The sequence below is a fragment of the Streptomyces sp. NPDC007896 genome, from assembly GCF_042959425.1.
In the GTDB taxonomy this organism is placed as follows: Bacteria; Actinomycetota; Actinomycetes; order Streptomycetales; family Streptomycetaceae; genus Streptomyces.
This window is the reverse complement of record NZ_JBIBKX010000001.1, coordinates 1-55441: the sequence shown is the minus strand read 5'-3', so window position 1 is coordinate 55441 and position 55441 is coordinate 1. Positions and strand designations below refer to the sequence as shown.

Sequence of the window (55441 nt, the reverse complement as noted above, 5' to 3'; positions counted from 1 at the left end):
GCGACGATGCCGCCGGTCGGGGCGAAGGTGAGGGCCTTGAGGGTGATCAGGGAGCGCACGACGGCGTCCCGGTGCGGACCGTCGTAACGGCAGCGCGCCGCCCACGCCTGCCAGTCCTCGACGCTGGAGCGCAGTGCCTGGTACGGATCGATGAGCGGCGGGCGTGACCGGTGCGAGGGATGCCAGGTCAGGACGAAGGCGACCTTCTCGCCCGCCTCCACGGTGAACTCCGAGTGGGTACGGAAGTCCTTGCCCCAGGTGCGCACCTCGGGTTCGCTGCGCAGCCACACCGAGTCCGGGCCCGCGACCGCCACCCGCTGGCCGTCCGCCCTGCGCACCCACGGCACGACGGAGCCGTAGTCGAAGCGCAGTTGCAGTGTGCTGTGCACCGTCACCCGGCCGCTGAGCCCTTCGACGACGCGGACGAGATCGGGGGCGTGCTCGCGCTGTGGCATAAAGTCGGTCACGCGGACCGCGCCCTCGTCCGTCTCCCATTCGGAGTCGAGCACCAGCGTGTCCCGCCGGTACGCCCGCCGGGTGCAGGGGCCCGCCCCCGTGGGTGAGATCCGCCAGCGGCCGTGGTTCTCGTCGCCGAGGATCGCGGCGAAGCAGGCGGCCGAGTCGAACCGTGGCAGGCAGAGCCAGTCGACGGACCCGTCCCGGCCCACCAGCGCGGCGGTCTGTTCGTCCCCGATGAGCGCGTAGTCCTCGATACGTGGGTGCACGTGGGGCGAGTTCCCGGAGAAGGCCGGGGCCAATCGGGTCGGGGGCCGACCGGGTGACACCGGCCGAGGAAGTGCGGGCGCGGCGGCCCAGGGGTCAGGCGGCGACCGTGGCCGCTTCCGGCGCGGTCGTGGAGGCGGCGGCCTCGGCCCGGTCGCGGCGCTCCCGGCGGACCAGGATCAGCCAGCCCACGGGCACGCCCGCGGAGAAGAGCCACCACTGGATCGCGTACGCCATGTGCGGACCGATGTCGTTGTGCTCGGGGTCGGGGATCAGCTCGGGAGTGTCGCCCTTGGGCGCGGGCGCGGTCTGCTCGATGTACCCGCCGAGGACCTGCTTGCCGAGGCTCTTGGCCTGCTGCTCGCTGTTGATCAGCATGACCTGGCGGTCGGGCAGGCCCTGGATGTTCTTGATGCCGCTGTCGCCGGTCGTCTCGTCGGGCATCAGCCGCCCGGTGACGGTGATCTCGCCCTTCGCGGGCGCCGGGATCTTCGGGAACGCGGTCTGCGAGCCGTTCGAGTCGATCCAGCCCCGGTTGACGAGGAGCACCCGGCCGTCGTCCAGGTCGAAGGGGGTCAGGACGTGGTAGCCGACCTCGCCGTCGGCGTTGGTGCGGCGCCGCACGACGACCTCGTGCGCGGTGTCGAAGATGCCCTTCGCGGTCACCCGGCGGTACAGGTCCGCGTGCTTGACGGGCTGCCCCGGCGCGGTGACCGACTCTGCGGGCACCGGCGTGGCCGTCAGCGACTGCGAGATCACCGTGTTCAGCGCGACCTTGTGCTCATGGCGGTGCAGCTGCCAGAAGCCCAGCTTGATCATCGTGGGGATGAGCAGGAGGGCCACGAGGGTGAGAATCACCCACTGCCGGGACAACAGGAAGCGGTACACCCCACGACCGTACAACTCGGTCGAGGGGCGCGTTCACGGGGGTGCGCGTCGCCCGGACGGCGACGTGTGCGCTCGGACCGTTCCGGTCGGCTCTCAGACCTTGTCGATGATGCCCACCTTGCCCTGCGCGCGGGCGCAGTGCGCCCTACCTGCGCTTCGCATCACCGACTGAGGGGGGCGGTGGCGAGGATCTCGGTGGTCTGCCGGATCACGGTCGGGGAGGCGTTGTTGAGAAACGCGTAGCTGGTCCGCGCGGCATGCCCGTCCTCGGCCGGACGCACGATGCGCATCAGTTCCTGTGAGCCGCCCGGCGTCACCACGGTCCGCTCCCTGGCAGGGGGCGAGTCCCAGACCTGCGTCGTGACGGCCGCCGCCGGTGCGCGAGCGGTGGCGCCCGCCAGCGCGACACGGCGCCGGCGCCGGGCCACCACGCGCTGCCGGATCTCCTGCACGCGCCGGGGATTCGAGCCCTGCGGAGTGATCCGGCCCAGCGCAACACGCAGCAGCTCCTCTTCCGCGTGCCCTGGCCGGGGCCGAGGGCCACGGTGGCCGTCGACTTCGGCGGCCGGACGGCGTCCGTGGTCCAGTGGCGGGGGTGCGTTCGATGTCGGCCATCGGCTCGCGGTCGATTCCGTTGTCGTGGCCGAGGAGTTCGTGGTCGAAGCAGCGGTGCAGGGTGTCGACCCAGGCGTGGGCGCGCTTCCGGCCGGCCAGGGTCCCTGGGAGAAGTAGGCGGGGTACCAGGAGGAGATGGAGCTGACCGGGACGATCGTCCGCAGTCCCTTGACGCCTGTGGCGGCGACCCCGTTGGCGATGCTGCCGTCCCAGCTCTTGCCGGTCATCCCGGTGGCGCCGTCGGTCCAGTTGGCCTGCGCGCGAGTGGTACCCGTATGACTGGTGGAGCCGTGACCGGCATCTTGCGGCCCTTGGCGGCGGGTTCGCCGGGGCGCACGATGTCGACGGCCACCCGGTCGTTCTTCCCGTCGCCGTCCTCGTCGAGCCCGGTGGCGACCCAGACGGTCTCCCGGGCCGGCTCGGCCCAGCTGATCCACGTCTCGGTCCTGACCGAGGAGCGGGCAGACGAGATCCTGGAACTGACGGGGCTGAAGTGACAGAAGTGCAGAGAGGATGAGCCGCTACGCCGACCAGGTAGAACCTCCGGTCGGCAGAGCGCCGTCAGCTTGCCAGCGCCTTCCCTGCCCTTGACCATGCCGCGTATGACACGTTGCGAAGTGTGTGGCAATGACTATGACCTGGCCTTCACCGTGGAGACCCAGGACGGTTCCCGTCACGTATTCGATTCGTTCGCCTGCGCGATCCACCGCATGGCACCCATCTGCGAGCACTGCCGAGTCCAGATCATCGGCCAGGGAGTCGAGGCCGAGGGTCACTGGTACTGCGGCGCGCACTGCGCCCGCGCAGAGGGAAGGGTGGGCATCGTGGACAAGGTGGGAAGTGCGTACCGCTCCGCCTGATGGCAAAAGGGCCCCTCCCACACGGGAGGGGCCCTTTTGACTCGTTGTCAGGCGGCGTAGAACACCGGCTCTGCCCCCAGCCGTTCGACAACAGAGGGCCTGAAGCTCCGCGATCTGCTCTTCCACGTCCTTCGGCTCGGCCTCACGTGCCCACGGCTGCGCATCCTCGGGGATCTGCTTCTTCTTGCCGGCTCCGAGCACCTGGAGCCACGGGTCCACAGGGCCGTCAGGCCAACCATCCGGCTTGCGCCTTCTCCTGATCCGGACACCGCTGCACGGAACATACGTGGACTACACCCGTTATGGGTAACTTGCCGATCTTCGGGCGATATGAAATACCTGAAGAAGGGCTGCAACGCTCGCCGGGGACCCTGCTGGGCCACCCTGGAAGAGAGAACGCCATGACGGGAGTGCACGAGGCCGCCGGGCGTGTGATCGCCGGGCGCTACCGGCTCCTGCGTCGGCTCGGCGCTGGCGGCAGGGGACGGGTGTGGCAGGCGTATGACCAGAACCTGGCGTGCGAGGTCGCGCTCAAGGAGATCGTCCTGCCGCCGGACATCCCGGAACAAGAGGTGAGCGCCCGGATCACGAGGGCCCGCGGCGAAGCGCAGCACGCTGCCCGGCTGCGCAACCACCCCCATGTGGTCACTGTGTACGACATCCTGGAGGCCGACGGCCTGCCGTGGATCGTCATGGAATTCGTCCCCGGCGCCATGGACCTGGACGCGGTGGTGCGCGAGCGGGGGCCGCTGCCGCCCGCCGACGTCGCCCGGATCGGGCTGGCGGTCCTCGACGCCTTGCAGGAGGGGCACCGGCTCGGCATCCTGCACCGGGACGTCAAACCGGCCAACGTCCTGCTGACCGGCCCCGGCCCGCAGCCCTCCCACTCCACGGAGGGCGGCCAGGTGCTGCTGATCGACTACGGCATCTCGCTGGAGCCGAGCTCCGGAGAGGCCCGCCTGACCGCTACCGCGGATTTCCTGGGGACCCCGGGCTTCATGGCTCCGGAACGGGCTCACTGCGAGGTGCCCACTCCGGCCTGCGACCTGTTCTCACTCGGCGCCACCCTGTATTTCGCGCTCGAGGGGGCCGGACCCTTCGACCGCGACTCCGCCGTCACCACACTGAGCGCCGTGCTGTTCGAGTTTCCCACCCTGCCACGCCGGGCAACGGCGCTGACCCCGGTCCTCCTCGGGCTGCTGGCCAAGGATCCCGCGCAGCGGATGGACGGCGACGAGGCCACCCGGCGGCTCGCCTCCATCGCCCAGCCCCGCCCTTCCCCATCGCACCCCCCGGTCATGCCGCCGGCCGAGCCGGAGGAACCGACCGGTCCGAAGCCGCCGCGCTTCCGGGAGCCGTCCCCGCCGACCGAGCTCCTGCCGTCGGCCAAGCCGGAGGAACCGACCGGCCCGCCCCCGGGACTGTCGTCGGCCGAGCCGAAGGAGCCAACCGGCCCGCCCCTGGAACCGCCGCCGCACAAAGGTGACGAGGCCCGGCCGCGGCCTCGCCCGCCGCGGCCCGGACACCGACGGGCCAGGCTCATCGCGGGGGTGGTGGCGGTGGCGCTGGCCGCGGTGGGCGGCGGCATCTACGTGGCACAGTCCGGCCCCTCGGGTCCTGAACTGGCCTTGATCCGGGTCGGCGACTCCCCGGAGGGGGTGACGGTGTCCCCCAAGGGGGACCGGGCCTACGTGGCCAACAAGAGCTCGAGTTCGGTGTCGGTGATCAACACCGCGACGAACCGCACGGTGGGCAGCCCCATCCCCGTCGACCGCTCCCCGAAGGGGATAGCGGCGTCCCCGAACGGGGACCGGGTCTACGTGACCAGCTTGGGCTCGGGTTCGGTGTCGGTGATCGACACCGCGACGAACAAGGTGGACCGCACCATCCGTGTCGGCCGCGGCCCGCAGGGGGTGGCGGTGTCCCCGATCGAGAACCGGGTCTACGTGACCAACTTCGGCTCAGGTTCTGTATCAGTGATCGACACCGCGACGAACCGCACGGTGGGCAGCCCCATCCCCGTCGGCCGCGGCCCGCAGGGGGTGGACGTGTCCCCGAATGGGGACCGGGTCTACGTGGCCAACTTCGTCTCGGGTTCGGTGTCGGTGATCGACACCGCGACGAACAAGGTGGACCGCACCATCCCCGTCGGCCGCGGCCCGGCAGGGGTGGCGGTGTCTACGTTTGGGGACCGGGTCTACGTGGCCAACGGGAGCTCGGGTTCGGTGTCGGTGATCGACACTGCGACGAACAGCACGATGGGCAACCCCATCCCCGTCGGCCGCGGCCCGCAGGGGGTGGCGGTGTCCCAGGAGGACCGGGTCTACGTGACCAACGGGAATTCGGGTTCGGTGTCGGTGATCGACAGCGCGACGAACGAGGTGGACCACACCGTCGACGTCGGCCGCGGCCCGCAGGGGGTGGCGGTGTCCCGGGAGGACCGGGTCTACGTGACCGACGGGAGCTCGGATTCGCTGTCGGTGATCACATTCTAGAGGACCCGGTGGCCTGCTCAGCGGCGGTCCCACATGGCGTCTTGCGCCGCGTTCGGCGCGGTAGAGCCAAGGACACCTATCCACACCCACCCTGCCTCACGGAGGGGTGCAGCCCGGCGGGTCCCAGATGAGCGTGCCGCTCTGGTCGTAGTGGTAATCCGTGCAGGTCTCGTATGGCGCCGCGCTCAACGACTCCGCCGTGGCCTTCGTTGTCCGAGGCACTGCCTCGGCGCTCGCCACGCCCACCGTTCCGGCGAGCAGCGCAGCGGCGCAGGACGCGCCGACGAGGTGTCGGAGGCGCCACCAGGCGCTTGTCCTCATGATCATCTCCTTGCGGTGGATCGGCTGCTCACCCACCAGCGTGGGAGGTCGGCCACGATGGCGTCAACGGCCGGCGGGACTTGTCACAGTATCGGGACATTTCATAATATAGGGAACTTCCCACAGGCTTTCCCCTCGCCCCGGAGGTCCCTCCCGGGCCCTCAAGGAGGCGTTTGTAGCTCTATTCCGGTAAGTCGATTTCGATCGGGTGTCTCTATCTCCGACTCGGCACCATGTGTCACGAAGCGCCATGTGTCACGAACCGTTTGCCATCCCATGTCCAGGTGACATGGCGGAGTATCGACGGCCCCGTCGCATGACTGTCGTTGGGCCCGTAGAACTTGACATCGGCGGCAAGCCGACTGTCCCTTATCGTCAAGGATCCTGCCTGGTACTCCGGCGGCAACCCCGAGACATCGAAGGATGGCGTACGGCCCACCTCGTTGCCGTCCTCGCCATAGACGCGCAGTTCCTGCCTGAAGAAGTTGCTGGGTTGCGGGCTGCAGTAGAAGAGCACGGCCGTCACGTTGCCGAGGCGTGGAAGTCTGCCTTGAGTGATCTTCTGAACTTCCACCTCCCAGCGGTCGTAGCCGCCGAGGCCGCTTCCCTTGGCGACACCCTTGCCGTTGCGGACAGCCACCTTGACCGGCTTGTCGACGATGTCATCGCAAGTGATGCCATAAGTGCGGTTCTGCCAGTCGGTCGCTCTCTCGGTAATCGCCTCAGAAGCCAGGAAGCGGCTGCCTTGTTCTGCGGCGATGCGAGTTTCGTACCTGAAGTGTGCGCAGTTCGCATCGGAGGGACATGCTATTGAAGATGCTTGAGCGGGTGTAATACCCGCACTGAAAACTAGGAAGAGACCGGAAATGGGACATGCAAAATATCGCCACATGCGACTTTCCCTTTCCGTGGTCACGGGCCGGCTCTGCAGCAGGTGGCTGCTTTCATCCCGTGGCGATCAGGGCAATCTTCTGCAGGCGCGCAGCACATCCTGCAGACCTTCGCTCGCGCCGCCTCAACAGGGAGTCCTGGATACTCTTCCATCGGTGGTCCCGAGGTGGTAGCGGATCTTCCCGCTTCCCATCCTGCGTCCTCAGTCGGGTGGCTGCATCTGGAGCGGCGACGCCGCTGGTGGCGAGCCGAACGGCCCTGTGCCCATCCTGGAGCCGCCGCGCCAAGCCGGCGGAGCTGGAGGAGGCGTTCACCGGCCACTCCAGTACTCACCACGCCTTCCTGTTCACCCAGATGCTCGGCCGCATCGACGCGAACGCTCGCGGCGATCCTGCCCCGGGAGGCGTTCGTGACCCGCTCCGCCGGCCCGGGTGCCTACGGGCGGAGGGAATAAGACTGGGCGCTGGCCGACCTGCCCGGTGAGAACGCGGCGTTCGGGAACGGACTGCTCATCCGCTGCAGTCAGACCGACGGCGAGATCGGGTGCACCCCTCCCAGCGCACCGCGCCCTGCGCGGGCACCTCGAAGGTCATGCCGTAGTCGTTGCCGCACACTTCGCATCTCGCCGTGCGCCACAGGGCGAGGTGCCGACGCGGCGCGGGCGAGCGGGCGCCGGGCGAGTCGCCCGGCAATCGTCCGTACGTCCGTCAGCCCCGGCCCCTCCGCGGCCCTCCGGGGTCACTTCTGCGAGGCCGGGGCCACGTCCCGCAGCAGCTGGCCGAACGCCGCCTCGTCGATCACCGGTGTCCCGAACTGTTTGGCCTTGACCACCTTGGACGTGCTGGAGTCGGGATCGTTGGTGACGAGCAGGCTGGTCAGCCGGGACAGGCTCGTCGCGACATGCAGGCCGGCCTCGACGGCGCGGTCCTCCAGCAGCTCGCGGTCGACGGACGTGTCCCCGGAGAACGCGACCCGCATACCCTGCTTGAGTGGTTTGTCCGCTTCGTAGCGACCCGGGTTGGGATAGGGGCATGCGGGACGTTTGCGTGAAGGTCGCCAACTCCCGGACGGGTAGCCACCGGACGAGTAACCACCAGAGGAGTAACCACCGGAACCGGACTGCCGTCCGATCCGCGGCGCCGCGGGGCTCTCGGACCACTCCTTGAGGGGCCGGCACTCCAGGAGCGGCAGCCGGATCCCGTCCCGCGCGGCGGCCCGCAGGCTCGGCCGGAACGCCTCGGCCAGCACGCGCGCGTCGTCCAGTGCGTGGTGCGCCCGCTGCTGTACGACGCCGAAGTGCGCGGCCAGCGACTCCAGCTTGTGGTTGGGCAGCGGCAGACCCAGCTCCTTGGAGAGCGCGATGGTGCACAGCCGCTGACGCACCGGCGCCTCACGCTCCGCGCGCGCGTACTCCCGCGCGATCATCGACCAGTCGAAGACCGCGTTGTGCGCCACGAGCACCCGGTCGGCGAGCCGGTCGGAGAACTCCTCGGCGATGTCCTGGAAGAGCGGGGCGCCTTCGAGCACCTCGGTCGTCAGACCGTGGATCCAGACCGGGCCCGGGTCCCGCTCCGGGTTGACCATCGTGTACCAGTGGTCCTCGACCTCGCCGCGCGCGTCCAGCCGGTAGACGGCGGCCGAGATTATCCGGTCGTCGCGGGCAAGGCCGGTGGTCTCCACGTCGACGACCGCGTACCCCTGCGGATACGCGGCCGGCCAGGGGGCTGGTGACGCTGCGGTCGTCAGGTCTTCGAGCATGGTCACTGAGGATACGGGCCCTGACTGACAGTCCGGCCCCCACCTTCCCGGAAACCGACGGACGGTCCGGCCCCCGGAGTTGACGCGGTCGGCGGGTGGCGGGGGTGCTTCGTGTGGCGCGGGTCACCGGTTGGTCCGGCCCGACGCACGCCCCCGGGCGCATGGCTGACGCATGGCTATGGACCTTTCGACGGTGTCCTGCAAGCGTGCTCCGCGCCCCAGCAGGTAGCGCCTACGAAGGGCGGTACGGACATGGCACGAGTGAGGTACGGCGCACGGACCGAGGCGGAGATCGCCGCCGCGCGCACCGCGAGCGCCAAACTCCCCGACATCTGGTCCACCGGTGTGGTGGCCGTCTGGGAGAGCGATCCGGACGCGGTCGCGGCGGTCCTGCCACCCCCGCTCAAACCCACCGGGCGGCCCCTGGTCCGGGTGAACATCAGCAAGGTCGACCTGCCGGGTTATCCGCTCGGCGCGGGTTCGTTCGCCGTCGCCGCGGCGCACGACGGCGTCGAGGGCTGGTACCCGCTGGTCATGCCGATGACCCACGAGCGGGCGCTCATCGGCGGCCGCGAGGTCTTCGGGGAGCCCAAGAAGCTCGGCGAGGTGACCGTGGAACGCGACGGCCTCGTCGTACGGGCCGCACTCGCCCGGCACGGCATCGCGTTCGTCGAGGTGCGCGGCGCGGTGAGCGGTGACCTGCCGCTGCCCGAGCCCGCCCAGAAGACCGACTTCTACTTCAAGTTCCTTCCCGCGGTGGACGGTTCGGGTTTCGACGTCCACCCCGTGCTCGTGCACTGCGTGCGCAACGAGAAGGTGCGCAGGCTGGAGCGCGTCACCGGGGACGTCGTACTGCGCGAGTCGATGTACGACCCGGTCGCCGACCTCCCCGTACGGGAACTGGTCGAGATCACCCTCGGCGAGAAGACCACCGACCAGACGGGCAGGGTGGTCGAACGCGTCAGCGCCCAGGCCCTGTTGCCGTACATCCATCAGCGCTACGACGATCCGCGGCAGATCCTCGACGGGCCGCCGGAAGGGAGCGCCTGATGGAGCTCCGGGCGGGACAGGTCGCCGTCGTCACCGGCGCGGCGAGCGGTATCGGGCTCGCGATGGCGCGCCGGTTCGCGGCGGACGTTCTGAAGGTGGTTCTCGCGGACGTCGAGGAGGGCGCCCTGGAGAAGGCCGCCTCCGGGCTGCGGGAGTACGGGGCCGAGGTGCACGCGCGCGTGGTGGACGTCTCGGAGCGCGAACAGCTCGACGCGCTCGCCGCCGAGACGTACGAGAAGTACGGCGCCGTGCATGTCCTGTGCAACAACGCCGGGGTCGGCTCCGGGGCCGAGGGCCGCATGTGGGAGCACGATCCGAACGACTGGAAGTGGGCCTTCGCCGTCAACGTCTGGGGTGTCTTCCACGGCGTCCAGGCCTTCGTGCCGCGGATGATCGCCGCGGGAGAGCCGGGCCACGTCGTCAACACCTCGTCCGGCGACGGCGGGATCGCCCCGCTGCCGACCGCCTCGGTGTACGCCGTCACCAAGGCGGCCGTCGTGACGATGACCGAGTCCCTGTACGCGCATCTCAAGGCGGAGCACGCGCGTGTGGGGGCGTCCGTGCTCTTCCCCGGGCCCCACATGCTCCGTACCGGCCTGTGGGAGTCGCACCGCAACCGGCCCGAGCGCTACGCGAAACAGCGCCCCAGGAAGACCCCGTACCGCAGCCTCGACCAGTGGGAGGCCGCGATGAAGGAGGCGGGGCAGGAGGTGCGGTTCACGCCGGTGGAGGAGGTCGCCGACCTGGTGGCGGACGGCATCAGGGAGGGCCGGTTCTGGCTGCTGCCCGCCAGCGAGCACAGCGACCGGCAGATCCGGGCGAGGTCGCAGTCGATGCTCGACCGGGCCGACCCGTCGTACCTAGAGCACTTCATCCTGGACTGAGGAGGCGGGCGATGACCGACCGGGACCCCTATCTGATCATCTCCTCCGACTGCCATGCCGGGCTCCCCACCGAGGAGTACCGGCCCTACCTGGACTCCCGTTTCCACCGGGACTTCGACGAGTTCCTCGCGGGCCAGGGCCGGCGCCGCGAGGAGATGACCCGGCTCGGCATCCGCAACGAGGCGTTCGCGGACCGCTGGTTCCAGGACAACGAGGAGGGTCTGCGCGGCGGCTGGGACACCGCGCAGCGCCTCAAGGAGCTGGACGGTGACGGCGTGGCCGGGGAGGTGGTCTTCCCGGACGCCGACGCCGTGGACAGCCGCACGGCGGCCCCCTTCGGCGTGGGCCTCGGTCTCTCCGGCGACCACGACCCGCAGCTCGGGATGGCGGGCGCGCAGGCCCACAACCGCTGGCTGGCGGAGTTCGTGGGGGAGAACCCCGAACGGCACTGCGGGGTCGCCCTGTTGCCGATCACGGCGTCCCCCGACGCGGTCGTCGCCGAGGTGTACCGCGCCAAGGAGTCGGGACTCGGCGCCTTGATGATCCCCGCCATGTGGGTCGACAAGGAGCCGTACCACGACCGCCGTTACGACCCCGTGTGGGCGGCCGCCGCCGAGTGCGGGATGCCGGTGGTCACGCACTCGGGCGCGGCGCCGCGCCACGAGTACGGCGACCACCTGGGGATCTACGTCTGCGAAGTCACCTGGTGGCCCGCCCGCCCCCTGTGGTTCCTGCTCTGGTCGGGCGTCTTCGAACGCCATCCGGGGCTGAAGTTCGGGGTGGCCGAGTCGGGTTGCTGGTGGCTGCCGAACCTCCTCTGGTTCATGGACCGCCTCTACCTGGGCGCGCACGGCGGCAAGAAGCTGTCGCCCTTCGCCGAGCTCAAGCGGCCCCCGCACGAGTACCTCGACCGGCAGCTCTTCATCTGCGCGACGAACACCAAGCGCCGCGAACTCGCCCAGCGCTACGAGATCGGCGTCGACAACATCCTGTGGGGCAGCGACTTCCCGCACCCCGAGGGAACCTGGCCCGACACACGCGCGTGGCTGCGGCGCACCTTCCACGACATCCCGGTCCCGGAGACCCGCCGCATGCTCGGCCTCGCGGCCGCCGAGGTCTTCGGTTTCGACGTCGAGCACCTGGCCCCGCTCGCCCGGCGCATCGGCCCGACGCCGGCCGACCTCGGCCAGAGCGACGACCAGGCGGCCGTGGCGGCGTCCTGGGCACGCTCGCGCGAGGTGGGCCGCCACTGGCTGACCGACCACGACTTCCCGGTCCTGGGGGCGATGCCGTGAGCGGCCCCACGAACGACTCCGTGACCGACCGCTACACCGTGATCTCGGCGGACTGCCACGCCGGAGCGGACCTCCTGGACTACCGGCCCTACTTGGCGAAGGAACACCACGAGGCGTTCGACGCGTGGGCGGCCACGTACGTCAATCCGTACGAGGACCTGCTCGCCGATACCGCCGACAAGAACTGGAACTCCGCTCGGCGCCTGGCGGAGCTGGAGGAGGACGGCATCGTCGCGGAGGTGGTGTTCCCCAACACCATCCCGCCCTTCTTCCCGTCGGCCGCCCTGATGGCGCCGGCCCCCACCGCCGAGGAGTTCGAACGGCGCTGGGCGGGCCTGCGCGCCCACAACCGCTGGCTCGCGGACTTCTGCGCGGCCGCGCCGGGCCGCCGCGCGGGTGTCTTCCAGATCCTCCTGAACGACGTGGCGGAGGCGGTGAAGGAGATCAGGTGGGCCTCCCGGGCGGGCCTCAGGGGCGGCCTGCTGCTCCCCGGCACCCCACCGGGCTCGGGACTGCCCGAGCTGTACGCGTCGACGTACGACCCGATCTGGGCGGTCTGCGAGGAGCTCGGCGTCCCCGTGAACCACCACGCGGGCTCGGCGTCCCCGCCACTGGGCGAGGAACCGGCGGCTCGCGCGGTCTTCATGGTCGAGACGACCTGGTTCTCCCACCGCGCGCTCTGGCACCTCATCTTCGGCGGCGCCTTCCGCCGCCACCCCGGCCTGAAACTGGTGCTGACCGAGCAGGGCTCGGGCTGGATCCCCGGGGTGCTCGACATGCTGGACTACTACCACGGGAGGCTGTCGGCGGCGGCGAAGAGGACGAAGCGGTCGACGGCGGAGTCGAAGTTCGGCGCGGGACTCGCCGAGTCGATGGGCAAGGGCCCCTCGGACGTCTGGCGGGACAACTGCTTCGTCGGCGCGAGCTTCATGCGCCCGCACGAGGTGCCGCTGCGGGCGCGGATCGGCGTCGACAAGATCATGTGGGGCAGCGACTACCCGCACGACGAGGGCACCTACCCCTACTCGCGGGAGGGCCTGCGCTGCGCGTACGCGGGCGTGCCGCGCGAGGAGGTCGCCGCGATGGTCGGCGGGAACGCCGCCCGGGTCTACGGCTTCGACCTCGACGCCCTGGATCCCCTCGCGGCGAAGGTGGGACCGACCGTGGCGGAACTGGCCGAACCGCTGACGCGGCCCCCGGCGGACGCGACGAGCCCGGTGTTCGCGCGGGGAGCGTCAGTACGGGTCTGGTGACGCGCCAGGTGGCATCCTCCCCGTGTGACGGTACCCACGCACGACGAGGCCCACGAAGGCACCCTCGGCTCCCGCCTGAACTGGCTGCGGGCCGCGGTGCTGGGCGCCAACGACGGCATCGTTTCCACCGCGGGCCTCGTCGTCGGCGTGGCCGGCGCCACGGACGACCGCTCCGCGCTGCTCACGGCGGGCCTGGCCGGGCTGCTGGCCGGGTCCATGTCGATGGCGGCGGGCGAGTACGTCTCGGTCTCCACCCAACTGGACTCCGAGAAGGCCGCCCTGGCGCTGGAGCGACGCGAACTGCGCGAACAGCCGGCCGCCGAACTCGAGGAGCTGACCGAACTCCTGGAGCAGCGCGGCCTGACCCGCGAGGTGGCCCGCGAGGCGGCGGAGCAGCTCACGGAACGCGACGCCCTCAAGGCGCACGCACGCGTGGAACTCGGCATCGACCCCGACGACCTCACCAACCCCTGGCACGCGGCCTGGGCGAGCTTCCTCTCCTTCACCGTGGGCGCCCTCCTTCCCCTGCTCGCCATCGTCCTGCCACCGGCGGCCTGGCGCCTGGGCGTCACCGTGCTCTCGGTACTGGCCGCCCTGGTCCTCACCGGCTGGCTGAGCGCCCGCCTGGGCTCGGCGAACCCCGGCCGCGCGGTACTGCGGAACGTGGGCGGGGGTGCGCTGGCGATGGGGGTCACGTATGCGGCGGGGGTGTTGTTGGGGGCGGCGGGGGTGTGACGAGCGCCGAGCGGACATCCGACGAGCATCGGTCCGGACCTGTCGGCGCCCTTGGCGGAGATCACCAATAAGCAAGCGCGTACCCCCGGTAATACTTGTGGGTAACAACGTCTAGCCGTGGCCGAGCTGCGGTTCTACGGTGCACCCATGCCGAACCTGCCCGATGTCGTGCTGTGGTCGATACCCGCCTTTGTGCTGCTCACCGTGATCGAGATGGTGAGCGTCCGGATCCATCCGGACGACGATGCCGCGGGGTACGAGGCGAAGGATGCCGCGACGAGCGTCGGCATGGGGCTCGGGAGTCTCGTCTTCGACTTTCTGTGGAAGATTCCGATCGTCGCGATCTATACGGCGATCTATGAAGTGACTCCGCTCCGGGTGCCCGTCCTGTGGTGGACCGTTCCGCTGATGCTGCTGGGGCAGGACTTCTTCTACTACTGGTCGCACCGCGGGCACCATGTCATCCGCGTCCTGTGGGCCTGCCACGTGGTCCACCACTCCAGCCGGAAGTTCAACCTCACCACCGCGCTGCGCCAGCCCTGGACGACCTGGACGGTCTGGCCCTTCTACGTGCCGCTGATCGCCCTCGGTGTGCACCCCGCCGCGCTGGCGTTCTGTTCGTCGGCGAACCTCGTCTACCAGTTCTGGATCCACACGGAGCGGATAGACAAGATGCCCCGTTGGTTCGAGTTCGTGTTCAACACGCCCTCCCACCACCGGGTCCACCACGCTTCCCAGGGCGGCTACCTGGACCGCAACTTCGGCGGGATCCTCATCGTCTGGGACCGGCTCTTCGGGTCCTTCGTCCCCGAGACCGAGCGCCCCGTCTACGGGCTCACCAAGAACATCGCCACGTACAACCCCCTGCGCGTCGCCACCCACGAGTACGCCGCCATCGCCAGGGACCTGAAGGCGGCGACCGGCTGGCGCGAGCGGGCGGGGCGGGTCTTTCGCGGGCCCGGCTGGCAGCCGACGCCGAAGTCCGCGGGGAGCAAGCCGGTCACGGAGCCCGTCGCGTGAGCCCACGGCACGCGCGCGTGCTGCTCGTCTCCTTCGGCGTGGCCGCCGCCGTGGACCTCGTTTCGCTGGCCGTCGGGTTCACCCCGGGGCACCTGGTCGCCAAGCCGCTTCTGATGCCCCTGCTCGCCGCCCACGCGGTCGTACGCGGCGGACCGAGGCTCCTGGTGGCCGCCCTGCTCTGCGGCTGGGGCGGCGACGTACTGCTGCTGTCCGACGCCGACCCGGCCTTCCTCGTGGGGATGGCCTCCTTCGCGGCCGGTCACGTCTGCTACCTCCTGCTCTTCAGAAGGCCGGATTCGCCGCATCGCCCTCCACACGTGCGTGGGCCGTCCGCCTGGCTCGTCGGCGCGTACGTCCTCGCCCTCGTCGTCACCGTCACCCTCCTGTGGCCCGATCTGCCCGCCGGCCTCCGTATCCCCGTCGCCGGCTACAGCCTGCTGCTGACCGCGATGGCGGCCACAAGCACCCGGCTCGGGCCCGTCGCGGGCGCGGGCGGGGCGCTCTTCCTGTTGTCCGACACCCTCATCGCCACCGGCGTCGCCGACTGGCCGCAGCTCCCGAGGCCGGACTTCTGGATCATGCTGACCTATGCCGCCGCCCAGTTCCTGCTGGTCAGCGGAGTGCAGGGCACCCTTGGCGCGCATACCGCGGCGAGGGCGGCGTACGGTGAGATGCGCTCAACCACCCCCTGAGCGCATCTCACCCAGCCGATCGGCCGAGAAGGATCCTCGTCATGCGCGCCACCACCATCCACGCCCCGTACGACATGCGCGTGGAGGACGTCCCCGAGCCCCTGGTGCAACTGCCCACCGACGCGGTCGTGCGGGTGCTGCGGTCCTGCATCTGCGGCAGCGACCTGTGGGCCTACCGGGGTGAGGCGGCGCGGCAGGCGGGGCAGCGGATCGGGCACGAGTTCCTCGGCATCGTCGAGGAGACCGGCTCCGAGGTGACCGGCGTCCGCCGCGGCGACCTGGTCGTCGCCCCCTTCATGTGGTCGGACGGCGTCTGCGACTACTGCCGCGAGGGCCTCACCACCTCCTGCGAGCACGGCGGCTTCTGGGGCGCGGTCGGCTACGACGGCGGTCAGGGCGAGGCCGTGCGCGTCCCCTTCGCCGACGGCACCCTCGTACAGCTGCCCAAGGAGGCGGCCTCCGACGACCACCTGCTGTCGGCCCTGCTGACGCTCTCCGACGTCATGGGCACCGGGCACCACGCGGCCCTCGGCGCGGGAGCCCGCAAGGGCGCCACCGTCGCGGTCGTCGGGGACGGCGCCGTCGGGCTGTGCGCCGTGCTGGCCGCCAAGCGGCTCGGCGCCGAGCGGATCATCGCGCTCGGACGCCACCAGGCACGTACGGACATCGCGCGCGCCTTCGGCGCCACGGACGTCGTCGCCGAACGCGGCGAGGCGGCCGTCGAGGCCGTCCGCGAGCTGACCCGCGGCCAGGGCGCGCACGCCGTCGTGGAGGCGGTCGGCACCGAGCAGTCCATGCGGACGGCCGTGAGCATCACCCGCGACGGCGGCGCCATCGGCTTCGTCGGCGTGCCGCACGGCAGTGGCACGGGCCTCGACCTGGGCGTGATGTTCGACCGGAACATCGCGCTGCGCGGCGGTGTGGCGCCGGTGCGGGCGTACATCCCGGAGCTGCTGCCCGACATCCTGGACGGCACCATCGACCCGTCGCCCGTCTTCGACATGACCATCGGTCTGGAAGGCGTGCCCGAGGGCTACAAGGCGATGGACGAGCGCACCGCCCTCAAGGTGCTCGTCACCAACGGCTCATGACCACCTGATCGGCAGCGGCAGCGCCGTCAGCAGCCCCGACACCGCCACGACCAGGCCCAGTGCCACCACCTCCGCGCGAGCGGGCACACAGGCACTGAGCCGGTCGGCGGCCCGGCGCAGCCGCAGCCGCGCGAGCAGCGCCAGCACGGCGACGGCGGCCACCAGCACCAGCTTGGCGAGCAGGGTGCGCCCGTACGACGTCGCCGTCAGCTGGTCCAGGACCGTGCCGGGCGGCATCCGGCGCAGCGCGCTCCACACGCCCGTCGCGGTGAGCGCCGCGAACAGGGCGGCGGCCACGCGCGCGTAGAGGCCCAGAAGCGCCGCGCCGGCCGCGTCCGCCGAAACCCGCGAAACCGCCGTCTCGGCAGCCTCCGCCTTCGAAGAGGCGCGCCAGGTGCGCAGCATCCGCAGCACATGCAGCAGGCCGCCCGTCCACAGGGCCGCGCAGGTCACGTGAACGAGCGTCAGACCGGAGCCGACGAGCGGGCCGTGCTCCGGCGCCGGGTGGGCGCGCAGTGCCTCCGCGAGGGCCACCGCGGCCAGCGGCCACGCCTGGGCGGCCGGTCGCCGTGAGAGGGCGCAGAGCCCGGCGGCCAGGAACGCGTTGACCTCCAGGAGCGCGAGCTTTCCGTCCCGGGTCTGGTAGAGCCCGCCGACGTCCATGTCGGAGAGGTGGTGCGGCAGCAGATTGCCGGTGGCCACCACCGAGGCGAGGCCCAGCGCGGCGACGAACCCGGCCGCCGCGGCGTAGGGCGCCCAGCTGCGGGGCGCGTACTCCAGTGGCGCGCCCGGCACCCGGCGGGCCAGCCGGGCCGCGAACAGTTCGCCCGCGGGGACGCACAGCGCCGCGAACAAGGCCGCGCGCAGCAGGGCGATGCCGCCGACGCCGGGGGCGGCCGCCTCGCCGGTGCCGTCCAGCGCGGGGCGCGGGCCCAGCAGCGGGATCAGGGCGGCCACGGCCACCAGGACGAGCAGGGCGGCGGCGCGTCCGGCGGCGGGGCGCCGCACCGGACCACTCGCGCCCGCTGTCTCGGCTGTCGGTCGTATCAAGGTCACCCCAGGATCTTCACCAGTCGGCACAGAACCGGGCAAGTGCAGGGAAACAAGCGGTGGTTAGGCATTCCGCCCATAGATACGTTTCCGGTCGGCCCCTCGCTCACGCCCGACGGGCGCGGTCGTCTCCCGAAGTATCCCGGGGGCTCAGGCCCACCGGGCCGGGTCCGTCCCCCAACGTCCCGGCGGCCGTGCCCAGTCGGCCGGTCCGCCGGCGAAGGAGACGGGCGACCGTGCGTACCGGAGCCTGCCCAGGTCGCTGTCGGTCTCGGCGAGCCAGGGGCCCGGTCCGTACGAGGCGTCGGCGGGCTCCTCGTCCCGGTGCGCCGGCCCGTCCACCAGCCACGCGGCCGTCCGTGCGAGCGCCAGCCGGACGAGCCGCGTCCCGCCCTGCCGGGTCTGCTCGGTGAGCGACCGGAGCACCGCGGCGGCCAGCAGATACCCCGTGCCGTGGTCGAGGGCCTGCGCGGGCAGCGCGCCCGGCCGCTCGGCGGACCCCTCGGTCTCCGCGATCCCGGTGGCGACCTGCACCAGGCTGTCGAAGCCCCGCCGCCCGGACCACGGCCCGTAGTCGCCCCACGCCGACAACTGCGCCACCACCAGACCGGGCCGCCGCTCGGCCAGTGCCCGCGGGGAGAGTCCGAACCGGTCCAGTGCGCCGGGCCGGTACCCGGTGACGACGACATCGGCCTCGGCGAGCAGCTCCTCGAAGGCCGTGTGATCCCCGCGCGCCGCCAGGTCGAGCGTGGCAGAACGCTTCCCGAAGTCCATGTCGGCGTGCTGGTCGTCGATTTCGGGCAGGCGCGGGCTGTCGATCCGCAGGACGTCCGCGCCGAGGAGGGCGAGCGTACGGGTGGCCACCGGGCCCGCGATGACCCGGGTGAGGTCCAGCACGCGTACGCCCGCGGCGGGCAGCAGCGGATCCCCGGCGAGCGGGGCGAGCGGTCGTACGGGTGCCGTGTCCAGTCGCTCACGGGCCACCAGCGGGTGTGCGGCGATCGCCCGCCCCTGCGGATGCGCCGCCCACTGGCCGGGCGTGCGCAGGGCGATCGCGAGCCCGCCGGCCGCGTACACCGTCTCCTCCACCTCGATGGCCGGTCGCTCGGCGAGCGCCTCGGCGAGTACCTCGGTGAGGGAGCCCCGGTCCTCCGCTACACCCAGCGCGCCCAGCAGCCGCTTTTGGTGGTGCGGATAGTTCGCGTGGGTGCGGACCCAGCCGTCCGCGGTCCGCCAGAACCGGGACAGCGGGGCGAAGTTGACCGGCTCACCCCGGTCGACGCGCAGGTGCCGCTCACTGTGGAAGGCGGTGGCGACAGCCCCGTCGTCGACCCGCACCTCGGGCACCTTCCCTCCGGTGCGGCCGGCGGTCAGCTCGGCCCCGGCGAGGGCGCAGACCGCGACACACGCCCGGGCCATCCCCCGCACCGGCAGCCGTGAGGGCAGCACGCCCTCCCGTGCGACGGCCGAGATCTGTGGGACGAGTGCGGGGTCGCCGCCCAGAGCCGCCCACGCGAAGTCCGTATGAGTCATGACGGCACTATGCCGGGTGTACTGAATCAACATGGCGAAAGGGGCCGGGGTGCGCGCCCGGCCCCTCCCGCTCACGGAGCTACTTCGTGACCGCCTTCAACGCGTCGACGGTGCCCCAGCCGTAGAACCCGTTGTGGTTCTTCGTGCCCTCGCACACCGCGTCGACCTTGCCGTCGCCGTCGATGTCGTACGGGTCGGTGCACGGTGTGGCGTCGGCCTCCGCGTACAGCAGCGCCTTCACCAGGGCGGCGGAGGCGTGCGGGTGGGTCGACTTGATGAGGGCGGCGACACCGGCGACGTGCGGGGAGGCCATCGACGTGCCGGCCATGTAACCCCACGTGCCGCCGGGCAGCGGGCCGAGGATCAGGCCGCTGGTGGCGGGCGGGGCCGGGGTCTGGTAGCGCGTCGAGTCGCCGCCGGGCGCGGCGACGTCGATGACGCCCAGGCCGTGGTTGGAGAAGGACGACTTGATGCCCTTGGCGCCCGTCGCGGCCACGGTGACCACACCCGGCAGCTGGGTGGGGATGTCGTAGCACTTGGAGGGGTCGATCACCCGGTCCGAGGGTGTGCCGTCGTTCGGGGAGACCGGGTCGGTGATCGAGTCGGCGGCCAGGTCGTAGTTCTCGTTGCCCGCCGCGGCGACGTTGACGGTGCCCTTGTGCTCCGCGTACTGCGAGGCGCGGGTGATCGCGTCGACCAGGGCCTTCTGGTCCGGGTCGTCCTTGCAGTTGAAGTACCAGGGGTCGGTGTAATAGCTGTTGTTGGTCACGTCGACGTGGTGCTCGGCGGCCCACACGAAACCGCAGACGACGGCCTCGGTGTAGAAGTAGCCGGCCGTCGTGGCCACCTTGATGCCGGCGACCTTCACGCCGGGCGCGACTCCGGTGATGCCGACGCCGTTCTTGGCGGCCGCGATCTCGCCCGCGACATGCGTGCCGTGCGGGCTCTCCGCGGCGGTCGGCCGCCAGGCCCCGTCGGTGGTGTCCGGCTTGCCCGTCACACAGTTGACCGAGGCGTCGCGGTCGAAGTTCGGCGCGATGTCGGGGTGCGTGTCGTCGACACCGGTGTCGATCACGGCGACCGTCACCTTGCTGCTGCCGAGGGTCTTCTCGTGCGCCTTGTCCGCCTTGATGGCGGGCAGGTCCCACTGGAGGGACTCCAGCGGGTCCTGCCCGGCGGCGGCCTCGGCGCTCGCGGCCTTCTCCTGCGCCGCGGTGAGCACCTGGGGCGCGCCCATGTCGGTGGTCGACTGCGCGGGCAGCGGGGCGTTGCGCGTGTTGCCGGCCGACTGCACGCCGCGTACGCCGCGGATCGTCTTGGCGAAGTCGGCGTTCGAGGAGTGCACGACGATCACGCCGATCTGGTCGTACGACGTCACGATCGTGCCGCCCGCCTCGGCGACGGCCTTCTTCACGGAGGCGGAAGTGCCGTGCCCGGGGCGAACGTTGACGACATAGCTGAGGGCGGTCGCGTCCGCCGTCGTCGTGGCGGTCCGCGTGGCGGAGCCGTCGGTGTCGGCCGCCGAGGCGCTGACGTTCGGCAGGAAGGCGAGGGCTGTCGCCGTGGCCATCCCGAGCGGGAGGGCTATGGCGCGACGGGAGCGCTTGTGAGGCGCGGTCATGGAGTCTCCAGTTCATTCGCGGTACGAGCGGTACGAGCCGTGCGGAAGCTCATGTGACGTTCGGCCGGACTTACTTGGCGGGACCTACTTGACCGCGCGCAGCGCGTTGACGATCCCGGCTCCGTAGAAGCCGTTCACGTGCTTGCCGCCCACGCAGGTGGCGTCCACGACGCCGTCGCCGTTTCCGTCGTAGGGGGCGGTCGGGCAACCCGGGTTGTCCGCCTCGGCCTTGAGGAGCGCCTGGAGCTGGGCCGGCGAGGCCCAGGGGTACGTGGACTTCAGCAGCGCGGCCACGCCCGCGACGTGCGGCGTCGCCATCGACGTGCCCTGCAGGAAGCCGTACTGGTTGTTCGGCATCGTCGACAGGATGCGGCCGTTCTTCGACGGCGTGTCCGGGATCTGGTACTTGTCGCCGCCCGGCGCGGCGACGTCGATGACGCCCTTGCCGTAACTGGAGAAGTACGACTTGGCACCGGTGACGCCGGTCGAGGCGACCGTGACGACGCCGGGCAGCTGGGTCGGTACGTCGAAGCACTTGTGCGGGTCGACCGTGCGGGTCACGGCGGTCGAGTCGTCGGGGCTGGAGGCGTCGACGAGGGCGTTCGAGTCGAGGTCGTCGTTGGAGTTGCCCGCCGCGGCGACGTTGAGGGTGCCCTTCTTCTGGGCGTACAGCTGGGCCCGGTTGACGGCGTCGACGATGGCCCTCTGGTCGGGGTCGTCGAGGCAGTTGTAGAGCCACGGGTCCACGTAGTAGCTGTTGTTGGTGATCTCCACGCCGTGGTCGGCGGCGAAGACGAAGGCGCAGACGACGCTCTCGGGGTAGAAGAGCTGGCTCGCGTCCGGCTCGGCCACGGTGATGCCCGAGACCTTCACACCGGGCGCGACGCCCGCGACCCCGATGCCGTTGCGGGCGGCGGCGATCTCCCCCGCGACATGGGTGCCGTGGTAGTGGCCGGCGTCCACGGGGCGCCACGCGCCGTACGTGGTGTCCGGCTTGCCGCCCACGCAGTTCGCGGACTGCGAGGGGGAGAAGTTCGGGGCGATGTCCGGGTGGGTGTCGTCGACGCCGACGTCGATCACGGCGACGGTCACGTTCTTGCTGCCCGGGTTGGTCTTCGCGGCCTTGTCGGCGCCGATCGCGCGCAGGTCCCACTGGTCGGCTTCCAGGGGCTCCTCGCCCGCGGCGGCGGTCCTGGAGACCTTGGCGGCCTCGGCAGCGGACAGCATCTGCGCCGCGCCCTCGTCCGTCGTCCCCGCGGCCGTCAGCGGCGCGGTCCGGGTCGCGCCCGCCGACTGCACCCCGCGCACGGCGCGGATCTGCTTGCCGAAGTCCGGGTTGGCGGAATGGACGACGATCACGCCGATCTTCTCGTAGGCGATGACGACGGTGCCGCCCGCCGCGGAGATCGCCTTCTCCACCGACTCGATGGTGCGGTGGTCCGTCCTGGTGTTGACCACGTACGCGAGGTTGGGGCCGTCCGCGCTCGGCGTGGCGGACGCGGTCAGCGGGGCCGCCGACGCGGCGCCCGGCAGGAAGCCGAGCGAGGCGGTGAGGGACAGGACGACCGGCACCGCGAGGGCGAGGCGACGTCTGGAACGCAGATGAGCCATGGGATCTCCACATCATCCGGAAACGAAAGCCGCCCGAACACAGGTGGTGCTCGGGCAGGTGCGTGAGGGTGCTGAGGCTGGTGCGGGTGGCGCTTCGACAGGTGCATGACGAGTACTGCAGGCCGAAGCTATCTCCCGTCCCAGCTGGCCAGCAATGACTTCCGGAGATGACTTCCGAAAGAAGTCGGGGGAGTTGAACCGGTCCACGCGTGGCGCCGTGACCTTGAGCAGGGAGCCCGAGGACGATCGAGCCCCCTGTTGGATCACGCACGGAAGCAATGCCGTCGCTCCCGGTTATGTGATCCAGGTCACTGTGAGGTCGCAACCGTATGTCCGCACCCCAGCCGTCCCCGTCCGCGAGCCCCGACTCGCCCCCGTCCACCGTCGTAACCGCACCCGCAACGCGAGGAGACTTCGTGGCTACCGACGCACCGCCCCCTTCGAAGGCCGATCCCCGGCTGCCCTCGACCGAGCAGTTCGTCGAGGTGCAGGAGAGCGCCGAGTTCGCCGAACTGCGCCGCTCGCACCGCTCCTTCGCCTTCCCGCTGACCGTCGCCTTCATCGCCTGGTACCTGCTGTACGTCCTGCTCTCGAACTACGCGGGCGACTTCATGGGCACCCAGGTGGTCGGCAACATCAACGTCGCCCTGGTCCTGGGGCTCGCCCAGTTCCTCACCACGTTCCTCATCGCCTGGTGGTACTCGCGGTACGCCGCCGCGAAGCTCGACCCCAAGGGCGAGGCGATCAAGTCCCGGCTGGAGGGCGACGCATGAGCCCCGTACAGACGACCGTGCTCGCCGCCGGTGAGGCCAGCCAGCACCGGCCGCTGATCATCACCCTCTTCGCGGTGTTCGTCGCCGCGACCCTCGTCATCACCGTCTGGGCGGGCCGCCAGACCAAGGACGCCGCCGACTTCTACGCGGGCGGCCGACAGTTCACCGCCTTCCAGAACGGCCTGGCCGTCTCCGGCGACTACATGTCCGCGGCCTCGTTCCTCGGCATCGCGGGCGCGATCGCCCTCTTCGGGTACGACGGTTTCCTCTACTCCATCGGCTTCCTGGTCGCCTGGCTGGTGGCCCTCCTCCTTGTCGCCGAACCGCTGCGCAACTCCGGCCGCTACACCATGGGCGACGTACTGGCGTACCGGATGCGTCAGCGCCCGGTCCGTACGGCCGCGGGCACCTCCACCATCGTCGTGTCGATCTTCTACCTGCTGGCGCAGATGGCGGGCGCGGGTGTCCTGGTCTCGCTGCTCCTCGGCATCACCAGCGACGGCGGCAAGATCGGCATCGTCGCCCTCGTCGGCGTCCTGATGATCGTGTACGTCACCATCGGCGGCATGAAGGGCACCACCTGGGTCCAGATGGTCAAGGCCGTCCTGCTGATCATCGGCGCCCTGCTGCTCACCTTCCTGGTGCTGCTGAAGTTCAACTTCAACATCTCCGACCTGCTCGGCAAGGCGGCCGACAACAGCGGCAAGGGCGCGCCCTTCCTGGAGCCCGGCCTCAAGTACGGCGCCACGTCCACCACCAAGCTGGACTTCATCTCCCTGGGCATGGCGCTGGTCCTGGGCACCGCGGGCCTGCCGCACATCCTCATCCGCTTCTACACCGTGCCCACGGCGAAGACCGCGCGGAAGTCGGTGAACTGGGCGATCGGCCTCATCGGCGCCTTCTACCTGATGACCCTCGCCCTCGGCTTCGGCGCCGCCGCGCTGATCAAACCCGACGAGATCATCGCCTCCAACAAGGCGGGCAACACCGCCGCGCCACTGCTGGCACTGCACCTGGGAGGCGTCGACTCCAACTGGGGCGCCATCCTGCTCGCCTCGATCTCCGCCGTCGCCTTCGCCACGATCCTCGCGGTCGTCGCCGGCCTGACCCTGGCCTCGTCCTCCTCCTTCGCGCACGACATCTACGCGAACGTCATCAAGAGGGGGCAGGCCACGGAGAAACAGGAGATGACCGCCGCCCGCTACGCGACGGTGGGCATCGGTGCCGTGTCCATCCTGCTGGGCGCCCTCGCCCGCGACCTGAACGTCGCGGGGCTGGTCGCGCTCGCCTTCGCGGTCGCCGCATCCGCCAACCTGCCGACGATCCTCTACAGCCTCTTCTGGAAGCGGTTCACCACCCAGGGCGCGCTGTGGTCGATCTACGGCGGTCTGATCACGGCGGTCGGCCTGGTGCTGTTCTCGCCGGTGGTCTCGGGCAAGCCCACCTCGATGTTCCCCGACGTCGACTTCCACTGGTTCCCGCTGGAGAACCCGGGCCTCATCTCGATCCCGGTCGGTTTCCTGCTGGGCTGGCTCGGCACGCTCCTGTCCAAGGAGGAGCCGGACGCCGGCAAGTACGCCGAGCTGGAGGTGCGGTCCCTGACGGGCACCGGAGCACACTGATCCGCCTCGCCGACGGCCGCGTCGTAGATCTCTACGACGCGGCCGCGCCGCGTCTTGTGGGATCCGGCCGGGGTTGATGTCAGTCACGTCACGTAGGCTCGATCGTGTCGAGTGAAGTGATCCGCAACGAGGGAGGGGGCCCACGTGCTCATCGACACCTATGGCCGAGTGGCCACCGACCTGCGCGTCTCACTGACGGACAGGTGCAATCTCCGGTGCACGTACTGCATGCCCGAAGAGGGCCTGCAGTGGCTGGCCAAGCCCGACCTGCTCACGGACGACGAGATCGTCCGTCTCATCGGGATAGCGGTCACCCGCCTCGGCATCACCGAGGTCCGCTTCACCGGCGGCGAACCCCTGCTGCGCCCCGGCATCGTGGGCATCGTGGAGCGGGTCGCCGCGCTCGAACCCCGCCCCCAGACGTCCCTGACGACCAATGGCATCGGCCTCAAGCGCACCGCCGCCGCCCTGAAGGCCGCGGGTCTGGACCGGGTGAACGTCTCGCTGGACACCCTGCGCCCCGACGTCTTCAAGGCCCTCACCCGCCGTGACCGACACCAGGACGTCATCGCGGGCCTCGAAGCCGCCCGCGACGCCGACCTGACCCCCGTCAAGGTCAACTGCGTCCTGATGCCGGGCCTCAATGACGACGAGGCCCCCGACCTCCTGGCCTGGGCGGTGGAGCACGACTACGAACTGCGCTTCATCGAGCAGATGCCCCTGGACGCCCAGCACGGCTGGAAGCGCGAGGGCATGGTCACCGCGGGCGACATCCTCGCCTCGCTGCGTACGCGCTTCGCGCTCACCGAGGAGGGCGTCGACGAGCGGGGTTCCGCCCCGGCCGAGCGCTGGCTCGTGGACGGCGGCCCGCACCGCGTCGGTGTGATCGCCTCGGTCACCCGCCCGTTCTGCGCGGCCTGCGACCGTACGCGGCTCACGGCCGACGGCCAGATACGCAACTGCCTGTTCGCCACCGAGGAGACCGACCTGCGCACCGCCCTCCGCTCGGACGCCCCCGACGAGGAGATCGCCCGCATCTGGCGCCTCGCGATGTGGGGCAAGAAGGCGGGCTCGGGCCTGGACGACCCGTCGTTCCTCCAGCCGGCCAGACCGATGTCCGCGATCGGAGGCTGAGAGCACCCTTCAGGGGTGCGGGGCGTGACCCATGCGGCTCCGCCGCATGGGCGCGACAAGCCACAGACGACCCGCACTTCCAGAACCGCTCAGCCCTCCGGCTCCTCCCAGTCCTCCAGCCGCACCACGTCCTTCAAGAAGCCCCGCACACCGAGGAACTCGGACAGGTGCTCGCGATGCTCCTCGCAGGCGAGCCACGTCTTGCGCCGCTCGGGCGTGTGCAGCTTCGGGTTGTTCCAGGCGAGCACCCACACGGCATCGGTGCGGCAGCCCTTCGCGGAGCACTGCGGAGTGCCGGGGGCCGGGGACATGTCGGGGAGCGGGAAAGTCACGCCTCAACCCTAAACGGCCCCGAAAAGGCGACGCCGAGCAGCCACGGGGGGAGCTGCCCGGCGTCGGTCTGTCGCTCCGACGGGGGATGCGGAGCGCGTACGAAGTATGTCACGGGTAGCCCGCTGCCCGGCACCGGAACAACATGATTGATCTGAGCTTTTCTTGAGCTTGGTGCGCGACCGGATTCCGTTTTCGGCGGATCCCCCGTGGTCAGGTGAGGGTCGAGTCGGGCTCGGCCCGCTCGTGCGGCCCGCCTCCCGGACGTACCCCGGGGTCGGTCACGACGTCCTCCGGGACGGATTCCGCGGAGGTGTCCGGGCGCGGCGGCGCGATCATCGCGGGGCCGGGCAGGGTGACGAACGTCGACGGCAGCGACGGCGCGTTCTCCCGTCCGGCGTTGGCGATCACCACGGAGATGTAGGGGAGGAGTATGCCGAGCACCAGTGCGACGATCGCGACGTGCCGCTCCACGTTCCAGAGGGTCGCGGCGAGGATCACGGAGACCGTGCGGACGGACATCGAGATGACATAGCGGCGCTGCCTGCCGCGGACGTCCTCGTCGAGCCCCTGCCTGGCCCCGGTGATCCGGAAGACCTGGCTTTTGCTCTGCTTCCACATCACGTTCCACCACCTGCCCTGTGTCGGACTCTCCCCGGCCCGTACCCGGTCCGAACCCGGTCTGGGAAGCAGGCCCGAACACGTCCCACGTTACGCCGCGGCTCCGTCGCCTTCGAGACCGGGGCGGGTCCGGCCTGGGTGGACATGATGCGTCGTACCGCGTACGGCCGCGCCCGACATGCGCCGTATGGCGCACACGCCGAGACTGGGCGTAATGCTCACGTAGAGCCGTACTAGGAGGCAGACATGGGCTGGTTGTGGGCGATCATCGTGGGCTTCGTGCTCGGGCTGCTGGCCAAGGCGATCCTTCCGGGCAAGCAGCACAGCCCACTCTGGCTGACCACCATCTTCGGCATCCTCGGAGCCATCGTCGGCAACGCGATCGCCCGGGCGGTCGGCGTCGCCGAGACCCGAGGCATCGACTGGAGCCGCCACGCCTTCCAGCTCGTGGCCGCGGTCATCATCGTCTTCCTCGGCGACATGGCCTACATGGCGCTGCGGGGCAACAAGCAAAGAGCCTGACGAACAAGCGCGAAGCCCGATGACGAAGTACGACGAAGGGGCGGTCTCCCGCACGGGAAACCGCCCCCTCGTCGTGTCCAGGCCTCAGCGACTCGTGTCTAGGCCTCCGTGACCTCCACCGCCGCCAGGTTCTTCTTGCCCCGGCGCAACACCAGCCAGCGCCCGTGCAGCAGGTCCTCCTTGGCGGGGACCGCGTCCTCGGTGGTGACCTTGACGTTGTTCACGTAGGCACCGCCCTCCTTGACCGTGCGGCGCGCGGCCGACTTGCTGGCCACCAGGCCGACCTCCGCGAAGAGGTCCACCACCGGGCCGAGCTCGGCGACCTGGATGTGCGGCACCTCGGAGAGCGCCGCGGCCAGCGTCCTCCCGTCGAGCTCGGTCAGCTCGCCCTGGCCGAAGAGAGCCTTGGACGCGGCGACCACCGCGGCCGTCTGGTCGGCGCCGTGCACCAGCGTCGTCAGCTCCTCGGCCAGCGCGCGCTGGGCGGCGCGGGCCTGAGGGCGCTCCTCGGTCTGCTTCTCCAGCTCCTCGATCTCCTCGTGGGACCTGAAGCTGAAGATGCGCAGGAACTTGGAGACGTCCCGGTCGTCGGCGTTCAGCCAGAACTGGTAGAACGCGTACGGCGTGGTCATCTCGGGATCCAGCCAGACCGTGCCGGACTCCGTCTTGCCGAACTTGGTGCCGTCCGCCTTGGTGATCAGCGGGGTGCCGAGCGCGTGCACCACGGCCTCCGGCTGGACCCGGTGGATCAGGTCGGTGCCCGAGGTGAGGTTGCCCCACTGGTCGCTGCCGCCGGTCTGGAGCGTGCAACCGTACCTTCGGTACAGCTCCAGGAAGTCCATGCCCTGCAGGATCTGGTAGCTGAACTCGGTGTAGCTGATGCCCGCGTCGGAGTTGAGCCGCCGGGAGACGGCCTCCTTCGCGATCATCTTGTTGACCCGGAAGTGCTTGCCCACGTCACGCAGGAACTCGATGGCCGACAGGCCCTGGGTCCAGTCCAGGTTGTTGACCATCACCGCGGCGTTCGGACCCTCGAAGTCCAGCAGCGGTGCGATCTGCGCGCGCAGCCGCCCGACCCACTCGGCGACGACCTCGGGCGAGTTCAGCGTGCGCTCGGAGTTCGGCTTCGGGTCACCGATCAGGCCGGTGGCACCGCCGACCAGGCCCAGCGGGCGGTTGCCCGCCTGCTGGATCCGGCGCATCGTGAGGATCTGCACGAGGTTGCCGAGATGCAGACTGGGCGCGGTCGGGTCGAAGCCGCAATAGAACGTGACGGGACCGTCCGCGAACGCCTTGCGCAATGCGTCCTCGTCAGTGGAGAGGGCGATCAGCCCACGCCACTTCAGTTCGTCGACGATGTCCGTCACGGTTCTCGTATCTCCTTGAGTGGTCTCGTGAATCAGGTACGAGGTTATACGCCCTGGCTGACAGAGCTCATGTTGAAGTCGGGCACCCTCAGCGCGGGCATCGCAGCACGAGTGAACCAATCGCTCCATTCACGCGGCAATGTCTTTTCGGTACGCCCCGCCTCCGTCGCCCGAGACAGCAGGTCCACCGGCGACTCGTTGAACCGGAAGTTGTTCACCTCGCCGACGACCTGGCCGTTCTCGACGAGGTAGACGCCGTCCCGGGTCAGCCCCGTGAGCAGCAGCGTCGCCGGGTCGACCTCGCGGATGTACCAGAGGCAGGTCAGCAGCAGACCGCGCTCGGTGGCGGCGACCATCTCCTCCAGGGAGCGGTCCTCGCCGCCGTCCAGGATCAGGTTGCCGATGATCGGGGCGACGGGCAGCCCGGTGAGGCCCGCGCTGTGCCGGGTGGTGGACAGACGGTTCAGCGTGCCCTCGCGCACCCAGTCCGTCGCCGACAGGGGCAGCCCGTTGTCGAAGACGGAGGCGTCGTCGCCCGAGGAGTGCGTGAGCACGAAGGGCGCGGACTCGAGCCCCGGCTCGTTCGGGTCGCTGCGCAGGGTCAGCGGCAGCTCGGTGAGCTTCTCGCCGACACGGGTGCCGCCGCCGGGCTTGCTGAAGACGGTCCGGCCCTCGGCCGCGTCCCGGGCCGCCGCCGACCACATCTGGTAGATCAGCAGGTCCGCGACGGCGGTCGGCGGCAGCAGCGTCTCGTAGCGGCCGGCGGGCAGGTCGACGCGCCGCTCGGCCCATCCGAGCCGGGTCGCCAGCTCGGCGTCCAGGGCGGCCGGGTCGACGTCCTTGAAGTCCCGCGTGGACCGCCCCGCCCACGCCGAGCGCGTCCGGTCGGGCGACTTGGCGTTGAGTTCCAGCGTCCCGTTCGGCTGGTCGTGGCGCAGGCGCAGCCCCGTCGACGTACCGAGATAGCTGGAGACGAGCTCGTGGTTGGCGAAGCCGTACAGCTCGCGTCCGCCCGCACGGGCGCGGGCGAAGGACTCGCCGAGCGCCGGGGCGAAGTCGGCGAAGACGGCGGAGGAGGTCTCGGTCGGCGCGTCGGTGAAGTCGGGGGACTCCGGCACGCCGGTGACCAGCGGCTGGGCGTCCTCGGCGGGCCCCGCGCCGCGTGCCGCCGCCTCCGCGGCCCGCACCAGGGGTTCCAGCTCGTCCGCGGTCACGGCCGAGCGCGAGACGACCCCGGAGGCCGTGCCCTCACGGCCGTCGACGGTCGCGATGACGGTCAGGGTGCGCCCGCGTGTGACCCCGTTCGTGGTCAGCGCGTTGCCGGCCCAGCGCAGGTTGGCGGTCGAGTGCTCGTCGGCGATCACGACGCAGCCGTCGGCGCGGGAGAGTTCGAGGGCGCGCTCGACGACCTCGTGCGGCTTGTTCGTACGGGCGCTCATCGACCGGCCTCCTGAGTCGTGTTGAGGATATTGACCCCCTGGAAGAGAGCCGACGGGCAGCCGTGCGAGACCGCCGCGACCTGGCCCGGCTGAGCCTTGCCGCAGTTGAAGGCACCGCCCAGGACGTACGTCCCCGGACCACCCACCGCGGCCATCGAACCCCAGAAGTCGGTGGTCGTGGCCTGGTACGCGACATCCCGCAGCTGCCCGGTGATCCGGCCGTTCTCGATCTTGAAGAACCGCTGGCCGGTGAACTGGAAGTTGTACCTCTGCATGTCGATGGACCAGGACCGGTCACCGACGACGTAGATGCCGCGGTCCACACCCCCGATCAGGTCCTCGGTCGAGTGCCCCGCGGGGTCCGGCTGGAGCGAGACGTTGGCCATGCGCTGTACGGGCACATGCCCGGGGGAGTCGGCGTAGGCGCACCCGTTGGACCGGTCGAAGCCGGTGAGCTTCGCGATCCGCCGGTCCAGCTGGTAGCCGACGAGGGTGCCGTCCTTCACGAGGTCCCAGGACTGCCCTTCGACGCCCTCGTCGTCGTACCCGATGGTCGCGAGGCCGTGCTCGGCGGTGCGGTCACCGGTGACGTTCATCCGCTCGGAGCCGTACCTCAGCTTGCCGAGCTGGTCGAAGGTGGCGAAGGAGGTGCCGGCGTACGCCGCCTCGTAGCCCAGCGCGCGGTCCAGCTCGGTCGCGTGGCCGATGGACTCGTGGATCGTCAGCCACAGGTTGGAGGGGTCGACGACGAGGTCGTACAGCCCCGCCTCGACGCTCGGCGCCCGCATCTTCTCGGCGAGCAGCTCCGGGATCCGCGCGAGCTCGGACTCCCAGTCCCAGCCGGTGCCCATCAGGTACTCCCAGCCGCGTCCGACCGGCGGCGCGATGGTGCGCATGGAGTCGAACTCGCCGCTGGACTCGTCGACGGCGACGGCGGTGAGCTGCGGGTGCAGCCGCACGCGCTGCTGGGTGGTCACGGTCCCGGCGGTGTCGGCGTAGAACTTGTTCTCGTGGACGGTCAGCAGCGAGGCGTCGACGTGGTTGACGCCGTCGGCCGCGAGCAGCCGCGCGCTCCAGTCCGCGAGCAGCCCGGCCTTCTCCTCGTGCGGCACGGAGAAGGGGTCGATGTCGTACGACGAGATCCACGTCTTCTCGGCGTGCACCGGCTCGTCCGCCAGCTCCACGCGTTCGTCGGAACCCGCCGCCCTGATCACCTGGGCCGAGAGCTTCGCCATCGCCACGGCCTGTGACGCGACCTTCGCGGCCGCGTCCATCGTCAGATCCACACCTGACGCGAACCCCCAGGTCCCGCCGTGCACCACCCGCACCGCGTACCCCAGGTCCGTGGTGTCCGACGATCCGGCGGGCTTGGCGTCCCGCAGCCGCCAGGACGCGCTTCGCACCCGCTCGAACCGGAAGTCCGCGTGCTCGGCCCCCAGCGCGCGCGCCCGTGCGAGCGCGGCGTCGGCCAGGGCCCGCAGTGGCAGTGCCGTGAAGGCTTCGTCGATGGAATGAGGCACGGAGGTCTCCCTGCTGTCGTGGCCTGTCGTGTCCGATCATGTCGCGCGGTCGGGTGCGGGGGCCACATCTTTCCGTTCGCGCATCGAGGCTTTCTGTAGGGATCCGACAGTGAGTCCCCCGCGCCACTGTCGGTGCCCGATTCTCCGGGAGGCGTAAGGGACCGATAGGTTTCCAAGGAAGGCGCCTGTCTTGCAGGGGTTTCAGACAGCTATCGAAAGGGTGATCCGTTGAGCCGCTCGGTTCTCGTCACCGGAGGCAACCGGGGCATCGGCCTCGCCATCGCCCGCGCGTTCGCCGATGCCGGCGACAAGGTCGCGATCACATACCGCTCGGGTGAGCCGCCGGCCGCCCTCACCGCACTGGGCTGCCTCGCCGTCAAGTGCGACATCACCGACACCGAGCAGGTGGAGCAGGCCTACAAGGAGATCGAGGCCGAGCACGGCCCCGTCGAGATCCTGGTCGCCAACGCGGGCGTCACCAAGGACCAGCTTCTGATGCGGATGTCCGAGGAGGACTTCACCTCCGTCCTCGACACCAACCTGACCGGCGCCTTCCGGGTCGTCAAGCGTGCCAACCGTGGGATGCTCCGTGCCAAGAAGGGGCGGGTCGTCCTCATTTCGTCGGTCGTGGGGCTGCTCGGCTCCGCGGGGCAGTCGAACTACGCCGCCTCCAAGGCCGCTCTTGTCGGCTTCGCGCGTTCACTCGCCCGCGAACTCGGCTCGCGCAACATCACCTTCAACGTCGTCGCGCCCGGTTTCGTCGACACCGACATGACCAAGGCGCTCACCGACGAGCAGCGTGCGGGCATCGTCGCCCAGGTGCCGCTCGGCCGGTACGCGCAGCCCGAGGAGATCGCCGCGACGGTGCGGTTCCTCGCCTCGGACGACGCCTCGTACATCACTGGAGCCGTCATTCCGGTTGACGGCGGACTGGGAATGGGTCACTGATCACCATGAGCGGAATCCTCGAGGGCAAGCGCGTCCTGATCACCGGTGTGCTGATGGAGTCCTCCATCGCCTTCCACACCGCCAAGCTGGCCCAGGAGCAGGGCGCCGAGATCATCCTGACCGCGTTCCCGCGGCCCACGCTGACCGAGCGCATCGCCAGGAAGCTCCCCAAGCCCACCAAGGTCATCGAGCTCGACGTGACCAACGACGAGCACCTGGCGCGTCTCGCCGACGTCGTCGGCGAGGAGCTGGGCGGCCTCGACGGCGTCGTGCACTCCATCGGCTTCGCGCCGCAGGACGCCCTCGGCGGCAACTTCCTCAACACCCCCTTCGAGTCGGTCGCCACGGCCATGCACGTCTCGGCGTTCTCCCTGAAGTCGCTGACCATGGCCTGCCTGCCGCTGATGCAGAACGGCGGCTCCGTCGTCGGCCTCACCTTCGACGCGCAGTACGCCTGGCCGCAGTACGACTGGATGGGCCCGGCCAAGGCCGCCCTGGAGTCCGTGAACCGCTACCTCGCCCGCGACCTGGGCAAGCAGAACGTGCGCTCCAACCTGATCTCGGCGGGCCCGATCGGCTCCATGGCCGCCAAGTCCATCCCGGGCTTCGGCGAGCTCGCCTCCGTCTGGGACACCCGGGCGCCCCTCGAGTGGGACCTCAAGGACCCGGAGCCGGCCGGCCGCGGTGTCGTCGCGCTGCTGAGCGACTGGTTCCCGAAGACCACCGGCGAGATCATCCACGTGGACGGCGGACTGCACGCCATCGGCGCCTGATTTCCCCCATCTGGCCGACGCCCCGATTCCCGCAACGCGGGGAGCGGGGCGTCGCCCGTTCGGCCTAGTCGGCCGGGCGTCCCGGGCATCGCACCGCGCACGCTGGAACTACGCACCGCCCCGCAGCCGTACGGCCGAGGAGGTCCCCCTTGTGCGCCTGTCCCGCCGTTTTGCCCCGGTGTTCGCCGCTGTCGCCGTCATGATGGTTCTGCCGTACGACGCCGTGCCCCACACGCGCGTAGTGCACGGAAAACTCCCCGTCCCTCAGCCTTTCGGTGCAGAGTGCCGCACCACGGTCCAGGGTTCGCACGTGACCGCCTACTGCCACAACCCCTACCCGGAGACCGACCGGGTCGCCCTGCACATCGAGTGCGACCGCTGGTGGGACATCGACACCGACACCGACCCGGTCGACGCGGGCCCCGCGATGACGGTCCGGCTGGCCGGCCGGTGCTGGGAGGAGGTCCGGTCGGCGTGGGTCAGCCACCAGAAGTGACCGTGTTCGTCAGTGGTCGGAGGCCGAGGGCCTGAGCCGTCCAGGACGGCACTGGAACGGATAGCCCCCGGCTTCCGTGCCTGCCGTCTCCGTGTTCCCCGCGCGGATCGCGTCGACGAGCCGCGCGTGGTCCATGTACGTCTCCGGCGTCAGCTTCCCGCCGACGTCCTCGCGCAGCCAGTCGCGCAGCACCTCGCCCAGGTCCGCGTACATCGCCGTCATGACGTCGTTGTGGGACGCGGCCACCACCGCCAGGTGGAAGATCGCGTCGGCCGCCACGAAGGCCTCCGCGTCACCCGACTCCCAGGCCTCCTCCCGCCGTACGAGCAGCGCGTCGAGCTGCTTCAGATCGCGCTCGGTGCGCCGCTCGGCGGCCAGCTTCGCCGCGCTCGACTCCAGCGTGGCGCGCAGCTCCGCGATGTGCCGCGGATCGGCGTCGGCGAAGCGCCGGTGCATCACGCCCGCGAGTTCGCTGGTCGCCACGACATAGGTGCCCGAGCCCTGGCGGATGTCGAGCAGACCGTTGTGGGCCAGCGCGCGGACGGCCTCGCGGACGGTGTTGCGAGCGACGCCCAGCTGGTCGACGAGCTCCGGCTCGGTGGGGATGCGGGAGCCGACCGGCCACTCGCCCGAGGTGATCTGGTTCCGCAGCTCGGCGATGACCTGCTCGGACAGCGCCGAACGGCGGGGGTGGCTCAGCGGCATGGCGGTCCTTCGTACGGGCCCGGTGTGATCGTTCGCGCGGGGCCGGAGAATCCGGAGATTAACGCAACGGGATTGGACAGCCAATCATCCCATGATTCTATGATGGGCCTCATGGTGAGCGAGGAGACCCGGACGACGACGGCCACACCCATACGCGGTTCCGCCGAGGGCACGGAGCCCCGATCGCAGCCCACGCGCGCGTGGATGACGCGGCTGGTGACGGTCGGCATCGTCCTCACGGCCCTCAACCTGCGCCCCGCCATCACCAGCTTCGGCGCGCTCCTGGAAGACGTGCGCGACGGGCTCGGCATGAGCGGCACCGTCGCCGGACTGCTCACCTCCGTCCCCCCGCTCTGCTTCGCCGTCTTCGGCGTCATGGCGCCGCGCCTCGCCCGCCGCTTCGGACCGGGCGCGGTCGTCTGCGCCGGAATGGTCGCCATCACGGCGGGGCTCGCGATCCGGCCGTACACCGGGAGCGCGGTCGGCTTCCTGGCCGCCAGCGCCCTCGCACTGATGGGTATCGCCGTCAGCAACGTCCTGATGCCGGTGATCGTCAAACGCTGGTTCCCGGACCGGGTCGGCTCCATGACCGGCCTCTACTCGATGGCGCTCGCCCTGGGCACCTCGGCCGCGGCGGCGGTGACCGTGCCCGTGACCGACGCCCTGGGCGGCGGCTGGCAGTCGGGCCTCGCGGTGTGGGCGGGCCTGGCGGCGGCCGCCGTACTGCCCTGGATCGCGCTGGTACGCGCGCGGGGCGCCGATTCCCGCGACGGAGAGCCGGCGCGGGCGGAGCACCCCGCCCCGCGGGAACCCGGCGCACTGCGCATCACCCGCAGCCGGACCGCCTGGGCGCTCGCCGTCTTCTTCGGACTCCAGGCCACCGCCGCGTACATCACGATGGGCTGGATGGCGCAGATCTTCCGCGACGCGGGTGTCTCCGCGGGCACCGCGGGGCTGCTCCTCGCCGTCACGATGGTGATGGGCGTGCCCCTGGCCTTCGTCATCCCGCGCCTCGCCACCCGCATGCCCCACCAGGGGCCGATCGTGGTCGCGCTCGGTGTCTGCGGCCTCGCGGGATACGCGGGCCTCTACCTCGCCCCGGCGGGCGGAGCCTGGGCCTGGGCCCTCCTGCTCGGTGTCGCCAACTGCGCCTTCCCGCTGGCCCTCACCATGGTCGGCATGCGGGCCAGGACCGGTGCGGGCGTCGCCCAGCTGTCGGCGTTCGCGCAGAGCACCGGGTATCTGATCTCGATCCCCGGACCCCTCCTCGTGGGCGTGCTCTACCAGCACAGCGGCGGCTGGGGGCTGCCGATCGCGCTCATGGCCGCACTGATGATCCCGCAGATCGCGGTGGGCGTCCTGGCCGGCCGGGACCGCACGGTGGAGGACGAGGCCGCGCCCGGCCGCCGCGCCTGACACCCCCCGAGGGCGGAGGTGGGGACGAAGGGTGCGAGACTGGCCGTATGGCGCTCGACCCGAACCCCCAGAACGGCCAGAAGAAGCTGCTACTCGTGCTCGGCGCGATGCTGGCCATCACCGTGATCATCGGCATCATCGCGTCGATCGCCTCCCCCTGACCGCCACCGCGGGCCCCTGGGACGCCGAGGGTGGGGCTAGCCCCCCTGTCCCCTAGGGGGTGAGTGTCAGGGTCAAGTGGGTGGATCACCGGATGGGTTGACGGCCCAGGAATCCGTAACTTCGAGTTGTGGCCGCGAGGACGCGGACCACGGAGCACTCGATGCCCCACGGAGGCGGCATGTCGGCCCGTACGCACACCCGGCCCCACCCGGCGACCCCGGGCGGCGTGGACATCCGGCTGCCCTGGTGGGCCCTCGCCCTGCCCGCACTCGCCTTCGTCGCCCTGCTGCTCCTGATACTGAACCCGGCGGACGCGCACGCCGCGGGCGGCGACCCCGCGATCACCCACCTCTTCGAGCGCGTCCAGCAGACGGTGCTGCACCAGACCCCCTGAGCACCCCTGGGGGAGCAGGTCAACTCTCAGCGCCGCATGGCGTGTTTCATGCGAAGCTGGGACCCATGAGCGTCGCAGAACCCCGCAGGATTGTTCTCTTCCGGCATGCGAAAGCCGACTGGCCACAGGTGTCCGACCACGAGCGGCCGCTCGCTGACCGGGGCCGTAAGGACGCCGTCCTCGCCGGACGCAAGCTGGCCGACACCGGGATCCCTTTCGATATGGCCCTCTGCTCCACGGCGACCCGCACCCGGGAAACCTGGAAGCTCGCCGTCCACGAGTTCCCGCACCGGCCGAAAACCGTCTATGAGGAGCGGCTCTACGAGGCCTCGCCCGGCGAGCTGATCGCCGTACTCAACGAGACCCCGGACGACGCGCACAACGTGGTCCTGATCGGCCACAACCCCGGCATCCAGGGCCTCGCCGACGTTCTGGCCGGACAGGCCGAGGGCGACACCCGCGCCCGGATGGCCGCCCACGGCTTCCACACGGGCGCCTACGCCGTGCTCTCCGTCGAGGGCTCCTGGAAATCCCTGGAGCCCGGAGTGTGCACGCTGACCGACTACTGGGCGCCGACCGAGTAACCCACCCGACAGTGACGGGGGCCCGGCACCAGCACGGTGCCGGGCCCCCGCCGACGTATGTCCTGCCCTCAGTGGTCGCCGAGGTGCATGTCCGCCGCCTCGACCTCTTCGCGGGTGACACCCAGCAGATACAGCACGGTGTCCAGGAAGGGGAAATTCACCGCGGTGTGCGCGGCCTGGCGGACGACGGGCTTGGCGTTGAAGGCGACGCCGAGACCGGCCGCGTTGAGCATGTCGAGGTCATTGGCCCCGTCGCCGATCGCCACGGTCTGGGCGAGCGGCACCCCCGCCTCGGCGGCGAACCGGCGCAGCAGCCGTGCCTTGCCCGCGCGGTCCACGATCTCCCCGGTGACCCTGCCCGTCAGCTTCCCGTCGACGATCTCCAGCGTGTTGGCCTGCGCGAAGTCGAGCCCGAGCCGCTCCTTCAGATCGTCCGTGACCTGCGTGAATCCGCCCGAGACGACACCGACTTGGAAACCGAGCCGCTTCAGCGTACGGATCAGCGTGCGCGCCCCCGGCGTCAGCCGCACCTCCTCGCGCACCTTGGTCACCACCGAGGCGTCCAGCCCCTTGAGCAGCGCCACACGCGCGTGCAGAGACTGCTCGAAGTCCAGCTCCCCGCGCATCGCGGCCGCCGTCACCTCGGCGACCTGCTCCTCGCACCCGGCGTGCGCGGCGAAGAGCTCGATCACCTCGTCCTGGATGAGCGTCGAGTCCACATCCATGACGACCAGACGCTGTGCCCTGCGGTGCAGCCCCGCCGCCACCACCGCGATGTCCACTCCGAGCGCCGCGGCCTCGGTCACCAGCGCGGTGCGCAGCGCCTCGGTCCCCGTACCGGACACGGCGAACTCGACCGCCGTCACCGGGTACTTGGCGAGCCGGAAGATACGGTCGATGTTGCCGCCGGTCTTGGTGATCCGGGCGGCGATCGCGGCCGTCGACTCGGCGGTGAGCGGATGCCCGAGCACGGTGACGAGGGACCGCCCGAGGCCGCGCGGCCGGTTGTCGCCGAGGCCGGAGATGATCTCCGCCTGCATCTTCATCGACTCCGCCCAGCTGTGGACGGTGGCCCGCAGATCGCCCTCCAGACCGGCCGGCGGCTCGGTCACGAGCGCGCAGAGCACGATCCGGCCACGGGTGACGACCTGCTCGATGTCGACCACCTCGACGGAGTAGGCGGCGAGGGTGTCGAAGAGTCCGGCCGTGATACCCGGCCGGTCCTTGCCGAAGATCTTGACGAGGAGAGTGGGGACCTCGGGGGTCTGCGAAGCGCTCATGGTGCCTCCACCGTATCCGGCACCCAGTGCCTTCCGCCCCTGAGGTCCGTCCAGCGGACGGGGAACACTGGGTGTCGGAGCGGTGTCGAGCGCGTTGCCCGGCGACGGCGATCAGTTCTGCCGCCCTGGCCCCGGCGGCGCGGAAGGTCCCTGGTCGGGCGGCGGCTGCGGCGGAGGCGGCACATCGCGCCCCCGTGGCCGCCGCTTCTGTGGTCCGGGTGGCGGCGCCATCGGCCGGACGACCGTCGGCGCACCGTACACGTCGTCGGGCGAGCGCGGCCGCTCCGGCGGCCGACCGTCGGCGGGTTCCCGCAGTGCGTCGGGCAGTCGCAGATAGGGATTGGTGTCGGGGTTCGCCGGCCGGTACGGCGCGCTCGGGGCGTATGGCCCGGGGTGCCCGGGGAGGTCAGGGGCGGGCGCGGTGACCGGGGGACCCGCGTCACCCAGTGCCAGCGGCGCCGCCCGCCGCCCCGCGGCCCCGCTCGCGTACGCCAGCAGCGCCCCCGCCGCCCCCGCGCCCGCACCCCAGGCGGCGCCGAGCAGCAGCGCCATGCCCAGATGCCCGTGCAACCGGATTCCGGCACCGAACGCGTCGATGCCGAACACCGACAGCGAGGCGTCCACGGACACGTCCGTCAGCCACGCCAGCAGTGGCAGCGCCAGCGCCGTCACGATGCCGAGCCGAAGAGCGCAGTGCCCGGCGAAACCGAGGGCGCCCCCTCCTCGTACATCGGGAGCAGCCGGAGTTCCCACCGAAGCCGCACCCTGCCCCCGTACAAAAGGCGTACGCGAGGCGGCGAGGACGCCCGCGAACAGCATCATGACCGCGGTCGCGACCCCCAACAGCCACACCCTTCCGTCGAGTTCGGCGAGCCGGCCCAGGGTGACGGGCTGATCGGAGTCGACGCTCAGCAACCGGTCCAGCGGGTGGGGGAGCAGCTTGGCGAGTTCGCCGGTGGCCTTGCCGTCCCAGGGCACGAAGAGGCCGATCGGGATGCCGAGCCACACCCCGTTGGGCGCGCCGAGCAGCGCGGCGCCCGCGATCAGTTTGGGATGGGGATCACCGATCGCCGCGTACGCCGCCGCCGCGAGGCCCGCGAGGACCGCCACCAGGAACACCGTGACCAGCGCGGACGCGGCCGGGCGCACCATCTTGTGCACGCCCTCCCAGCCGCGCGGCAGCGGGGTGCGACGGGAGGCGAGCAGGGAGATCACCAGGATTCCGGCCGCCCAGGCCGCGCCGCCGAGCAGCGTGGGCACCGTGTCGACGGTGAAGCCCACGGCCGCCTGCGCGTGCACCAGGTCGCTGATCTTGCCGGGCAGCAGTCCGCCGAGGTCCCCGAGCCCGCCGGGGAGCTTGTCGGTGATGTTCCCGAGGCCGCCGCCGCCCGTCACCCGGTCGAGGCCGAGCTTGCTCCCGTCGATCGTGATGACGTCGTGCCCGGCCCAGGCGAGCCCGCCCAGCGTCGCCACGAACAGCACGACCACCGCGCCCGCGCGCGCGAGGAGTTCGGACGGCGCGATCACAACTCCCGCTCCGCGCAGGGAGCGCAGGAAGAAGAAGGAGAGCAGGAGCGCGCCCACCAGTCCCACGCCCAGTGGCGTGATCTGTATGGCCGTGTGCGCCTGTGCCCCCTTCAGACCGAAGGCCGACACATCGCCGGACGGTTTGACCGCACCATTGGCCCCAAGGGCCACCACCGCCGCGGTCATCGGCCCGAGCGAGCCCGCCGCGTCCGCGCCGACCAGATGCAGACCGAGCGCGGCCGTGCCCGCCATCGCGATCAACGCCCAGCTCACCGAGGCGATCGCGGACAACAGCACATCCCCCCACGGCAGTCGCCTGCCGTGTCCCGCGGTGTCGATGCTCATCGTCAGACCCCCCGATCCGCGCCGCGGTGTCATCACCGCGGATGTCCCCCTCGCGTGGGATTACCACTCTCCGGTCCGGTTTCAACCCCGTCAACGGAAACGGGCAACCCGCCCGTACGCGCTCTTCACATGGCCCGACTTTCGGTCAGGGGGCTGCTCCTGAAATAGTTCCCCCCGATGTTCGACATCCCTAGACTCCCTGTGATGGGGGAACTTCGGGGGACAACTCAGTGGGGCATGGAGTGCCGGAACTCGTACTGGAATTGAATGGACGGACCTGGACGCTCGATGCGTCCAGGCCATACACCCTCGGACGTGATCCGCAGGGGGACGTCGTGCTCGACGACGCCAGGGTCTCCTGGCGTCACGCCACGATGAGCTGGGACGGCCGGAGTTGGGTCATCGAGGACCACGGCAGCACCAACGGCACCTTTGTGCAGGGGCAGCGGATCCATCGGATGGAGATCGGCCCCGGTTCGGCCGTGCACCTCGGCAACGCGACCGACGGCCCGCGCCTGAACCTCTCCGGCGCCGCGGCCGCCGTCGCGCAGCCTCAGCAGCAGCCCTACGCCGCGCAGGGCGCGAGCCCCGGCTGGGCCCAGCAGGCACCGCAGCAGCAGACGCCGGAACAGAGTCACCAGCAGCCGCAGCAGCCCGCCGCGCGAGTGCCACAGCAGCAGGGACCCGGTGGTGGCGCGGGGGCGCCGCCGGTCTACGGCGACCGCAGCCCGACCACCTTCCACCAGCTCGACCTCGGCCGGGTGATGCGCATCGGTCGTGCGCTGGAGAACGAGCTGGTCGTCTCCGACCTCCAGGTCTCGCGCCACCACGCCGAGTTCCACGCGACGCCCGACGGCCGCTTCGAGATCCGCGACCTCGGATCGCACAACGGCACCTACGTCAACGGCCAGCCGATCGCCAAGGGCGGCTCGGCGCTGCTCGGCCCGAACGACATCGTCGGCGTCGGCCACTCGACGTTCCGCCTGGTCGGCGACCGGCTCGAGGAGTTCGTCGACACCGGTGAGGTCTCCTTCTCGGCCCGCCATCTGACGGTGACGGTCGACGGCGGCAAGCAGATCCTCAAGGACGTCTCCTTCGGCGTCCCCGAGAAGTCGCTCATCGCGGTCATCGGCCCCTCGGGCTCCGGCAAGTCGACGCTCCTGAAGGCGCTCACGGGCTACCGCCCCGCCAACCAGGGTGACGTCCTCTACGACAACCGGAACCTGTACAAGCAGTTCGCCGAGCTGCGTCAGCGCATCGGTCTGGTCCCGCAGGACGACATCCTGCACAAGGAACTCACCGTCAAGAAGGCCCTCAAGTACGCGGCCAAGCTGCGCTTCCCCGCCGACACCACGACGGCCGAGCGTGAGGCCCGTATAGACGAGGTGCTGCGCGAGCTGAAGCTGGACATCCACAAGGAGAAGAAGGTCACCTCCCTCTCCGGCGGCCAGCGCAAGCGCGTCTCGGTGGCCCTGGAGCTGCTGACCAAGCCGTCGCTGATCTTCCTGGACGAGCCGACCTCGGGCCTCGACCCGGGCATGGACCGGGACGTCATGCAGCTGCTGCGCGGCCTCGCCGACGACGGCCGTACCGTCCTCGTCGTCACGCACTCCGTGGCCGAGCTGGCGATCTGCGACAAGCTGCTGGTGATGGCGCCGGGCGGTTCGGTCGCGTACTTCGGTCCGCCGGAGGAGGCCCTCAACTTCTTCGGCTACGAGACCTGGGCCGACGTCTTCTCGGCCTTCGAGAACTACCGCGACTACGACTGGGCGGGCCGCTGGAAGGGCTCGCAGCACTACCAGATGTATGCCGCGGACATCGACGCCGTCGCCCCGCAGTCGGCCAATGTGACGCCGCCGCAGGCGATGAAGCCGCCGAAGCCGCAGGGCTGGTTCTCCCAGCTCAGCACGCTGGTACGGCGCTATGTGTCGGTGATCGTGTCCGACAAGGGCTTCCTGGCGCTGACGGTGATCCTGCCGGCCGTGCTCGGCGCGGTGAGCCTGCTCATCGACCCGAACAAGACCCTGCTGGTGAACCCGCAGGTGAACCCGAAGACCGGCGTGCACGTGCCGAACGGCACGGCCACCACGGTGCTGCTGATCCTCGCGGTCGGCGCCTGTTTCGCGGGCGCGGCGAACTCCGTCCGTGAGCTGATCAAGGAACGGGTGATCTACGAGCGGGAGCGCGCCACCGGCCTGTCCCGCTCGGCGTACCTGATGTCCAAGGTGGTCGTGCTCGGTGTGGTCACCGTGCTGCAGGGCGCCATGGTCGGCGCGATCGGTTTCACCAGCCGCACCAAGCCCACCGAGGGCGTGGTCTTCGGCCATTCGGTGCTGCTGGAACTCTCCATCCCGATCATGGCGCTGGGCTTCGCCTCGATGATGTTCGGCCTGGTCATCTCCTCGCTGGTGAAGACGGCCGAGAAGACCATGCCGCTGCTGGTCATGTTCGCGATCATCCAGGTCGTGTTCACCGGCTGCCTGTTCATCCTGAACGGCAAGATCGGCGTCAACGAGTTCTCGTACCTGATGCCCTCGCGCTGGGCGGTCGCCGCCGCCGGCGCCACGCTGGACTTCAACAACATCAGTCCGAACACGGACGACCCGTCCAGCACGGACCCGCTGTGGAACCACACGGCGTCCGCCTACGGCATGGACATCGTCGCGCTGCTCGTCCTCGCCGCCGTCTGCGGCTTCTTCGTGGCGCGCTTCCTGCGCCGCCACGAGCCCGAGGTCATGCGCAAGTAGTCCCGCGCGTACGTACGCCGAAGGGCGGCACCCCAACACCGGGGTGCCGCCCTTCGGCGTACGTGTCAGAGGTCCGCGCCGGCCTCAGTACGCGCTGTTGACGTTGTCCATCGAGCCGTACTTGTCGGCCGCGTAGTTGGCGGCGGCCGTGATGTTGGCGACCGGGTCGTAGATGTTCCACGAGGTGCCGGGCACGTGGTACGCGTTGAAGGTCGGCTGGATGACCTGCAGCAGGCCCTTCGAGGGGATCCCGTTGATGGCGTTGATGTCCCAGCCGTTGATGGCCATCGGGTTGCCCGAGGACTCGCGCATGATGTTGCGGTGCAGCCCGTTGTACGAACCCGGTATGCCCCTGTGCTTCATGATGTCGAGCGACTGGCGGATCCAGCCGTCGAGGTTGTTGGCGTACGTCTTCGAGGTGGCCGTCTTCGTGGCGTACGTCTTCGAGGTGGCCGTCTTCGTGGCGTACGTCTTCGAGGTGGCCGTCTTCATGGCGACCGTCTTCATGGCGACCGTCTCGATCGCGGGGCGCTGCACGGAGCGGCTCGCGGCCTGCACCTTGCGCACGTTCTCGGCGGCCTTCGTGGCGGCGACCGCGTCGGCGGCCTTCTTGGCGGCGTCGTCGGCCGCCTTCGTCTTCGCCGCGATGGCCTGGGTCTTCAGGCTCGTGCCGGCCAGCTGGTCGGTGAGGCGGGCCTGCACGTTCTTGATCGGCTGCTGGCTGAAGGCGACCGGGGCCGCGGAGATGGCGGCGTCGTTCGTGGTGGTCTGCGTGTGGCTCGGCGCCAGCGAGAACGCGAGGGTCGCGGCACCGAGCGTGGCGACGCCGGCGATCGAGAGCTTGCGGACCTGGGTCAGCTTCGGACTATGGCCAGGAGTGCGGGTGTTCTTGGTCATGGCTGATGGACCTCTTCGAATAGCGCGGAGGTCGCTCCCGATCCGGTGGGGGACAGAGTGTTTCCGGATCTGGCGCCGTGGGGTGAAACCCGCGGTGCTGAGCGACGGGTGCCATTCTTAGCGGCCGCAAAATACCGTGGCAAAGGTGTGACGTACGACGGAAGGTAGTAGGCCCAGTAGGGGCAAAACGGGGCAGACTGCCACGTCTGCGCCGCTCACTATGCCCGCCTTTATCTCCTATGCACCTTCGTACGTGATGTGCGCCCTATGTGCGGGCTCACATCGGCCTCATGGAATTCTCACCGGCAGTTGCTGAAGCAACGCTCAGTGTGAGGACCTTCCTCCGGGAGGATGAGGTGCACGTCCCCGAACTCGTGCCAGAGGTAGAGCCCGCTCAACGCCTCGCCGTAGCTGCGCTCGATCGCCGCCCGTCCCGCGATCGCCTCCAGCATCAGCAGATGCGAGGCCTCCGGCTCGTGCAGCCCGGTCAGCAGCCCGTCCACCACCCGCACACCCCGCTCCGGGGTCACCACGAGGTCCGTCCAGCCCTTCCGGGCCCGGACCACCCCGCCGGCGTCGACGGCCGACTCCACGGCGCGTACGGCCGTCGTACCGACCGCGAGGACCCGCCCCTCTCCCGCCCTCGCGGCGTTGATCAGCCGGGCCGACGCCTCCGGCACCTCGTACCGCTCCGGATACGGCGGCTCATGGGCCTCCGCCGACGCGACACCGGTGTGCAGCGTGATCGGAGCGAACTGCACGCCCCGGCTCACCAGCTCCGCCACCAGGCGCGCGGTGAACGGCCGCGCGGCGCTCGGCATCTCCGCACTGCCGCTGCCGTCGGCCGACGGCAGCGCGAACACCGTCTGGTAGGCGGACAGCGGCTGGTCCCTCTGTGTATAGGAGTAGCGAATGGGGCGCCCGTGGCGCCGCAGCAGCCCGAGCACGTCCGGATCCGACACCCGCCCCCACCACAACCGCGAGCCGTACGGCGTCAGCGGCTCCTCCAGTACGAGGCGCACGTCCCCGGCGAGGCGCACCTCCGTACCCGCGGGTCCGCCCCCGCGCGCACGTGTGGTGCCCCGTCCATCGGGATCCCGCAGCTCGACGGCCCACCGTCCGTCATCGCCCCGCGTGGAGAAATGCACCACCACGCGCGCGTGCCCGATCCGCCCGTCCACGGCGGCCGCCAGCGTGGGGGAGGTGTTGACGATCAGCAGGTCCCCCGCCCGCAGCCGCCGCGGCAGCTCCACGAACGCGTGATGCGACACCTCCGTACCGCACGACACGAGCAGCCGCACGGAGTCCCGGTCCCGCCCGGGCCCGCGCTGCTCGGCCGGCACCCGCGCCGACCGCTCCTCCGGAACCCGCACGGTCGTCGTCATCGCACCTCCAGCAGTGCCGGAGCGCTGTAGCGGCCACTGGCGGGGCGTTCGTCCAGCAGCCGCAGAAAGGCCGGAACCACGCTGTCCGGCGTCGGCCGCGCATCGTCGTCGTCCGGTACGGCCGCCGCGTACAGGTCCGTGCCCATGTCCCCCGGGTCCACGGCCCACACCCGCAGCCCGGGCTCCTCCACGCCGAGCACGGCCGCCAGCTGGTCCAGGGCGGCCTTGGACGCCCCGTACCCGCCCCACGTCTCGTACGCCTCCGCGGCCGCGTCCGAGCTGACGGCGACGACCGCGCCGGCCTGCGCGGCCCGCAGCAGCGGCAGCGCCTCCTGGACCAGGCCCAGCGCCGCGACCACGTTGACCTCCAGGGCGTACCGCAGCCCGTCCAGGGTCAGGTCCTCCAGGCGCACCAGCGGCTCGGCGCCCAGCGCGCTCGCGTTGTTCACCAGCAGGTCCACGCCGCCGAGCCCGCGGGCCGCCGCCACCAGCCCGGCGCGGTGCCCGGCGTCCCCGACATCCCCGGGCAGCGCCTCCACCCGGGTCCCGTACGCGGACAGCGCCTCCGCCGTCTCCTTCAGCACTCCCGCGGTCCTCGCGTCGAGCACCAGATCCCAGCCGCGCTCCGCCAGGGTCGCGGCGAGCGCCCGACCCAGCCCTTTCGAAGCACCCGTGATGATCGCTACCGGCATGACGTCCGTCCCCTCGTCCCAGCACCGCCGCTCCCGGCGAGTGCCTTCAACGTAGGAACCGGGCCGTCCCCGCCGCCTCGTGCGCAGGCCCCAATGACCTGGGGCCCTTCGCCCTAGGCCCACCGGCCTAGGCGGCCGCCACCACAGGTCGGATACGCGCTGTCACACCCCGCCGGTACGTTGGGGACATGAGCCAAGGCCCCCGGTCCGGTCTGTACGCGGTGAGCACCGCGCTGCTCGCCATGAGCAGGCACCTCGAGGTGCGCGACGTCCTCAAGACGATCGTCGCCTCGGCCCGTGAGCTGCTCGACGCGCAGTACGCGGCGCTCGGTGTGCCCGACGACCACGGAGGCTTCGCCCAGTTCGTGGTCGACGGCGTCAGCGACGCCCAGTGGAAGGCCATCGGCCCGCTTCCACGCCAGCACGGCATCCTCGCCGCGATGCTGCACGAGGCCCGCCCCGAGCGCCTCGCGGACGTGCGCAAGGACCCCCGCTTCGAGGGCTGGCCCACCGCCCACCCCGACATGTCCGACTTCCTGGGCCTGCCCATCCGCGACGGCGACGAGGTCATCGGCGCCCTGTTCCTGGCCAACAAGAACAGGGTGAAAGGTGACAAGAAGGACTGCTCCGCGCAGGACGGAGAGTGCGGCTTCACCGAGGACGACCAGGAACTCCTCACGATCCTCGCTCAGCACGCGGCGATCGCCCTGACCAACGCCCGTCTCTACGAGCGCAGCCGCGAGCTCACCATCGCCGAGGAGCGCTCCCGGCTCGCCCACGAGCTCCACGACGCCGTCAGCCAGAAGCTCTTCTCCCTGCGCCTGACCGCGCAGGCCGCCGTCGCCCTCGTGGACCGCGACCCCGCACGCGCCAAGGGCGAGCTGCATCAGGTGGCCATGCTCGCCGCGGAAGCCACCGAGGAGCTGCGCGCCGCCGTCATCGAGCTGCGCCCCGCCGCCCTCGACGAGGACGGCCTGGTCGCCACCCTGCGCACCCAGATACAGGTCCTCGACCGCGCCCACTCCGCGCGCGTGACCTTCGCGAGCCACGGGGTGCGGGCGCTGCCCGCAGCCCAGGAGGAGGCCGTGCTGCGCGTCGCCCAGGAGGCCCTGCACAACGCACTGCGGCATTCTGGAGCCGGCCGCGTCGACGTCACCCTCGAGAAGCGCGGCCCCGGCACCGTCCTGCGCGTCAGTGACGACGGCAGTGGCTTCGAACCCAAGGCGACCCGCGCCGCGGGACGCCACCTTGGCCTGGTCTCCATGCGCGACCGGTCGAGCGGGGTCGGCGGCACCCTCAGCGTGGAATCGGCGCCCGGGAAGGGCACTACGATCGAGATGGAGGTCCCTGGTGGCTGACGCAATCAAGGTGCTGCTCGTCGACGACCACCAAGTGGTCCGCCGGGGCCTGCGCACCTTTCTCGAAGTGCAGGACGACATCGAGGTCGTGGGCGAGGCGTCCGACGGCGCCGAAGGGGTCGCCCGCGCCGAGGAGCTGAAGCCCGACATCGTCCTCATGGACGTCAAGATGCCGGGCATGGACGGTATCGACGCGCTGCGCAAGCTCCGTGAACTCGCCAACCCCGCGCGCGTGCTGATCGTCACCAGCTTCACCGAACAGCGCACGGTCGTCCCGGCCCTGCGCGCGGGCGCCGCCGGCTATGTCTACAAGGACGTGGACCCGGACGCCCTCGCCGGAGCCATCCGCTCCGTGCACGCCGGGCACATCCTGCTCCAGCCCGAGGTGGCGGGCGTCCTGCTGTCCCAGGAGGAGGCCAACTCGGGCCAGGGGAGAGGCGGCTCACTGACCGAACGGGAGCGCGAAGTGCTCGGCCTGATCGCGGACGGCCGCTCCAACCGGGAAATCGCACGCGCGCTCGTTCTCTCCGAGAAGACCGTCAAGACGCATGTCTCGAACATCCTGATGAAGCTCGACCTCGCCGACCGCACCCAGGCCGCGCTCTGGGCCGTACGCCATGGGGCGGCGGGCTGATCGCCCGCCCGGCGGCGGCAACTCGGAGGGTTCCGCTCCGGGCTGAGATTCATACCGTCGTGTGTATGTCACCCGGATGGCGCATCCTCCGGGGATCTCGGCCGTTCTCCAGTGCGTGCCGCGGCGACTGCCGCGGTGATCGCTAGGGAGGGCTCAGAAGTGAAGAACCTGAAGAAGGCCACGGCTGTCGCGATGGTGGCCGGCGGGCTGGTCGCCGCCGGTGCCGGCATGGCGTCCGCGACGGACGGCTCGTGGGCGGGCGGCAATGCCGCGGGCTCCCCGGGCGTCGTCTCGGGCAACGTCATCCAGGCCCCGATCCACATCCCCGTGAACGCGGTCGGCAACAGCGTGAACGTCATCGGCGCCCTGAACCCGGCCTTCGGCAACCTGGGCCTCAACCACTGAGACCCATGCCCCACCACCCCCCACCGGCCTCCCAGGATCTCCTGGGAGGCCGTTCGGCCTGTTCAGGCCGACGGGGGGCCGGGGCGCAGCCCCGCCCCCCAGGGGCGCGGGGAACTGCGCGCCAAGCCCCCACCCACCCGCACCCAAAGAACCCACCCGGGGGCCTGGGGGCAGAGCCCCCAGGTTGGGGATGGGACGGGTAGGGGCGGCGGGGGCGCAAACAGACCTCAGCGAACCCCCCGCTCCCGCTCCTCCACGAACGCGTTGTACGCAGCGACCTGCGCCCGCCGAGCCGTCCGCTCGACCGGCCGCAACGCCAACGCCCGCGCCGAGATCTCCGACGCACTCACCGCCCCGCCATGCCCGTTCTCGTACGCGACGGAGATGAGCAACCCCACCCGCTGGGCCAGCTCCAGCACCCGCACCGCACGCGGCGGATACCCGGGCGCCAACACCTCCCGCCCCCGCTCGGCCCGCGCCCGGTACGCGTCGACCGCCGCCTCGGCGACCGGCCCCGACCCCGTCACGTCGAGCCGCGACAACACCGCCGTCGCCTCGCGCAGCGCCTCCGCGAGCTCCCGCTCGGCCTCACCGAGCGAAGGCACATCGGCAGGCGGCGCCTCCCGCACGGCGAGGCAGTGCCACACCACCTCGACATGGACATCACCGTCGGGCCCGGCCTCGTACACCTCGGGAACGAGCCCGAGCGCCGCCCCGTGGCAGACCACCGCCTCCTCCGCGTCGAGGGCGCGCGCATTGAAGTCCGGCGGCCCGCTCAGCCCGAGCGGATGCCCCGGCGCGGGCAGCGCGACCCGCAGTCCGGTCACCCCGAGCGCGCGAAGCCGGCCGAGGGCGAGCGTGAGACCGACGGGGCCGGACTCACCCGGCAGCCCCTCGACCCGGTGCACCGCGTCCTCACCGACGATGGCGAGCACCGCGTCATCCGGCGAAACAAGTCCGGCCAAAAGGGCGTTTCCCCATGCGGCCAGACGTCCTGAGCGTGGTTCCGAGAGCATGCCTCCACCCTAAGGACCGACCGATGGATGGGAGCGACCGACCGGTGGCGTAGGTTTTCCCTGGGGGCTGCGTCCACAGACGTAAGCGACGGCCGAGACTGCAATGGGAGACAACGCGCTCATGAGCGATGTACTGGAGCTGGAGGACGTGTCCGTGGTCCGAGAGGGCCGGGCTCTGGTGGACCAGGTCTCCTGGTCGGTCAAGGAGGGGGAGCGCTGGGTGATCCTCGGCCCGAACGGCGCCGGAAAGACAACCCTCCTGAATCTCGCCTCCAGCTATCTCTTCCCCAGTCAGGGCACGGCCACCATCCTCGGCGAGACCCTCGGCAAGGTCGACGTCTTCGAGCTGCGCCCGCGCATCGGCGTGGCCGGTATCGCCATGGCCGAGAAGCTTCCCAAGCGCCAGACCGTCCTGCAGACCGTGCTGACGGCCGCGTACGGCATGACCGCGGGCTGGCACGAGGACTACGAGGACATCGACGAGCAGCGCGCCCGCGCGTTCCTCGACCGCCTCGGCATGAGCGACTACCTGGACCGCCGGTTCGGCACGCTCTCCGAGGGCGAGCGCAAGCGCACCCTGATCGCCCGCGCCCTGATGACCGACCCCGAGCTGCTCCTGCTCGACGAGCCCGCCGCGGGCCTCGACCTCGGCGGCCGCGAGGACCTCGTCCGCCGCCTCGGCCGTCTCGCCCGCGACCCGATCGCCCCCTCCATGATCATGGTCACGCACCACGTCGAGGAGATCGCCCCCGGCTTCACCCACGTCCTGATGATCCGTCAGGGCAAGGTGCTCGCCGCCGGCCCGCTCGAACTCGAACTCACCTCGCGCAACCTCTCCCTCTGCTTCGGACTCCCGCTCATCGTCGAACAGGTCGGCGAGCGTTGGACCGCGCAGGGCCTGCCGATGTCCTGACCGACCGGAAACACGCGTACGAAGTGCTTCGTACGAAGCCTCCGGCACGAAACACCCGGTACGAGCCCCTTCTCAACCGATCTGCGCCCTGTCCGCGCCCGGCCCGCGGACCTACCATGACCACGTGAACGACATCAACGCATGGGTGTGGTGGCTCGTCGGCGCGGCCGCGCTGGGCATCCCGCTCGTGGTGACCGCGATGCCGGAGTTCGGCATGCTCGCCCTCGGCGCCGCAGCGGCGGCGGTGACAGCGGGCCTCGGCGGCGATGTCGTCCTTCAGGTACTCGTCTTCGCCGTCGTCTCGTTCGCGCTCATCGGCGTCGTACGACCCGTCGCGGCCCGGCACCGCGCCCAGCGCCCCCAACTCGCCACCGGCGTGGAGGCGTTGAAGGGCAAACAGGCCATCGTCCTGGAACGGGTGGACGGTTCGGGCGGCGGCCGGATCAAACTCGGCGGAGAGATCTGGTCGGCGCGCGCTCTCGACGCCGGACAGGCCTACGAAGTGGGCCAGGAGGTGGATGTCGTGGACATCGAAGGAGCCACGGCGATTGTGATGTGACCTCGTGCGACGCAAGTGAACCGAACGCCCCACGTGGCAGACGACGGTCTGTCAGACTCGTCGAGCAAGATCTTCAACAACCATAAGATCTTTCGGACATACCGAGGCGGAGAAGGGTACGGGGAGCATCGATGGCACCAATCATCATCGTCCTGATCATTCTGGTGGTGTTGGTATTCATCGCCCTGATCAAGACCATCCAGGTCATCCCACAGGCCAGCGCGGCCATCGTGGAGCGCTTCGGCCGCTACACAAGGACCCTGAACGCGGGCCTGAACATCGTGGTCCCGTTCATCGACTCGATCCGCAACCGCATCGACCTGCGTGAACAGGTCGTGCCGTTCCCGCCGCAGCCGGTGATCACCCAGGACAACCTGGTGGTCAACATCGACACGGTCATCTACTACCAGGTCACCGACGCGCGCGCCGCCACCTACGAAGTCGCCAGCTACATCCAGGCGATCGAGCAGCTCACCGTCACCACCCTGCGTAACATCATCGGTGGCATGGACCTGGAGCGGACCCTCACCTCCCGCGAGGAGATCAACGCGGCCCTGCGCGGCGTCCTCGACGAGGCCACCGGCAAGTGGGGCATCCGCGTCAACCGCGTCGAGCTCAAGGCGATCGAACCGCCCACCTCCATCCAGGACTCGATGGAGAAGCAGATGCGCGCCGACCGTGACAAGCGCGCCGCGATCCTCACCGCCGAAGGTATCCGTCAGTCGCAGATCCTCACCGCCGAAGGTGAGAAGCAGTCCGCGATCCTGCGCGCCGAAGGTGAGGCCAAGGCCGCCGCCCTGCGCGCCGAGGGCGAGGCCCAGGCCATCCGTACGGTCTTCGAGTCCATCCACGCCGGCGACGCCGACCAGAAGCTCCTCGCCTACCAGTACCTCCAGATGCTCCCCAAGATCGCCGAGGGAGACGCCAACAAGCTCTGGATCGTGCCCAGCGAGATCGGTGACGCCCTCAAGGGCCTGAGCGGCGCCATGGGCAACTTCGGCCCCATGGGCGGCGGTTCGGGCAACGCGGGCACCGAGCGTCGCGAGAAGCCGTCCGTCACCGACTGACGCTGTCCCGCGCCCCGTCAGGGGCGCGGGGAACTGCGCGACCGGCCACGGACGACCCGCGGCCGAACGACCGGCGGGTTGTCGGGGCTCTCCCAGCGGAGCGGCTACGCTGCGGGTTGGGCCAGCCACTCCGGGAGGGCGTCGAAGTCGTCACGGCCCAGCGCCAGCAGCATCGCGTCCGCGGGCGTCGGCTCGAACGGCTGCCGCAGCAGCGGCATACCCGCCTGCTCCGGAGTCCGGTCCGCCTTGCGGTGGTTGTCCTCCGCGCAGGACGCGACCGTATTCAGCCAGGAGTCCCGACCGCCCTGCGCGCGCGGCACCACGTGGTCGACCGTCGTCGCCCGCCTTCCGCAGTACGCGCACCTGTGCTGGTCGCGTACCAGCACACCGCGCCTCGACCACGGCGCTTGTCTTCGGAAAGGCACCCTCACATACCTGCACAGCCTGATGACTCGGGGCACGGGTATGTCCAGCGCGGCGCCGCGCATACGGAGTTCGGGGTGGGCCTGCTCGACGACAGCCTTGTCCTGCAGCACCAGAACGACGGCTCGGTTCAACGTCACCGTCGACAGCGGCTCAAAGCTCGCGTTCAGAACCAGCGTGTCCCGCATCCAGCCCACCTCCCGTGCGCACCGGCCCACCCCCTGGCGGGCTTGGATCAACTCTGGCCGGGCACGCCGAGATGGACAACGCAATAAAAATGCCCGCCCCTGATCACTTCCAAGACCAGAGGCGGGCAAACGTTCAGTGAACGTGAGTCTTCACCGCTTTACGCGGGAGACGCGTACTCACCCATCAGCTGGGCGCGCGCCAGCGTGTGGAACCGCAGATTGAATCCCACGACGGCCGGCGACACCTCCGCGTCGGGACCGAGCTTCTCCTGATCCACGGCGTACACCGTGAACACATACCGGTGCGCGGGATCCCCGGCCGGCGGCGCGGCGCCACCGAAGTCCTTGGACCCGTAGTCGTTGCGCACCTGGACGGCACCCTCCGGCAGCCCCTCGAACTTGCCGCTGCCCGCGCCCGTCGGCAGTTCCGTCACCGAAGCGGGAATGTCGAACACCACCCAGTGCCAGAACCCGCTCCCCGTCGGGGCGTCCGGATCGAAGCAGGTCACGGCGAAGCTCTTGGTCTCCGGCGGGAAGCCCTCCCAGCTCAGCTGCGGCGAGGTGTTCCCCGCCGCGTAGACCTGAGCGTCCTTCAGCACCCCGCCCGGCTCGACGTCCTCACTGATGACCGTGAAGGTCGGAACGGGCGGGTGGAAGTCATGGGGAAGCGGCGGCCTCTTGAGCTCGGTCACGTCAGAACCTCCTGAACGGCGGAATCTCTCGACCCGAGCCTAGAACCAGCTGCGCTTGCTGCCGACCTCGGACAGCCACTGGTTCAGGTACGCGGCCCAGTCCGTGCCCTGGTAGTCGTGCAGCCCCACGCGGAAGGAGCGGTAGGAGTCGCTGCCCTCACTGAAGAGGCCCGGCTTCTTGTCCATCTCCAGGATGACGTCCATCTCGTGGTCGTCCGCGACGAAGCTCAGCTCGACCTGGTTCAGCCCGCGGTACTGCGACGGCGGGAAGAACTCGATCTCCTGGTAGAACGGCAGCTTCTGCCGGGTGCCCCGGATGTGACCGCGCTCCATGTCCGCGTTCTTGAAGCGGAAGCCCAGCTGGATGAAGGCGTTCAGGATCGCCTGCTGCGCCGGCAGCGGGTGCACGTTGATCGGGTCCAGGTCACCGGAGTCCACGGCACGCGCGATCTCCAGCTCGGTGGTCACACCGATGTGCATGCCCCGAAGCGCCTGCCCGTCGATCGTGGTGATCGGCGTCTCCCACGGGATCTCGAGCCCGAAGGGAACGGCGTGCACGGCACCGGCCTGCAGCTCGAAGGCCCCACCGAGCCGCAGCTTGGTGAACTCGATGTCCTGCTTGTACTCCTGGTCGTCGTGGCCCTCGACCTCGACCTTGGCCTGGAGCCCGACCGACAGCCCCTCGATGGCCTGGTTCACGGACCCGCCCTGGATCCGCACCTCACCCTGCACGACACCGCCCGGAACGACGTTGACCTCGGTCAGCACCGTCTCGACCGAAGCCCCACCGGCTCCCAGGCTCGCAAGCAGCCGCTTGAACCCCATGTTTCTTCCTCCCCAGGCAACGCCTGTGCTCCGTCGTACATCCGTCTGGATCCTTGATCCCTACAAACGCGATCCGGCCGCGGCCGGTTCCGCGCCCTCACCCTTGCAAGGAGGACGCTCCCTGACCACCCGTAGACACGCACTGACACGCACTCGTGCCGACCCGTACGCACAGTCCCTCACCCGGCCGCACCCGTCCGGGCCACTGGACTACGCTCGTAAGCCATGATCGCGGCCCCTGACCGTACGCCCATCACCCGGGACTTCTTCGACCGCCCCGTACTGGAGGTCGCCCCCGACCTGCTGGGGCGCGTCCTCGTCCGCACGACGCCGGACGGTCCGATCGAGCTCCGTCTCACGGAGGTGGAGGCGTACGACGGCCCGAACGATCCCGGCTCCCATGCCTATCGCGGCCGCACGGCCCGCAATGGCGTGATGTTCGGTCCGCCTGGGCATGTATACGTCTACTTCACCTACGGCATGTGGTTCTGCATGAACCTGGTGTGTGGTCCGGAGGGCGACCCGAGCGGGGTCCTTCTCCGTGCCGGAGAGATCACCGAGGGCGCCGAACTCGCTCGCAAACGTCGACTCTCGGCCCGTAATGACATGGAACTGGCCAAAGGGCCCGCGCGCCTGGCCACGGCACTCGGCGTGGACAGGGCCCTCGACGGCGCCGACGCCTGCGCCCCCGAGGGCTCCCCACTGACCCTCCTGACGGGCACCCCCGTCCGCTCCGACCAGGTACGCAACGGTCCGCGTACCGGAGTGGCCGGCGACGGTGGCGTTCACCCCTGGCGCTTCTGGGTCGCCAATGACCCCACCGTGAGCCCTTATCGGGCCCATACGCCACGCCGTCGCTCAACTTGACTCGCCCCTGGGGGGTCCGTAATGTAGCCCGAGCCGCTTGACCCGGGTACGGCGTTCAGCCTGCAGCCGGAAGTGGCCAACCCACTACCTACGACTTCCCCTCAGCGGGGGTCAATTCGGCGTGCCTGCATGCCTGAATTGCAGCCCGCGGAACTCGATTATGAGTTGCCGAGGGAATCGGCTAGCGTAGTGAATGTCGAAAGGCCGCGATGCGAAAGCACTCAAAGCCAGAAGACGGAATCCCTCTCCGACAGGGAATCGGACACGAAAGAGTCTGATAGAGTCGGAACCGCTGGAAAGGGAAACGCGAGAGCGGGAACCTGGAAAGCACCGGGGAAATCGGATCGGGAAACGGTCTGATAGAGTCGGAAACGCAAGAACAAAGCAAGACAGCAGGACCGAAGGGAAGCGCCCGGAGGAAAGCCCGAG

Annotated in this window: 54 protein-coding genes and 1 pseudogene (1 of these 55 cut by a window edge); 29 read left to right on the top strand and 26 right to left on the bottom strand. The window is 70.3% G+C overall.

Annotation, left to right across the window (positions count from 1 at the left end; translation table 11 throughout):
- The 4 genes and pseudogenes from ACFZDJ_RS00275 to ACFZDJ_RS00260 all read right to left on the bottom strand — a co-directional run.
- Positions 1 to 725: the beginning of a glycoside hydrolase family 15 protein gene (locus tag ACFZDJ_RS00275; protein ID WP_391055006.1), read on the bottom strand. It extends 1081 nt beyond the left edge of the window; only the first 725 of its 1806 coding nucleotides appear in the window; it begins with the start codon at positions 723 to 725; its stop codon lies beyond the left edge, outside the window.
- A gap of 94 nt (positions 726 to 819) precedes the next feature.
- Positions 820 to 1611, bottom strand: coding sequence for an SURF1 family cytochrome oxidase biogenesis protein (locus tag ACFZDJ_RS00270; protein ID WP_391055004.1), 792 nt, complete (start codon positions 1609 to 1611; stop codon positions 820 to 822).
- A 161-nt stretch (positions 1612 to 1772) separates the two neighbouring features.
- Complete coding sequence (locus ACFZDJ_RS00265) at positions 1773 to 1931, bottom strand: hypothetical protein (RefSeq protein ID WP_391055001.1); 159 nt, start codon at positions 1929 to 1931, stop codon at positions 1773 to 1775.
- Positions 1932 to 2125: 194 nt separating this feature from the next.
- Positions 2126 to 2698: pseudogene (locus ACFZDJ_RS00260) on the bottom strand (CocE/NonD family hydrolase); the annotation flags it as partial.
- 130 nt (positions 2699 to 2828) lie between these two features.
- On the opposite strand from ACFZDJ_RS00260, the gene ACFZDJ_RS00255 reads away from it, so the two are divergent.
- A complete protein-coding gene (locus ACFZDJ_RS00255; protein ID WP_101405916.1) occupies positions 2829 to 3086 on the top strand; it encodes a hypothetical protein in 258 nt (85 codons plus the stop codon).
- A gap of 401 nt (positions 3087 to 3487) precedes the next feature.
- The gene (locus ACFZDJ_RS00250) at positions 3488 to 5581 is read left to right on the top strand and encodes a protein kinase (protein ID WP_391054999.1); all 2094 of its coding nucleotides are present in this window, start codon (positions 3488 to 3490) and stop codon (positions 5579 to 5581) included.
- Between the two features lie 96 nt (positions 5582 to 5677).
- Here the strand turns inward: ACFZDJ_RS00250 and ACFZDJ_RS00245 are convergent, their stop codons facing one another.
- From ACFZDJ_RS00245 to ACFZDJ_RS00235, 3 genes are all read right to left on the bottom strand, one after another.
- Entirely contained in the window at positions 5678 to 5902 is a 225-nt protein-coding gene (locus ACFZDJ_RS00245; protein ID WP_384906128.1) for a hypothetical protein, read from the bottom strand.
- Between the two features lie 238 nt (positions 5903 to 6140).
- Entirely contained in the window at positions 6141 to 6794 is a 654-nt protein-coding gene (locus ACFZDJ_RS00240) for a hypothetical protein (protein ID WP_391054996.1), read from the bottom strand.
- A 737-nt stretch (positions 6795 to 7531) separates the two neighbouring features.
- Positions 7532 to 8551, bottom strand: a complete 1020-nt coding sequence (locus ACFZDJ_RS00235) for a DEDDh family exonuclease (protein ID WP_390928545.1) — start codon at positions 8549 to 8551, stop codon at positions 7532 to 7534.
- 252 nt (positions 8552 to 8803) lie between these two features.
- On the opposite strand from ACFZDJ_RS00235, the gene ACFZDJ_RS00230 reads away from it, so the two are divergent.
- The 8 genes from ACFZDJ_RS00230 to ACFZDJ_RS00195 all read left to right on the top strand — a co-directional run bounded on the left by ACFZDJ_RS00230 (position 8804) and on the right by ACFZDJ_RS00195 (position 16571).
- A complete protein-coding gene (locus ACFZDJ_RS00230) occupies positions 8804 to 9601 on the top strand; it encodes an acetoacetate decarboxylase family protein (protein WP_168507861.1) in 798 nt (265 codons plus the stop codon).
- Entirely contained in the window at positions 9601 to 10485 is an 885-nt protein-coding gene (locus ACFZDJ_RS00225; RefSeq protein ID WP_391054994.1) for an SDR family NAD(P)-dependent oxidoreductase, read from the top strand. The genes ACFZDJ_RS00230 and ACFZDJ_RS00225 overlap by 1 nt, the downstream gene beginning before the upstream one ends.
- 11 nt (positions 10486 to 10496) lie before the next feature.
- Positions 10497 to 11780, top strand: coding sequence for an amidohydrolase family protein (locus ACFZDJ_RS00220; RefSeq protein WP_391054991.1), 1284 nt, complete (start codon positions 10497 to 10499; stop codon positions 11778 to 11780).
- Positions 11777 to 13033 (top strand): amidohydrolase family protein, encoded by a 1257-nt coding sequence (locus tag ACFZDJ_RS00215; RefSeq protein WP_390928551.1) that lies wholly within the window; start codon positions 11777 to 11779, stop codon positions 13031 to 13033. The genes ACFZDJ_RS00220 and ACFZDJ_RS00215 overlap by 4 nt, the downstream gene beginning before the upstream one ends.
- A 24-nt stretch (positions 13034 to 13057) precedes the next feature.
- Positions 13058 to 13768, top strand: a complete 711-nt coding sequence (locus ACFZDJ_RS00210; RefSeq protein ID WP_384906134.1) for a VIT family protein — start codon at positions 13058 to 13060, stop codon at positions 13766 to 13768.
- A gap of 147 nt (positions 13769 to 13915) precedes the next feature.
- Positions 13916 to 14788 (top strand): sterol desaturase family protein, encoded by an 873-nt coding sequence (locus ACFZDJ_RS00205; protein ID WP_390928554.1) that lies wholly within the window; start codon positions 13916 to 13918, stop codon positions 14786 to 14788.
- Positions 14785 to 15480, top strand: a complete 696-nt coding sequence (locus ACFZDJ_RS00200; RefSeq protein ID WP_168507855.1) for a lysoplasmalogenase — start codon at positions 14785 to 14787, stop codon at positions 15478 to 15480. Before ACFZDJ_RS00205 ends, ACFZDJ_RS00200 begins: the two co-directional genes overlap by 4 nt.
- 41 nt (positions 15481 to 15521) lie before the next feature.
- Positions 15522 to 16571, top strand: coding sequence for a zinc-binding dehydrogenase (locus ACFZDJ_RS00195; RefSeq protein ID WP_390928559.1), 1050 nt, complete (start codon positions 15522 to 15524; stop codon positions 16569 to 16571).
- Here ACFZDJ_RS00195 and ACFZDJ_RS00190 read toward each other — a convergent pair.
- From ACFZDJ_RS00190 to ACFZDJ_RS00175, 4 genes are all read right to left on the bottom strand, one after another.
- Positions 16566 to 17627, bottom strand: coding sequence for a CopD family protein (locus ACFZDJ_RS00190; protein WP_391054986.1), 1062 nt, complete (start codon positions 17625 to 17627; stop codon positions 16566 to 16568). The genes ACFZDJ_RS00195 and ACFZDJ_RS00190 overlap by 6 nt on opposite strands.
- Before the next feature lie 144 nt (positions 17628 to 17771).
- A complete protein-coding gene (locus ACFZDJ_RS00185) occupies positions 17772 to 19154 on the bottom strand; it encodes a CoA transferase (protein ID WP_391054984.1) in 1383 nt (460 codons plus the stop codon).
- Between the two features lie 79 nt (positions 19155 to 19233).
- Positions 19234 to 20775, bottom strand: coding sequence for a S8 family serine peptidase (locus tag ACFZDJ_RS00180; protein ID WP_391054981.1), 1542 nt, complete (start codon positions 20773 to 20775; stop codon positions 19234 to 19236).
- Positions 20776 to 20859: 84 nt separating this feature from the next.
- A complete protein-coding gene (locus ACFZDJ_RS00175; protein ID WP_391054978.1) occupies positions 20860 to 22386 on the bottom strand; it encodes a S8 family serine peptidase in 1527 nt (508 codons plus the stop codon).
- A gap of 416 nt (positions 22387 to 22802) precedes the next feature.
- Between ACFZDJ_RS00175 and ACFZDJ_RS00170 the strand changes: the two genes are divergently transcribed.
- The 3 genes from ACFZDJ_RS00170 (at position 22803) to moaA (ending at position 25915) form a co-directional block, all read left to right on the top strand.
- A complete protein-coding gene (locus ACFZDJ_RS00170; RefSeq protein ID WP_054232238.1) occupies positions 22803 to 23159 on the top strand; it encodes a DUF485 domain-containing protein in 357 nt (118 codons plus the stop codon).
- The gene (locus ACFZDJ_RS00165; protein WP_168507847.1) at positions 23156 to 24781 is read left to right on the top strand and encodes a cation acetate symporter; all 1626 of its coding nucleotides are present in this window, start codon (positions 23156 to 23158) and stop codon (positions 24779 to 24781) included. Before ACFZDJ_RS00170 ends, ACFZDJ_RS00165 begins: the two co-directional genes overlap by 4 nt.
- 144 nt (positions 24782 to 24925) lie before the next feature.
- A complete protein-coding gene (gene moaA, locus ACFZDJ_RS00160; RefSeq protein ID WP_384906143.1) occupies positions 24926 to 25915 on the top strand; it encodes a GTP 3',8-cyclase MoaA in 990 nt (329 codons plus the stop codon).
- A gap of 89 nt (positions 25916 to 26004) precedes the next feature.
- Here moaA and ACFZDJ_RS00155 read toward each other — a convergent pair whose 3' ends face one another.
- Positions 26005 to 26226: a hypothetical protein gene (locus ACFZDJ_RS00155; protein ID WP_384906171.1), complete on the bottom strand. Its 222-nt coding sequence runs from the start codon at positions 26224 to 26226 to the stop codon at positions 26005 to 26007.
- A gap of 232 nt (positions 26227 to 26458) precedes the next feature.
- Complete coding sequence (locus tag ACFZDJ_RS00150) at positions 26459 to 26866, bottom strand: DUF3099 domain-containing protein (protein ID WP_391056778.1); 408 nt, start codon at positions 26864 to 26866, stop codon at positions 26459 to 26461.
- 246 nt (positions 26867 to 27112) lie between these two features.
- Between ACFZDJ_RS00150 and ACFZDJ_RS00145 the strand changes: the two genes are divergently transcribed.
- Positions 27113 to 27388, top strand: a complete 276-nt coding sequence (locus ACFZDJ_RS00145; protein WP_121416560.1) for a GlsB/YeaQ/YmgE family stress response membrane protein — start codon at positions 27113 to 27115, stop codon at positions 27386 to 27388.
- A gap of 98 nt (positions 27389 to 27486) precedes the next feature.
- On the opposite strand, the gene tyrS is transcribed toward ACFZDJ_RS00145, so the two are convergent.
- Genes tyrS through ACFZDJ_RS00130 form a run of 3 tightly spaced genes read right to left on the bottom strand, consistent with a single transcriptional unit; the run spans position 27487 to position 31714 of the window.
- Positions 27487 to 28755 (bottom strand): tyrosine--tRNA ligase, encoded by a 1269-nt coding sequence (gene tyrS / locus ACFZDJ_RS00140; RefSeq protein WP_168507841.1) that lies wholly within the window; start codon positions 28753 to 28755, stop codon positions 27487 to 27489.
- A gap of 44 nt (positions 28756 to 28799) precedes the next feature.
- Positions 28800 to 30194 (bottom strand): metallopeptidase TldD-related protein, encoded by a 1395-nt coding sequence (locus ACFZDJ_RS00135; protein WP_168507839.1) that lies wholly within the window; start codon positions 30192 to 30194, stop codon positions 28800 to 28802.
- A complete protein-coding gene (locus tag ACFZDJ_RS00130) occupies positions 30191 to 31714 on the bottom strand; it encodes a metallopeptidase TldD-related protein (protein ID WP_390928573.1) in 1524 nt (507 codons plus the stop codon). Before ACFZDJ_RS00130 ends, ACFZDJ_RS00135 begins: the two co-directional genes overlap by 4 nt.
- Positions 31715 to 31942: 228 nt before the next feature.
- Here ACFZDJ_RS00130 and fabG point away from each other — a divergent pair, with 228 nt between their 5' ends.
- From fabG to ACFZDJ_RS00115, 3 genes are all read left to right on the top strand, one after another.
- Positions 31943 to 32662: a 3-oxoacyl-[acyl-carrier-protein] reductase gene (gene fabG / locus ACFZDJ_RS00125; RefSeq protein WP_075026117.1), complete on the top strand. Its 720-nt coding sequence runs from the start codon at positions 31943 to 31945 to the stop codon at positions 32660 to 32662.
- Positions 32663 to 32667: 5 nt separating this feature from the next.
- Complete coding sequence (gene fabI, locus ACFZDJ_RS00120; RefSeq protein WP_168490335.1) at positions 32668 to 33435, top strand: enoyl-ACP reductase FabI; 768 nt, start codon at positions 32668 to 32670, stop codon at positions 33433 to 33435.
- A 151-nt stretch (positions 33436 to 33586) separates the two neighbouring features.
- A complete protein-coding gene (locus ACFZDJ_RS00115; protein ID WP_384906144.1) occupies positions 33587 to 33931 on the top strand; it encodes a hypothetical protein in 345 nt (114 codons plus the stop codon).
- Between the two features lie 9 nt (positions 33932 to 33940).
- On the opposite strand, the gene ACFZDJ_RS00110 is transcribed toward ACFZDJ_RS00115, so the two are convergent.
- On the bottom strand, positions 33941 to 34636 hold the full coding sequence (locus tag ACFZDJ_RS00110) for an FCD domain-containing protein (protein WP_391054972.1): 696 nt from the start codon (positions 34634 to 34636) through the stop codon (positions 33941 to 33943).
- A gap of 111 nt (positions 34637 to 34747) precedes the next feature.
- On the opposite strand from ACFZDJ_RS00110, the gene ACFZDJ_RS00105 reads away from it, so the two are divergent.
- The 4 genes from ACFZDJ_RS00105 to ACFZDJ_RS00090 all read left to right on the top strand — a co-directional run bounded on the left by ACFZDJ_RS00105 (position 34748) and on the right by ACFZDJ_RS00090 (position 37192).
- Positions 34748 to 36052 carry a CynX/NimT family MFS transporter gene (locus tag ACFZDJ_RS00105; protein ID WP_391054969.1) on the top strand — a complete coding sequence of 435 codons (1305 nt, stop codon included), beginning with the start codon at positions 34748 to 34750 and terminating at the stop codon, positions 36050 to 36052.
- A 47-nt stretch (positions 36053 to 36099) separates the two neighbouring features.
- The gene (locus ACFZDJ_RS00100) at positions 36100 to 36213 is read left to right on the top strand and encodes an SGM_5486 family transporter-associated protein (protein ID WP_097284109.1); all 114 of its coding nucleotides are present in this window, start codon (positions 36100 to 36102) and stop codon (positions 36211 to 36213) included.
- 179 nt (positions 36214 to 36392) lie between these two features.
- Positions 36393 to 36608 (top strand): hypothetical protein, encoded by a 216-nt coding sequence (locus ACFZDJ_RS00095; protein ID WP_054232224.1) that lies wholly within the window; start codon positions 36393 to 36395, stop codon positions 36606 to 36608.
- Between the two features lie 65 nt (positions 36609 to 36673).
- The gene (locus ACFZDJ_RS00090; protein WP_168507827.1) at positions 36674 to 37192 is read left to right on the top strand and encodes a histidine phosphatase family protein; all 519 of its coding nucleotides are present in this window, start codon (positions 36674 to 36676) and stop codon (positions 37190 to 37192) included.
- A 68-nt stretch (positions 37193 to 37260) separates the two neighbouring features.
- On the opposite strand, the gene serB is transcribed toward ACFZDJ_RS00090, so the two are convergent.
- Together serB and ACFZDJ_RS00080 are read right to left on the bottom strand one after the other, a co-directional pair.
- A complete protein-coding gene (serB, locus tag ACFZDJ_RS00085) occupies positions 37261 to 38472 on the bottom strand; it encodes a phosphoserine phosphatase SerB (protein WP_075026112.1) in 1212 nt (403 codons plus the stop codon).
- Positions 38473 to 38583: 111 nt separating this feature from the next.
- A complete protein-coding gene (locus ACFZDJ_RS00080) occupies positions 38584 to 40344 on the bottom strand; it encodes a streptophobe family protein (protein WP_391054967.1) in 1761 nt (586 codons plus the stop codon).
- Positions 40345 to 40586: 242 nt separating this feature from the next.
- Between ACFZDJ_RS00080 and ACFZDJ_RS00075 the strand changes: the two genes are divergently transcribed.
- Positions 40587 to 43091, top strand: a complete 2505-nt coding sequence (locus ACFZDJ_RS00075) for an FHA domain-containing protein (RefSeq protein ID WP_168517128.1) — start codon at positions 40587 to 40589, stop codon at positions 43089 to 43091.
- An 84-nt stretch (positions 43092 to 43175) separates the two neighbouring features.
- Here ACFZDJ_RS00075 and ACFZDJ_RS00070 read toward each other — a convergent pair whose 3' ends face one another.
- The 3 genes from ACFZDJ_RS00070 to ACFZDJ_RS00060 all read right to left on the bottom strand — a co-directional run bounded on the left by ACFZDJ_RS00070 (position 43176) and on the right by ACFZDJ_RS00060 (position 46065).
- Positions 43176 to 43988: a transglycosylase SLT domain-containing protein gene (locus ACFZDJ_RS00070; protein WP_391054965.1), complete on the bottom strand. Its 813-nt coding sequence runs from the start codon at positions 43986 to 43988 to the stop codon at positions 43176 to 43178.
- Between the two features lie 299 nt (positions 43989 to 44287).
- Positions 44288 to 45373 (bottom strand): S-adenosylmethionine:tRNA ribosyltransferase-isomerase, encoded by a 1086-nt coding sequence (locus ACFZDJ_RS00065; protein ID WP_390928587.1) that lies wholly within the window; start codon positions 45371 to 45373, stop codon positions 44288 to 44290.
- On the bottom strand, positions 45370 to 46065 hold the full coding sequence (locus ACFZDJ_RS00060; RefSeq protein WP_390928588.1) for an SDR family NAD(P)-dependent oxidoreductase: 696 nt from the start codon (positions 46063 to 46065) through the stop codon (positions 45370 to 45372). Before ACFZDJ_RS00060 ends, ACFZDJ_RS00065 begins: the two co-directional genes overlap by 4 nt.
- Positions 46066 to 46253: 188 nt before the next feature.
- Between ACFZDJ_RS00060 and ACFZDJ_RS00055 the strand changes: the two genes are divergently transcribed.
- From ACFZDJ_RS00055 to ACFZDJ_RS00045, 3 genes are all read left to right on the top strand, one after another.
- Complete coding sequence (locus ACFZDJ_RS00055) at positions 46254 to 47423, top strand: GAF domain-containing protein (RefSeq protein WP_390928590.1); 1170 nt, start codon at positions 46254 to 46256, stop codon at positions 47421 to 47423.
- Positions 47416 to 48057: a response regulator gene (locus ACFZDJ_RS00050; RefSeq protein ID WP_390928592.1), complete on the top strand. Its 642-nt coding sequence runs from the start codon at positions 47416 to 47418 to the stop codon at positions 48055 to 48057. Before ACFZDJ_RS00055 ends, ACFZDJ_RS00050 begins: the two co-directional genes overlap by 8 nt.
- 159 nt (positions 48058 to 48216) lie before the next feature.
- Entirely contained in the window at positions 48217 to 48462 is a 246-nt protein-coding gene (locus ACFZDJ_RS00045; RefSeq protein ID WP_384906153.1) for a chaplin, read from the top strand.
- Positions 48463 to 48689: 227 nt separating this feature from the next.
- Here the strand turns inward: ACFZDJ_RS00045 and ACFZDJ_RS00040 are convergent, their stop codons facing one another.
- Entirely contained in the window at positions 48690 to 49478 is a 789-nt protein-coding gene (locus tag ACFZDJ_RS00040) for a hypothetical protein (RefSeq protein ID WP_168507818.1), read from the bottom strand.
- Between the two features lie 121 nt (positions 49479 to 49599).
- Between ACFZDJ_RS00040 and ACFZDJ_RS00035 the strand changes: the two genes are divergently transcribed.
- The 3 genes from ACFZDJ_RS00035 (at position 49600) to ACFZDJ_RS00025 (ending at position 52017) form a co-directional block, all read left to right on the top strand.
- On the top strand, positions 49600 to 50391 hold the full coding sequence (locus tag ACFZDJ_RS00035; RefSeq protein WP_067364876.1) for an ABC transporter ATP-binding protein: 792 nt from the start codon (positions 49600 to 49602) through the stop codon (positions 50389 to 50391).
- Between the two features lie 124 nt (positions 50392 to 50515).
- Positions 50516 to 50950 (top strand): NfeD family protein, encoded by a 435-nt coding sequence (locus tag ACFZDJ_RS00030; RefSeq protein ID WP_389600798.1) that lies wholly within the window; start codon positions 50516 to 50518, stop codon positions 50948 to 50950.
- Between the two features lie 131 nt (positions 50951 to 51081).
- Complete coding sequence (locus ACFZDJ_RS00025; RefSeq protein WP_054230569.1) at positions 51082 to 52017, top strand: SPFH domain-containing protein; 936 nt, start codon at positions 51082 to 51084, stop codon at positions 52015 to 52017.
- A gap of 104 nt (positions 52018 to 52121) precedes the next feature.
- Here ACFZDJ_RS00025 and ACFZDJ_RS00020 read toward each other — a convergent pair whose 3' ends face one another.
- The 3 genes from ACFZDJ_RS00020 to ACFZDJ_RS00010 all read right to left on the bottom strand — a co-directional run bounded on the left by ACFZDJ_RS00020 (position 52122) and on the right by ACFZDJ_RS00010 (position 54145).
- Positions 52122 to 52628 carry an HNH endonuclease gene (locus tag ACFZDJ_RS00020; RefSeq protein WP_168507814.1) on the bottom strand — a complete coding sequence of 169 codons (507 nt, stop codon included), beginning with the start codon at positions 52626 to 52628 and terminating at the stop codon, positions 52122 to 52124.
- A gap of 158 nt (positions 52629 to 52786) precedes the next feature.
- Complete coding sequence (locus ACFZDJ_RS00015; RefSeq protein WP_385389286.1) at positions 52787 to 53320, bottom strand: YbhB/YbcL family Raf kinase inhibitor-like protein; 534 nt, start codon at positions 53318 to 53320, stop codon at positions 52787 to 52789.
- Between the two features lie 39 nt (positions 53321 to 53359).
- The gene (locus tag ACFZDJ_RS00010) at positions 53360 to 54145 is read right to left on the bottom strand and encodes a sporulation protein (protein ID WP_054230566.1); all 786 of its coding nucleotides are present in this window, start codon (positions 54143 to 54145) and stop codon (positions 53360 to 53362) included.
- Positions 54146 to 54370: 225 nt separating this feature from the next.
- Between ACFZDJ_RS00010 and ACFZDJ_RS00005 the strand changes: the two genes are divergently transcribed.
- Complete coding sequence (locus ACFZDJ_RS00005) at positions 54371 to 55012, top strand: DNA-3-methyladenine glycosylase (RefSeq protein ID WP_384906157.1); 642 nt, start codon at positions 54371 to 54373, stop codon at positions 55010 to 55012.
- Positions 55013 to 55441: the final 429 nt, after the last annotated feature.

Excerpts from the sequence above, each read along its gene's own strand:
- ACFZDJ_RS00255 (WP_101405916.1), top strand. The coding sequence starts at position 2,829 with ATGACACGTTGCGAAGTGTGTGGCAATGACTATGACCTGGCCTTCACC.
- ACFZDJ_RS00250 (WP_391054999.1), top strand. The coding sequence starts at position 3,488 with ATGACGGGAGTGCACGAGGCCGCCGGGCGTGTGATCGCCGGGCGCTAC.
- ACFZDJ_RS00245 (WP_384906128.1), bottom strand. The coding sequence starts at position 5,902 with ATGAGGACAAGCGCCTGGTGGCGCCTCCGACACCTCGTCGGCGCGTCC.
- ACFZDJ_RS00240 (WP_391054996.1), bottom strand. The coding sequence starts at position 6,794 with ATGTGGCGATATTTTGCATGTCCCATTTCCGGTCTCTTCCTAGTTTTC.
- ACFZDJ_RS00235 (WP_390928545.1), bottom strand. The coding sequence starts at position 8,551 with ATGCTCGAAGACCTGACGACCGCAGCGTCACCAGCCCCCTGGCCGGCC.
- ACFZDJ_RS00230 (WP_168507861.1), top strand. The coding sequence starts at position 8,804 with ATGGCACGAGTGAGGTACGGCGCACGGACCGAGGCGGAGATCGCCGCC.
- ACFZDJ_RS00225 (WP_391054994.1), top strand. The coding sequence starts at position 9,601 with ATGGAGCTCCGGGCGGGACAGGTCGCCGTCGTCACCGGCGCGGCGAGC.
- ACFZDJ_RS00220 (WP_391054991.1), top strand. The coding sequence starts at position 10,497 with ATGACCGACCGGGACCCCTATCTGATCATCTCCTCCGACTGCCATGCC.
- ACFZDJ_RS00205 (WP_390928554.1), top strand. The coding sequence starts at position 13,916 with ATGCCGAACCTGCCCGATGTCGTGCTGTGGTCGATACCCGCCTTTGTG.
- ACFZDJ_RS00195 (WP_390928559.1), top strand. The coding sequence starts at position 15,522 with ATGCGCGCCACCACCATCCACGCCCCGTACGACATGCGCGTGGAGGAC.
- ACFZDJ_RS00185 (WP_391054984.1), bottom strand. The coding sequence starts at position 19,154 with ATGACTCATACGGACTTCGCGTGGGCGGCTCTGGGCGGCGACCCCGCA.
- ACFZDJ_RS00180 (WP_391054981.1), bottom strand. The coding sequence starts at position 20,775 with ATGACCGCGCCTCACAAGCGCTCCCGTCGCGCCATAGCCCTCCCGCTC.
- ACFZDJ_RS00175 (WP_391054978.1), bottom strand. The coding sequence starts at position 22,386 with ATGGCTCATCTGCGTTCCAGACGTCGCCTCGCCCTCGCGGTGCCGGTC.
- ACFZDJ_RS00165 (WP_168507847.1), top strand. The coding sequence starts at position 23,156 with ATGAGCCCCGTACAGACGACCGTGCTCGCCGCCGGTGAGGCCAGCCAG.
- ACFZDJ_RS00155 (WP_384906171.1), bottom strand. The coding sequence starts at position 26,226 with ATGTCCCCGGCCCCCGGCACTCCGCAGTGCTCCGCGAAGGGCTGCCGC.
- ACFZDJ_RS00150 (WP_391056778.1), bottom strand. The coding sequence starts at position 26,866 with ATGTGGAAGCAGAGCAAAAGCCAGGTCTTCCGGATCACCGGGGCCAGG.
- ACFZDJ_RS00145 (WP_121416560.1), top strand. The coding sequence starts at position 27,113 with ATGGGCTGGTTGTGGGCGATCATCGTGGGCTTCGTGCTCGGGCTGCTG.
- ACFZDJ_RS00135 (WP_168507839.1), bottom strand. The coding sequence starts at position 30,194 with ATGAGCGCCCGTACGAACAAGCCGCACGAGGTCGTCGAGCGCGCCCTC.
- fabI (WP_168490335.1), top strand. The coding sequence starts at position 32,668 with ATGAGCGGAATCCTCGAGGGCAAGCGCGTCCTGATCACCGGTGTGCTG.
- ACFZDJ_RS00110 (WP_391054972.1), bottom strand. The coding sequence starts at position 34,636 with ATGCCGCTGAGCCACCCCCGCCGTTCGGCGCTGTCCGAGCAGGTCATC.
- ACFZDJ_RS00105 (WP_391054969.1), top strand. The coding sequence starts at position 34,748 with ATGGTGAGCGAGGAGACCCGGACGACGACGGCCACACCCATACGCGGT.
- ACFZDJ_RS00100 (WP_097284109.1), top strand. The coding sequence starts at position 36,100 with ATGGCGCTCGACCCGAACCCCCAGAACGGCCAGAAGAAGCTGCTACTC.
- ACFZDJ_RS00095 (WP_054232224.1), top strand. The coding sequence starts at position 36,393 with ATGTCGGCCCGTACGCACACCCGGCCCCACCCGGCGACCCCGGGCGGC.
- ACFZDJ_RS00090 (WP_168507827.1), top strand. The coding sequence starts at position 36,674 with ATGAGCGTCGCAGAACCCCGCAGGATTGTTCTCTTCCGGCATGCGAAA.
- serB (WP_075026112.1), bottom strand. The coding sequence starts at position 38,472 with ATGAGCGCTTCGCAGACCCCCGAGGTCCCCACTCTCCTCGTCAAGATC.
- ACFZDJ_RS00080 (WP_391054967.1), bottom strand. The coding sequence starts at position 40,344 with ATGAGCATCGACACCGCGGGACACGGCAGGCGACTGCCGTGGGGGGAT.
- ACFZDJ_RS00070 (WP_391054965.1), bottom strand. The coding sequence starts at position 43,988 with ATGACCAAGAACACCCGCACTCCTGGCCATAGTCCGAAGCTGACCCAG.
- ACFZDJ_RS00065 (WP_390928587.1), bottom strand. The coding sequence starts at position 45,373 with ATGACGACGACCGTGCGGGTTCCGGAGGAGCGGTCGGCGCGGGTGCCG.
- ACFZDJ_RS00060 (WP_390928588.1), bottom strand. The coding sequence starts at position 46,065 with ATGCCGGTAGCGATCATCACGGGTGCTTCGAAAGGGCTGGGTCGGGCG.
- ACFZDJ_RS00055 (WP_390928590.1), top strand. The coding sequence starts at position 46,254 with ATGAGCCAAGGCCCCCGGTCCGGTCTGTACGCGGTGAGCACCGCGCTG.
- ACFZDJ_RS00040 (WP_168507818.1), bottom strand. The coding sequence starts at position 49,478 with ATGCTCTCGGAACCACGCTCAGGACGTCTGGCCGCATGGGGAAACGCC.
- ACFZDJ_RS00035 (WP_067364876.1), top strand. The coding sequence starts at position 49,600 with ATGAGCGATGTACTGGAGCTGGAGGACGTGTCCGTGGTCCGAGAGGGC.
- ACFZDJ_RS00025 (WP_054230569.1), top strand. The coding sequence starts at position 51,082 with ATGGCACCAATCATCATCGTCCTGATCATTCTGGTGGTGTTGGTATTC.
- ACFZDJ_RS00020 (WP_168507814.1), bottom strand. The coding sequence starts at position 52,628 with ATGCGGGACACGCTGGTTCTGAACGCGAGCTTTGAGCCGCTGTCGACG.
- ACFZDJ_RS00010 (WP_054230566.1), bottom strand. The coding sequence starts at position 54,145 with ATGGGGTTCAAGCGGCTGCTTGCGAGCCTGGGAGCCGGTGGGGCTTCG.
- ACFZDJ_RS00005 (WP_384906157.1), top strand. The coding sequence starts at position 54,371 with ATGATCGCGGCCCCTGACCGTACGCCCATCACCCGGGACTTCTTCGAC.